At 71.1% G+C, this 54004-nt stretch carries 60 protein-coding genes and 1 tRNA gene (1 of these 61 cut by a window edge); 28 read left to right on the top strand and 33 right to left on the bottom strand.

The annotated features are described in order from the left end of the window. On the bottom strand, positions 1-1734 hold the 5' portion of the coding sequence (locus G3573_RS02365) for a zinc-dependent metalloprotease (protein WP_163259242.1). Its footprint begins 741 nt before the window's first position; 1734 of the gene's 2475 nt are visible here — the first part of the coding sequence; it begins with the start codon at positions 1732-1734; the stop codon falls past the left edge of the window. Positions 1735-1882: 148 nt separating this feature from the next. Here G3573_RS02365 and G3573_RS02360 point away from each other — a divergent pair, with 148 nt between their 5' ends. Next, complete coding sequence (locus G3573_RS02360) at positions 1883-2290, top strand: hypothetical protein (protein ID WP_163259241.1); 408 nt, start codon at positions 1883-1885, stop codon at positions 2288-2290. A gap of 7 nt (positions 2291-2297) precedes the next feature. On the opposite strand, the gene G3573_RS02355 is transcribed toward G3573_RS02360, so the two are convergent. Further along, on the bottom strand, positions 2298-3482 hold the full coding sequence (locus G3573_RS02355; RefSeq protein ID WP_163259240.1) for an NAD(P)/FAD-dependent oxidoreductase: 1185 nt from the start codon (positions 3480-3482) through the stop codon (positions 2298-2300). Positions 3483-3613: 131 nt separating this feature from the next. Here G3573_RS02355 and G3573_RS02350 point away from each other — a divergent pair, with 131 nt between their 5' ends. The 5 genes from G3573_RS02350 to G3573_RS02330 all read left to right on the top strand — a co-directional run bounded on the left by G3573_RS02350 (position 3614) and on the right by G3573_RS02330 (position 7748). Further along, entirely contained in the window at positions 3614-4384 is a 771-nt protein-coding gene (locus G3573_RS02350; RefSeq protein WP_163259239.1) for a hypothetical protein, read from the top strand. Between the two features lie 150 nt (positions 4385-4534). After that, positions 4535-5317 carry a hypothetical protein gene (locus G3573_RS02345; RefSeq protein WP_163259238.1) on the top strand — a complete coding sequence of 261 codons (783 nt, stop codon included), beginning with the start codon at positions 4535-4537 and terminating at the stop codon, positions 5315-5317. Between the two features lie 49 nt (positions 5318-5366). Continuing rightward, complete coding sequence (locus tag G3573_RS02340; RefSeq protein WP_163259237.1) at positions 5367-6116, top strand: hypothetical protein; 750 nt, start codon at positions 5367-5369, stop codon at positions 6114-6116. Between the two features lie 47 nt (positions 6117-6163). Then, complete coding sequence (locus G3573_RS02335) at positions 6164-6985, top strand: hypothetical protein (RefSeq protein WP_163259236.1); 822 nt, start codon at positions 6164-6166, stop codon at positions 6983-6985. A 49-nt stretch (positions 6986-7034) separates the two neighbouring features. Then, a complete protein-coding gene (locus tag G3573_RS02330; protein WP_163259235.1) occupies positions 7035-7748 on the top strand; it encodes a hypothetical protein in 714 nt (237 codons plus the stop codon). Positions 7749-7755: 7 nt separating this feature from the next. Here the strand turns inward: G3573_RS02330 and G3573_RS02325 are convergent, their stop codons facing one another. From G3573_RS02325 to G3573_RS02295, 7 genes are all read right to left on the bottom strand, one after another. Beyond that, positions 7756-8649 (bottom strand): RDD family protein, encoded by an 894-nt coding sequence (locus G3573_RS02325; RefSeq protein ID WP_163259234.1) that lies wholly within the window; start codon positions 8647-8649, stop codon positions 7756-7758. Next, on the bottom strand, positions 8636-9640 hold the full coding sequence (locus G3573_RS02320) for a stage II sporulation protein M (protein ID WP_163259233.1): 1005 nt from the start codon (positions 9638-9640) through the stop codon (positions 8636-8638). The genes G3573_RS02325 and G3573_RS02320 overlap by 14 nt, the downstream gene beginning before the upstream one ends. Positions 9641-9650: 10 nt before the next feature. Next, positions 9651-10964 carry a DUF58 domain-containing protein gene (locus tag G3573_RS02315; protein ID WP_163259232.1) on the bottom strand — a complete coding sequence of 438 codons (1314 nt, stop codon included), beginning with the start codon at positions 10962-10964 and terminating at the stop codon, positions 9651-9653. A gap of 4 nt (positions 10965-10968) precedes the next feature. Next, complete coding sequence (locus tag G3573_RS02310; RefSeq protein ID WP_163259255.1) at positions 10969-11889, bottom strand: MoxR family ATPase; 921 nt, start codon at positions 11887-11889, stop codon at positions 10969-10971. Positions 11890-11911: 22 nt separating this feature from the next. Then, positions 11912-13171 carry a DUF4350 domain-containing protein gene (locus G3573_RS02305; RefSeq protein WP_163259231.1) on the bottom strand — a complete coding sequence of 420 codons (1260 nt, stop codon included), beginning with the start codon at positions 13169-13171 and terminating at the stop codon, positions 11912-11914. Next, on the bottom strand, positions 13168-13746 hold the full coding sequence (locus G3573_RS02300; RefSeq protein WP_163259230.1) for a DUF4129 domain-containing protein: 579 nt from the start codon (positions 13744-13746) through the stop codon (positions 13168-13170). Before G3573_RS02300 ends, G3573_RS02305 begins: the two co-directional genes overlap by 4 nt. A 145-nt stretch (positions 13747-13891) precedes the next feature. Further along, the gene (locus tag G3573_RS02295) at positions 13892-14254 is read right to left on the bottom strand and encodes a response regulator (RefSeq protein ID WP_163259229.1); all 363 of its coding nucleotides are present in this window, start codon (positions 14252-14254) and stop codon (positions 13892-13894) included. Positions 14255-14450: 196 nt separating this feature from the next. Between G3573_RS02295 and G3573_RS02290 the strand changes: the two genes are divergently transcribed. Next, a complete protein-coding gene (locus G3573_RS02290; RefSeq protein WP_163259228.1) occupies positions 14451-14957 on the top strand; it encodes a DUF1993 family protein in 507 nt (168 codons plus the stop codon). 52 nt (positions 14958-15009) lie between these two features. Here the strand turns inward: G3573_RS02290 and G3573_RS02285 are convergent, their stop codons facing one another. Continuing rightward, a complete protein-coding gene (locus G3573_RS02285) occupies positions 15010-15192 on the bottom strand; it encodes a DUF3606 domain-containing protein (RefSeq protein WP_111513858.1) in 183 nt (60 codons plus the stop codon). A gap of 93 nt (positions 15193-15285) precedes the next feature. On the opposite strand from G3573_RS02285, the gene G3573_RS02280 reads away from it, so the two are divergent. Further along, positions 15286-16509, top strand: a complete 1224-nt coding sequence (locus G3573_RS02280; protein ID WP_163259227.1) for a TIGR03862 family flavoprotein — start codon at positions 15286-15288, stop codon at positions 16507-16509. A 118-nt stretch (positions 16510-16627) separates the two neighbouring features. Here G3573_RS02280 and G3573_RS02275 read toward each other — a convergent pair whose 3' ends face one another. Both G3573_RS02275 and G3573_RS02270 read right to left on the bottom strand, forming a co-directional pair. Beyond that, a complete protein-coding gene (locus tag G3573_RS02275) occupies positions 16628-16972 on the bottom strand; it encodes a hypothetical protein (protein ID WP_163259226.1) in 345 nt (114 codons plus the stop codon). An 89-nt stretch (positions 16973-17061) separates the two neighbouring features. After that, complete coding sequence (locus G3573_RS02270; protein WP_163259225.1) at positions 17062-17931, bottom strand: LysR family transcriptional regulator; 870 nt, start codon at positions 17929-17931, stop codon at positions 17062-17064. Positions 17932-18030: 99 nt separating this feature from the next. Here G3573_RS02270 and bla point away from each other — a divergent pair, with 99 nt between their 5' ends. After that, positions 18031-18945: a class A beta-lactamase gene (gene bla, locus G3573_RS02265; RefSeq protein ID WP_163259224.1), complete on the top strand. Its 915-nt coding sequence runs from the start codon at positions 18031-18033 to the stop codon at positions 18943-18945. Between the two features lie 219 nt (positions 18946-19164). Here the strand turns inward: bla and G3573_RS02260 are convergent, their stop codons facing one another. From G3573_RS02260 to G3573_RS02240, 5 genes are all read right to left on the bottom strand, one after another. Then, positions 19165-19848: a hypothetical protein gene (locus tag G3573_RS02260; protein WP_163259223.1), complete on the bottom strand. Its 684-nt coding sequence runs from the start codon at positions 19846-19848 to the stop codon at positions 19165-19167. A 105-nt stretch (positions 19849-19953) separates the two neighbouring features. Next, entirely contained in the window at positions 19954-20451 is a 498-nt protein-coding gene (locus G3573_RS02255; RefSeq protein ID WP_163259222.1) for a hypothetical protein, read from the bottom strand. Between the two features lie 93 nt (positions 20452-20544). Next, on the bottom strand, positions 20545-21027 hold the full coding sequence (gene greA, locus G3573_RS22135; RefSeq protein WP_163259221.1) for a transcription elongation factor GreA: 483 nt from the start codon (positions 21025-21027) through the stop codon (positions 20545-20547). Then, positions 21024-21206, bottom strand: a complete 183-nt coding sequence (locus G3573_RS22130; protein ID WP_163259220.1) for a hypothetical protein — start codon at positions 21204-21206, stop codon at positions 21024-21026. Before G3573_RS22130 ends, greA begins: the two co-directional genes overlap by 4 nt. A 113-nt stretch (positions 21207-21319) precedes the next feature. Beyond that, positions 21320-21682 (bottom strand): hypothetical protein, encoded by a 363-nt coding sequence (locus G3573_RS02240; protein ID WP_163259219.1) that lies wholly within the window; start codon positions 21680-21682, stop codon positions 21320-21322. Positions 21683-21978: 296 nt separating this feature from the next. Between G3573_RS02240 and G3573_RS02235 the strand changes: the two genes are divergently transcribed. Beyond that, positions 21979-22359, top strand: a complete 381-nt coding sequence (locus tag G3573_RS02235; RefSeq protein ID WP_240454465.1) for a diacylglycerol kinase family protein — start codon at positions 21979-21981, stop codon at positions 22357-22359. A 3-nt stretch (positions 22360-22362) separates the two neighbouring features. On the opposite strand, the gene G3573_RS02230 is transcribed toward G3573_RS02235, so the two are convergent. The 5 genes from G3573_RS02230 to G3573_RS02210 form a co-directional block, all read right to left on the bottom strand. Further along, positions 22363-24489, bottom strand: coding sequence for a hypothetical protein (locus G3573_RS02230; protein ID WP_163259218.1), 2127 nt, complete (start codon positions 24487-24489; stop codon positions 22363-22365). A 149-nt stretch (positions 24490-24638) separates the two neighbouring features. Next, a complete protein-coding gene (locus G3573_RS02225; RefSeq protein WP_163259217.1) occupies positions 24639-26765 on the bottom strand; it encodes a TonB-dependent receptor in 2127 nt (708 codons plus the stop codon). Between the two features lie 239 nt (positions 26766-27004). Then, complete coding sequence (locus G3573_RS02220; RefSeq protein ID WP_240454464.1) at positions 27005-27685, bottom strand: polysaccharide biosynthesis/export family protein; 681 nt, start codon at positions 27683-27685, stop codon at positions 27005-27007. Positions 27686-27771: 86 nt separating this feature from the next. Beyond that, on the bottom strand, positions 27772-28161 hold the full coding sequence (gene cueR / locus G3573_RS02215) for a Cu(I)-responsive transcriptional regulator (protein WP_163259215.1): 390 nt from the start codon (positions 28159-28161) through the stop codon (positions 27772-27774). Positions 28162-28229: 68 nt separating this feature from the next. Continuing rightward, the gene (locus G3573_RS02210) at positions 28230-28385 is read right to left on the bottom strand and encodes a hypothetical protein (protein ID WP_163259214.1); all 156 of its coding nucleotides are present in this window, start codon (positions 28383-28385) and stop codon (positions 28230-28232) included. A gap of 180 nt (positions 28386-28565) precedes the next feature. On the opposite strand from G3573_RS02210, the gene G3573_RS02205 reads away from it, so the two are divergent. After that, entirely contained in the window at positions 28566-30890 is a 2325-nt protein-coding gene (locus G3573_RS02205) for a heavy metal translocating P-type ATPase (RefSeq protein WP_346427328.1), read from the top strand. A gap of 3 nt (positions 30891-30893) precedes the next feature. Here G3573_RS02205 and G3573_RS02200 read toward each other — a convergent pair whose 3' ends face one another. Continuing rightward, positions 30894-31289 (bottom strand): response regulator, encoded by a 396-nt coding sequence (locus G3573_RS02200; protein WP_163259212.1) that lies wholly within the window; start codon positions 31287-31289, stop codon positions 30894-30896. Between the two features lie 96 nt (positions 31290-31385). After that, a complete protein-coding gene (locus G3573_RS02195; RefSeq protein WP_163259211.1) occupies positions 31386-31547 on the bottom strand; it encodes a hypothetical protein in 162 nt (53 codons plus the stop codon). 172 nt (positions 31548-31719) lie between these two features. Here G3573_RS02195 and G3573_RS02190 point away from each other — a divergent pair, with 172 nt between their 5' ends. Continuing rightward, positions 31720-32472 carry an AraC family transcriptional regulator gene (locus tag G3573_RS02190; protein ID WP_163259210.1) on the top strand — a complete coding sequence of 251 codons (753 nt, stop codon included), beginning with the start codon at positions 31720-31722 and terminating at the stop codon, positions 32470-32472. Between the two features lie 7 nt (positions 32473-32479). On the opposite strand, the gene G3573_RS02185 is transcribed toward G3573_RS02190, so the two are convergent. Beyond that, positions 32480-33220, bottom strand: coding sequence for a PepSY domain-containing protein (locus G3573_RS02185; RefSeq protein WP_163259209.1), 741 nt, complete (start codon positions 33218-33220; stop codon positions 32480-32482). Positions 33221-33357: 137 nt separating this feature from the next. Here G3573_RS02185 and G3573_RS02180 point away from each other — a divergent pair, with 137 nt between their 5' ends. The 11 genes from G3573_RS02180 (at position 33358) to G3573_RS02130 (ending at position 42756) form a co-directional block, all read left to right on the top strand. Further along, positions 33358-33645, top strand: coding sequence for a hypothetical protein (locus G3573_RS02180; protein ID WP_163259208.1), 288 nt, complete (start codon positions 33358-33360; stop codon positions 33643-33645). Next, complete coding sequence (locus G3573_RS02175; RefSeq protein ID WP_163259207.1) at positions 33642-34082, top strand: periplasmic heavy metal sensor; 441 nt, start codon at positions 33642-33644, stop codon at positions 34080-34082. Before G3573_RS02180 ends, G3573_RS02175 begins: the two co-directional genes overlap by 4 nt. Next, positions 34079-34663, top strand: a complete 585-nt coding sequence (locus tag G3573_RS02170; RefSeq protein WP_346427327.1) for an RNA polymerase sigma factor — start codon at positions 34079-34081, stop codon at positions 34661-34663. Before G3573_RS02175 ends, G3573_RS02170 begins: the two co-directional genes overlap by 4 nt. A 97-nt stretch (positions 34664-34760) precedes the next feature. Beyond that, positions 34761-36596, top strand: a complete 1836-nt coding sequence (locus G3573_RS02165) for a copper resistance system multicopper oxidase (protein WP_163259206.1) — start codon at positions 34761-34763, stop codon at positions 36594-36596. Further along, complete coding sequence (locus G3573_RS02160; protein ID WP_163259205.1) at positions 36593-37327, top strand: copper resistance protein B; 735 nt, start codon at positions 36593-36595, stop codon at positions 37325-37327. Before G3573_RS02165 ends, G3573_RS02160 begins: the two co-directional genes overlap by 4 nt. A gap of 20 nt (positions 37328-37347) precedes the next feature. Then, complete coding sequence (locus G3573_RS02155; RefSeq protein WP_163259204.1) at positions 37348-37737, top strand: copper resistance CopC family protein; 390 nt, start codon at positions 37348-37350, stop codon at positions 37735-37737. A 58-nt stretch (positions 37738-37795) separates the two neighbouring features. Next, positions 37796-38128, top strand: coding sequence for a hypothetical protein (locus G3573_RS02150; protein ID WP_163259203.1), 333 nt, complete (start codon positions 37796-37798; stop codon positions 38126-38128). A gap of 30 nt (positions 38129-38158) precedes the next feature. Further along, positions 38159-38308 (top strand): hypothetical protein, encoded by a 150-nt coding sequence (locus G3573_RS02145; protein WP_163259202.1) that lies wholly within the window; start codon positions 38159-38161, stop codon positions 38306-38308. Positions 38309-38430: 122 nt separating this feature from the next. After that, positions 38431-39927, top strand: coding sequence for a Wzz/FepE/Etk N-terminal domain-containing protein (locus G3573_RS02140; RefSeq protein ID WP_163259201.1), 1497 nt, complete (start codon positions 38431-38433; stop codon positions 39925-39927). 59 nt (positions 39928-39986) lie between these two features. Then, the gene (locus G3573_RS02135) at positions 39987-40694 is read left to right on the top strand and encodes a CpsD/CapB family tyrosine-protein kinase (RefSeq protein WP_163259200.1); all 708 of its coding nucleotides are present in this window, start codon (positions 39987-39989) and stop codon (positions 40692-40694) included. Positions 40695-40767: 73 nt separating this feature from the next. Next, positions 40768-42756, top strand: a complete 1989-nt coding sequence (locus tag G3573_RS02130; protein WP_163259199.1) for an AAA family ATPase — start codon at positions 40768-40770, stop codon at positions 42754-42756. A gap of 3 nt (positions 42757-42759) precedes the next feature. Here the strand turns inward: G3573_RS02130 and G3573_RS02125 are convergent, their stop codons facing one another. The 6 genes from G3573_RS02125 to G3573_RS02100 form a co-directional block, all read right to left on the bottom strand. Next, complete coding sequence (locus G3573_RS02125) at positions 42760-43695, bottom strand: glycosyltransferase family 2 protein (protein ID WP_163259198.1); 936 nt, start codon at positions 43693-43695, stop codon at positions 42760-42762. After that, on the bottom strand, positions 43692-44456 hold the full coding sequence (locus G3573_RS02120) for a polysaccharide deacetylase family protein (protein ID WP_163259197.1): 765 nt from the start codon (positions 44454-44456) through the stop codon (positions 43692-43694). Before G3573_RS02120 ends, G3573_RS02125 begins: the two co-directional genes overlap by 4 nt. Further along, positions 44453-45412 carry a glycosyltransferase family 2 protein gene (locus tag G3573_RS02115; protein ID WP_163259196.1) on the bottom strand — a complete coding sequence of 320 codons (960 nt, stop codon included), beginning with the start codon at positions 45410-45412 and terminating at the stop codon, positions 44453-44455. The genes G3573_RS02120 and G3573_RS02115 overlap by 4 nt, the downstream gene beginning before the upstream one ends. Beyond that, complete coding sequence (locus G3573_RS02110; RefSeq protein WP_346427326.1) at positions 45409-46878, bottom strand: lipopolysaccharide biosynthesis protein; 1470 nt, start codon at positions 46876-46878, stop codon at positions 45409-45411. The genes G3573_RS02115 and G3573_RS02110 overlap by 4 nt, the downstream gene beginning before the upstream one ends. Then, positions 46875-48389: an exopolysaccharide biosynthesis polyprenyl glycosylphosphotransferase gene (locus G3573_RS02105; protein ID WP_163259195.1), complete on the bottom strand. Its 1515-nt coding sequence runs from the start codon at positions 48387-48389 to the stop codon at positions 46875-46877. Before G3573_RS02105 ends, G3573_RS02110 begins: the two co-directional genes overlap by 4 nt. 91 nt (positions 48390-48480) lie before the next feature. Continuing rightward, positions 48481-48957, bottom strand: coding sequence for a YkgJ family cysteine cluster protein (locus tag G3573_RS02100; protein WP_163259194.1), 477 nt, complete (start codon positions 48955-48957; stop codon positions 48481-48483). A gap of 280 nt (positions 48958-49237) precedes the next feature. Here G3573_RS02100 and G3573_RS02095 point away from each other — a divergent pair, with 280 nt between their 5' ends. After that, positions 49238-49732 (top strand): surface-adhesin E family protein, encoded by a 495-nt coding sequence (locus tag G3573_RS02095; RefSeq protein ID WP_163259193.1) that lies wholly within the window; start codon positions 49238-49240, stop codon positions 49730-49732. A gap of 252 nt (positions 49733-49984) precedes the next feature. On the opposite strand, the gene G3573_RS02090 is transcribed toward G3573_RS02095, so the two are convergent. Continuing rightward, positions 49985-50076: transfer RNA gene (locus G3573_RS02090), tRNA-Ser, on the bottom strand. Between the two features lie 280 nt (positions 50077-50356). Between G3573_RS02090 and G3573_RS02085 the strand changes: the two genes are divergently transcribed. From G3573_RS02085 to G3573_RS02070, 4 genes are all read left to right on the top strand, one after another. Continuing rightward, positions 50357-51487, top strand: coding sequence for a hypothetical protein (locus tag G3573_RS02085; RefSeq protein ID WP_163259192.1), 1131 nt, complete (start codon positions 50357-50359; stop codon positions 51485-51487). An 88-nt stretch (positions 51488-51575) separates the two neighbouring features. Beyond that, entirely contained in the window at positions 51576-52013 is a 438-nt protein-coding gene (locus tag G3573_RS02080; protein ID WP_163259191.1) for a hypothetical protein, read from the top strand. Between the two features lie 49 nt (positions 52014-52062). Then, positions 52063-52497 carry a hypothetical protein gene (locus G3573_RS02075; RefSeq protein WP_163259190.1) on the top strand — a complete coding sequence of 145 codons (435 nt, stop codon included), beginning with the start codon at positions 52063-52065 and terminating at the stop codon, positions 52495-52497. Positions 52498-52636: 139 nt separating this feature from the next. Further along, a complete protein-coding gene (locus G3573_RS02070; RefSeq protein ID WP_163259189.1) occupies positions 52637-53041 on the top strand; it encodes a DNA breaking-rejoining protein in 405 nt (134 codons plus the stop codon). On the opposite strand, the gene G3573_RS02065 is transcribed toward G3573_RS02070, so the two are convergent. After that, the coding region (locus tag G3573_RS02065) for a L,D-transpeptidase family protein (protein ID WP_163259188.1) at positions 53022-54004 on the bottom strand (983 nt) is incomplete at its 5' end. The genes G3573_RS02070 and G3573_RS02065 overlap by 20 nt on opposite strands.

Here is a 54004-nt window from a genome sequence, read left to right as displayed (position 1 = left end):
ATAGCGGTGCACCAGCCAGATCGGCACGAACTTGCGGCGCAAGTTGGCGGCCGGCTCGTTGGCGTGAAGGGCGTTGACGCCGAAGCGGGCCAGGGCCGCCTTGCGCACGTCCATCATGCGCGAGAGCTCGGCGGCGGCGTCCGTGCCGTCGTCCCAGATGCTGCCGTACGGCTGGCCGGTGGAGGCGGCGCGCGAGTCGGCGTCGCTGATGTAGCGCAGGCCTTCCTTCACGCCGGCCAGAGCCTTGGCCGGCTGCTGGCTCTCGGCCGTGTCGCCGTACAGCCAGTCGATGGCGAAGTCGTCCCAGCGGCCGACGCCCACGCCGTAGGCGTCCGACAGGTCGATCTCGCCGTCCTTCAGGTTCAGGCGCGGGGCGGGATAGTCCATCACCGAGAACCGGCCCTGGGTGGAGGCCGCGAAGTTGTGGGCCAGGCCGATGGCGTGGCCGGTCTCGTGGGCGGCCAGCTGGCGGATGCGGGCCAGCGACACCTGCACGGGATCATTCGGGCCGCCGGTCCCGACCTTGTCGGCGCCGACCAGGCCTTCGAAGATCAGCATGTCCTGGCGCACGCGCAGCGAGCCCAGCAGCACCGAGCCCTTGACGATCTCGCCGGTGCGCGGATCGACCAGGCTCTGGCCGTAGGACCAGCCGCGGGTGGCGCGGTTGACCCAGTTGATGACGTTGTAGCGGACGTCCAGCGGGTCGACGCCCTCGGGCAGGACCTCGACCCTGAAGGCGTCGATATAGCCCGCGTCGTCGAACGCCTTGGCCCACCAGGCCGCGCCTTCGACCAGGGCCGAGCGGATCGGCTCAGGGGCCGAGCGGTCGACGTAGAAGACGATCGGCTTCTTAACCGTGGAGCGCGCGGCCTTCGGGTCGGTCTTCTCCAGGCGGAAGCGGTTGGCGAAGTCCTGGACGATCGGCTGGCCCAGCGGGGCGGCGTAGTCCAGCACCTGGGTCGAGAAGGTGCCGGTGCGCGGGTCGAAGCGGCGCGGCTGGTAATTGTCGTCGGGCAGCTTCACCAGCGAGTGGCGCACCACCAGGGTGATCTGGCGCGGGTCGGGCGCGATGTTGCGCACCTCCGGGCCCGGCGTGTCGGAGGCGAAGGTCTGGCGCGCCTCGAACTCCAGGTTCTCGGGGAAGACCTTCACGGCGGACGGATCGGCCATGGTCAGGTCGCCGACCATCTTCCAGCCGTTCTCGCCGGCCTGCTTCAGCGTGTCGGCCACGCCCATGGCGTCGCGGTTCAGGAAACTGGAGATGTCGACCAGCAGCCGGCCGTCGGGGTTTTCCGAAACCACTTCGCCGGCCCAGATGGTGGAGTAGGCGAAGGCGTCGCGCGCGGCGGCCTGCTCGTCGGCGGGCGCATTGGCGGCGCGGAAGCGCGGGTTCTCCAGCTCGGCGACGACCTTCTTGCCGACCCGGCGGAACACCAGAACCTGGGCGTCGCTGGTCTTGGCGCGGTCCAGGCCGACCGGCGCGGAGCCCAGGCCGGTGCGCAGCGCGGTGAAGTACAGGTACCTGGCCGAAACGCCCTGGGTGTCGGGCTTGGGCAGGGACAGCAGGATCTTGCCCTGCTTGGCGTCCACGTAGACCGGCAGCAGGCCCACCTCGGCCTTCATATCCTTCACCACTTCGGCGAAGGGCTTGGGCGCGTCCGCGGCGAAGGCCGGCGCGGCCATCGACAAGGCCAGAGCGCTCGCGCACGCCGCGAGCAGGGTCTTCGTGTTCATTGGTAGGCTCCCCGACTGCGGTGACGCTAGCGAGTCGCGGGGGCGGCGTCCAATGGGGACCGTTGAAGAGCTCGCGGCTTTGCTTTTGGACAAGCTTTCGCCGGTTATAGGCGACGCTCTCGCGCAAGGTGCGCCGATTGGAACGACTATGACCGAACTGGCCTTGGTGCTAGCGGCCGCCGCTGCCGGTGCGATCTATCTCTCGATGCGTAAGGATCGCGACCGGGAAGTCCTGTATGAAACGCGCGCAGCGTTCCGAACGCATGCTGACCTCGCGGCGGCGCGCGGGAACGAGAAGGGTGCTGCAGAGCTGAACGGCTTCGCCGAGGCGATTACTGACGGGATATCAATCGCCCTAAACCCCGGACGTCCGGTTGCGGGACGAGAGCTAAAACTTGTTCAATATCGACTGGGCTGTGCGAGCGGCGAATTGGAGCGGATTGGCGTGTTTCCCGGAACCACCCGGCACGGACATGCCTACGGTGCTCTTTTGCGGCTATACGGCAAAGTGACGAAGGCAAGCGTGGCGCCCGTGAGCGGAGCCGACGCGGCTTGACCGGATTTTAAGCCGTCTGCCCGGCCACCCAGCCCGACGACCAGGCCCACTGGAAATTGTAGCCGCCCAGCCAGCCGGTGACGTCGACCACCTCGCCGACGAAATACAGGCCCGGCACGTCGCGGGCCGCCATCGTCTTGGAATCGAGGTCGCGGGTGTCGACCCCGCCCAGGGTCACTTCGGCCGTCCGATAGCCCTCCGAGCCGACCGGCTTTACCCGCCAGGCGTTCACGGCCACGGCCACCCGGCGTAGCACCTTGTCGGACAGGTCGCCGACATTGCCGGCCGCGGCGCCTTCGGTCTCGACGATGTGCTGGGCGAGGCGCCGGGGCAGGCGGTCGGACAGCACGGTGACCAGGGCCTGGCGGGCGCGCTCGCGACGCGCGGCGCGCAGCTCCTCGAACAGGTCCACGCCCGGGGCCATGTCGACGACGATTTCCTGGCCCTCGCGCCAGTAGGAGGAGATCTGCAGCACCGCCGGCCCGCTGAGGCCCCGGTGGGTGAACAGCATGGCCTCTTCGAAGCGGGTCTTGGCGCAGCCGATCACGGTTGGGTCGACCGCCACCCCGGCCAGGGGCTTGAGCCGCTCCAGCAGGCCGACCTCGAAGGTGAGGGGGACCAGCGCCGGGCGGGTCTCGACCAGGCGCAGGCCGAAGTACTGCGCCAGGTCGTAGCCGAAGCCGGTCGCGCCCATCTTCGGGATCGACTTGCCGCCGGTGGCCACCACCAGCGAGCGGCAGCGCGCCGTTCCATTCGACAGGGACACCTCGAAGCCGTCGTCGGCCTTGGCCACGCGGGTGACCGACGTGCCCAGCCGCAGCTCCACCCCGACGGCGCGCATCTCCGAGAGCATCATGTCGATGATCTGCCGGGCCGAGTCGTCGCAGAACAGCTGGCCGAGCGTCTTCTCGTGCCAGGCGATGCCGTACCGCTCGACCAGCTTGAGGAAGTCATGCTGGGTGTAGCGGCTGAGCGCCGAGATGCAGAAACGCGGGTTGGCCGACAGGAACTGGGCCGGGCTGGCGCGCAGATTGGTGAAGTTGCAGCGCCCGCCGCCGGAGATGCGGATCTTCTCACCCGGCTTGTCGGCGTGGTCGACGATCAGCACCCGCCGGCCGCGCTTGCCGGCCTCGGCCGCGCACATCATGCCGGCCGCGCCCGCGCCGATCACCACCACGTCGTAGGAAGTCAAAACGCTCGCGCCCCTGGGCATCCGGCCGGGGGAGGGCCGTATCCGTAGGTCGAGGCCCGGTCAACGGCGCGCATTAACACGCACGCTCAAGTTGCGTGCTAGTTTCGGCCCCAGTGAAGTGGGGGAATCAAATGGTTGCGGCTGAACTCTTCGCGGAAGGCCCGGCCGGGCGTTTCGACATGGCCCGGGTGGTGCGGCGCACCTTCGGGGTGATCCGGCGCAATCTGATCCCGTTCTGCGGACTGGCCGTGGTGTTCGGCGCGCTTCCCTATCTGGTCGTGACGCTGGGCGGCCAGCAAGTGCGCACCGAGGCGGCGAGCTTCACCAACGTCATGGTCAGCATCGTCGGGTGGGTGGTCACCACGGTCTGCAGCTACACCCTGCAGGCGGCGATCATCTACTGCACCGTCAAGGATCTGAACGGAAAGAAGCCCTCGCTCGAGGCGGCCTTGCAGGTCGGCCTGCGCAACTTCCTGGCCCTGTTCGGCCTGGCGATCGTGATGGGCCTGGGGCTCGGGCTGGCCTTCGTGCTGCTGATCGTTCCGGGCTGCATGCTGATGGCCGCCTGGGCGGTGGCCGTCCCCGCCGTGGTGATGGAGAACAAGGGCGTCGGCGAGAGCCTGTCGCGCAGCAGCCGTCTGACCAAGGGCAGCCGCTGGCCGGTGTTCGGCCTGATTGCCGTCTATTCGATCGTGGTCATCGGCCTGTCGATGGGGCTCGCCGCTGGCGGCGTGGTTTCGGGCCAGACCGCTGGCGTGACAGTCGTCCAGGCGCTGGTCATGGCGGCGATCACGGTCGTCACCTCGGTGGTCGGCTCGGCCGGGGGCGCGGCGATCTACTGCGAACTGCGGGCGGTCAAGGAAGGCGTGGGCGTCGAAGCCCTGGCCTCGGTGTTCGATTGACGAGGCCTGCGCCGGCGCGGTCTTCGGCCGTGTTCGGCGCATTTCCGTCGCTGAGCGGGCTGTCCGCCACGGGGGCGATCTAAGACGACTGGGTTTGGTGTTTCCCGCGCCGGCGTCGGGCCGGTGCAGTTGTGATCACGGGGGATTGAGATGGTGGCTGTTACAGCAGACGGCGTCGGGCGCTTCGACATGGGGCGGGTGGTGCAACGGACCTTCGGGGTCCTGGGCCGCAACGCCCAGACCTTCGGCGCCCTGGCGGTCCTGCTTTCGGGCCTGCCGCAGGTGTTGCTCTACTGGGGCGCCGGGTCCATGGGCCTCAGCGCGGCGAGCGGCGCTCCGAACTTCGCGAGTTTCCCGCTGATGGCGCTCGGCGGCCTGGCCATGTTCGTGGGCACCTTCGTCCTGCAGGCGGCGCTCACCCACGGGACGGTGGCCGATCTGAACGGCAAGCGCGTCACCTTCGGCTCGGCCCTGTCGACCGGCGGGCGCTTCATGCTGCCGCTGCTGGGCCTGGGCATCCTCATGGGTCTGGCCTTCATGGTCGGCTACCTGCTGCTGATCGTTCCGGGGATCATGTTGTCGGTGGCCTGGGCCGTCGCCGCCCCGGTGCTGGTCGTCGAACAGCGCGGCGTGACCGAAACCTTCGGGCGCAGCGCCGACCTGACGCGCGGAAACCGCTGGGCCATCTTCGGCCTGGGGGTCGCTTATCTGGTCGTCACCTGGCTCGTCGGCGCGATGCTCGGCGGCGTGGCGGGCGTGATCGGCATGATCGGCGGCCCGACCGGCCAGGTCCTCGGCTCGGCGCTCGGCCAGGGCGTGGCCAGCGTGTTCACCAGCCTGGTCGGCACTGCGGGGATCGCGGCGATCTACTACGAACTGCGCTCCGCCAAGGAAGGCGTGGGCGTCGAGGCCCTGGCCTCGGTGTTCGACTGACGCGAAGCGCCGGCCTTCGGGCCGGCGTTTTTCTTATCGGGTAAGCTTGATGGTTGCAGTGACGGCGGGCCCGGCGGCCTCGTTCGAGGTCGGCCGGGTCGTGACGCGAACGCTGGGCGTCTTGGTCCGCAGGCCGGCGATCTGGCTTGCGGCGCTCGTGTTTCTGGGCGCGCCGCAGGCGGCCGGGGTCTGGCTGCTGTTCTATAGCGACCTGGAGACCGGGAGCGGGGGCTGGTGGGCGGCCTGCCTGGCCCTGGTCGCCGCCTGGTTCGTGGGCCTCGCCCTGATGCAGGGGATCGCCATCCATTCCACCATCGGGACCCTGAACGGCAAGCGGCCGCGCGGGGCGTTCAAGGCTGCGCTAGCGGTCTTCGCGCCGCTGACCGGCTTCCTGGTCCTGGCGGGCCTGGCCCAGGCGGCCGGCGCGGTCCTGCTCCTCGTTCCGGGGCTGATGATGCTGACGGCCTGGGCGGTCGGCGGGCCGGCCCTGATGGTCGAGGGACGCGGCGTGATCGAAGCCTTCCAGCGCAGCGCGGAGCTGACCCGCGGCCATCGCTGGGAGATCCTCGGCCTGGTCGTGGTCCAGATCATTCTGGAGCGCGGGGGCATGTGGGTGTTCGGCCGGCTCGCGGAGCAGGCCCCGGACGCCGCCTATCTGCTCGCGGTCGTCTGCGCCAAGGGCGTGACCCCGGCGCTCGCCGGCGTGGTCGGGGCCGTCGGAGCCGCGACGCTCTACTACGAACTGCGCGCCGCCAAGGAAGGGCTGGGCGAGGGGCCGCTGGCGGCGGTGTTCGACTGAAGGGACGGCCTGCGGGCCGGCGTAATTCATTCTGGGGGGAATGAACGATGGTTGCTGTCGAGATCGAGGACACGGAAGCGCCGACGCGCTTCGACATGATGCGGGTGGTGAGGCGCACCCTGGGGCTGCTGAGGCGCAACCTCGCCGTCTTCCTCTGGTTCGGCTTCGTGTTCGCGGCCCTGCCGCAGGCGGCGATGTACTGGGGGATGAGCACGTTCGGCATCTCGGCGGCGCTCGGCGTTTCAGGCGCGCCCGCGGTGATCGCCTTCGCGCTTGGCGCGGTCGGCAGCGTGCTGGGCTGGGCGGTGCTGCAGGCGGCCCTGATCTACGCCGCGATCGGCGACCTGAACGGCCGGCGCACCAGCCTGGACGTGCTGCTGTACGCGGGCCTGCGCTTCGTCTTCCCGCTGGTCGGCCTGGGCGTCCTGATGACCCTGGCTCTCGCGGCCGGCGCCGTGCTGCTGATCGCGCCGGCCCTGTTCCTGGCCACGATCTGGATCGCCGCGGCGCCGATGCTGGTGATCGAGCGGCTCGATGCGGTCGAGTGCCTGAGGCGCAGCGCCCGGCTCACCAAGGGCCGTCGCTGGCCCGTGTTCGGCCTCGTGATCGCCGGCCTGCTGATCAGCTGGGTCCTGCGCGAGGCGGCGAGCCGGCTGGGCCTGGCCGCCGCCTACGCGGGGCTGGACACGAGCATGAACATGCTGGGGAGCTCCATTCCCCAGAACCCCGGCCTGCTGACCCTGGCCGCCGCAGGCTCGCGGTCGCTCGTGGGCGCGGTGATGTCGCTGATCACCGGGCTCGGCGTCGCGTCGATCTACTGGGAGCTGAAGGCGACCAGGACCACGCCGGTCGACGACACGTTCGACTGAGGGAGCGACCGGGGTGGCTATAGCGACGGCGCCCGTGGGGCGGTTCGAGATGGCGCGCGTCGTGCGCCGGGTGTTCGGGGCGCTCCGGCGGAATTGCGTGACTTTCGCCGTCCTCACGGCGGCTTTGGGCTTTGCGCCGCGCGCCCTGTTCGGCGTCGGTTTCCGATACGCGTACTCGGTGTCGCCCGGGGCGGCTGTCCCGTATGTCTTCGTGGCCGCAGGCGCGATCCTCGTGAGCGCGTGCTTGCTGCAGGCCACGATCGTTTACGGTGCAGTGCGCGACCTCCAGGGGCAGCGCGCGTCGCTCGCCCGATGCCTCACGGAGGGCTTCGCCCGTCTCCTCCCGCTTCTCGGGCTCTCTCTTATCTTAGCCTTGGCGCTGATCCTGGGTGGCCTGCTTATGGTCGTCCCCGGGCTGGTCCTAGCCGTTCTGTGGGTGGCCGCGGCGCCAGCCCTCGTCATCGAACGGCGAGGGGTTTTCGCGAGCTTCCAGCGGAGCGTTCGGCTCACGCGGGGGAACCGCTGGCCGGTTTTCGGCCTGCTTGCGGCCTTTTCCCTGATGGGGCTCGTCTGCTGGTTCGGACTGATCGTGGGCGCAGTGGCGACGGGCGCGACTTGGGGCTACGTGCGGGTCGCTATCGCCGCCTTCTCCATGGCGGGTGTGACTCTGGTCAGCTCCGTCGTCGTCGCGACGATCTATTACGAGCTCAGAACCGCCTGGGAAGGCGAAGGCGCCGAGACGCTCGCCGCCGCGTTCGACTGAGGCCGCCTCAGCTCTTGTCGTGCTTGTCGGCGCGGCGCTTGCCCATCAGCAGGCGCGCCTCCAGCCGGCCGCGCAGGGCGGCGTAGTAGGCGTTCAGGAAGTCCTCGGCGTCCTCGTTGGGCGCGGCCACCCACTCGATCTTGCGGCGGATGCGGTCGGCCACCTCTGACATGGTGGCGCGGTGGCGCACGCGCAGGACGTCCTCCAGCACGTGCAGCTCCTTCACCCCGTAGGCGTCCAGCTGGGCCGGGCTGAAGGCGAAGCGCTTCAGGCGCAGGGCGGCGTCGTCGGCGAGGTCCTGCTCCAGCTTGCGCTTGGGCGTGCGCACCACCCAGGTGCCGCCCACCAGGTCGCCGCAGCGCAGGCGGTCGCGGTTGAACAGCGGCATGAAGACGAAGATGCAGCTCCAGATCAGGGCCAGCAGCCACATCCAGCCCTCGACGTCGCCGTTCTGGGCCTGGGCGGCCAGCACCGACATGGGCAGGAACACCTCCAGTTCGCGCAGCGCGTTGCGGGCGAAGACGGCGTCGGCGGTCAGCCGGCCGCCGTCGCGCGCGGCCACGCGCAGGCCCATGATCCGCTTGCCGGGCGTGGCGGCCCGGGGCGTCAGCTCGAAGGCCAGGAAGTAGGCGTTGCGGAGCAGGAAGAAGCCCAGCAGCCAGACGATCAGGGCGATCTCCGCGCCGGCCTCCTTGAAGCCGGAGGCGATTGCCGCGCCGATCGCGGCGATGGACACGACGATCAGGGCCAGGACGATGAACGCGCCGTCCAGCAGGAAGGCGGCCGCGCGCTGGCCGGCGTCGCCCAGCTGAAGCCGAAGATCGACGCCTTCGGGCGTGATCAGCTCGCGCACCAGCGGCGCGTCGCCGCTCCTTCTGCGGACGGCCTCAGCGCGCGCCATCGAGCGCCTCCCGGCGACGCGGCCAGTAGAAGTAGAGGCCCCACATTACCGCCGTGCCGGCGGCTATGGCGTAGCGGGCCAGGTCCAGGGTGATCAGCTGCCGGCCGAAGCCTTCAAGCATGCCGGCGACGAACAGCATGGCCACCACGCCGCCCATGGCCACGCCCGCGGTCTTGCCGGCCGCGGCCGCCGCTTCCAGCCGCGGTCGCTCGCCCGGGAAGGCGACGGCCCAGCCGATGCGGATGCCGGCGGCGCCCGCCAGCACGATGGCGAACAGCTCGGTCACCCCGTGGATGGCCAGCCAGCCGACCGCCTCGAAGCCCAGGCCGCGATTGACGAACAGCCAGACGAAGGCGCCCAGCGTCGCGCCCTGGTAGGCGACCAGCAGGGCTGAGGGCAGGCAGAAGGCGAAACCCAGCGCGAAGGCCAGCAGGGCCACCTGGGCGTTGTGGGTGAACAGGAAGGTCGCGAACACCGACAGGCCGTTGTGGTCGGCGCCGTACAGGGTGGCGCGCAGCGACTCCGTCGAGGCGGTCGGATCGCGCCCGCCAGACATCTCGGCCGGGATGAACGAGTAGAACCAGTCCGGGTCCTGGCCGGTCAGCACGTAGCCGGCGATCACCCCGATGGCCAACAGGGCGAAGGAGGCCAGGGTCTCGCGCCACAGGCCGGCGATGGTCTGCGGCCAGTCCCGGGCGAAGAAGCCCTGCAGCCGCGAGCCCAGGGTGGAGCGTGCGCCGTAGACGAAGAAGTAGGCCCGGGTGGAGAGGTTCTCGAGGTACTCCACCAGACCGCGGTCCAGCGAGGTGGCGCGGGCCACCGACAGCGAGGACAGGGCCGAGCGGTAGAGCACCGGCATGGCCAGGATCTCTTCGTCGGTCAGGGCGCTGGCCGACTGGCTCTCCGCCTTGCGCAGCAGGGCTTCGAGACGACGCCAGTCGTCCTCGCGCTCGACGCGGAAGCGCCAGCTCTTCAGCTGCAGCTCGGCCACGGCGTCCTCCTCACAGCAGGTCCCTGCGCTTCAGGTCCAGGTAGGCGTTCAGCAGCGCCGGCCCGACCCGCTCGACCGGGGCGTCGACGACGTGCACGCCCATGCGGCGCAGGCGCGCGATCACCTTGTCGCGCTCGTGCAGCAGGGCGGCGGCGGTGACGGCGCGCGAGACGTCCTCCGGCTCGTGCGGCTCGGCGCGGGCCAGGGCTTCCAGCTCCTCGTCGCGCAGCACCACGAACAGCACCAGGTGCCGGCGCAGCAGCCGCGCGATGTTCTCGATCATCAGCTCGGCGCTGGTGGCGTCGGCGAAGTCGGTGAACACCACGACCAGCGAGCGGCGCTCCAGCGAGCCGGAGAGGGCGGTGAGGCCCAGGGTGTAGTTGGTCTCCTCGGCCGAGTAGTCGAGCTTGGCGGCCATCCGCTGCAGCAGCGGGAAGGCGCCCACGCCCGCCACCGCGCCGGTCGTCAGCCGCGGCTTGGCGTCGAAGGCGTGCAGGCCGGCGCGGTCGCCCATGCGCAGGCTGACATAGGCCAGCAGCAGGGCAGCGTTCAGCGCCCGGTCGATGCGCGGCAGGCCGGCCAGCGGCTCGCACATCAGCCGGCCGGTATCCAGCGCGACGACGATGTGGTGGTTGCGCTCGGTGCGGAATTCCTTGGCCAGCAGGGCCGAGTGGCGGGCCGACTGCTTCCAGTCGACGGCGCGGCGGTCCATGCCGGTCTGGAAGTCGCGAAGCGCGTGGAATTCGGCGCCGTCGCCGGTGTCGATCTGCACCTTCACGCCGAACATGGCGTCGCGGGCGAACAGGCGCACGGCCTCGTTCTTCACGCCCTGGACGTCCGGGGTGACCGGCACGACGGCGTCGATGGTCTCGGCGGTCTGCTTCCAGACCAGGCCCAGCGGCCCGCGCCAGCGCACCCACAGCTTCTGCATGACCGCCTCGCCGCGACGGGCGGGGGCCAGTTCGAACGCGCCGCGGGCTGCGCGCTCGTTCACTTCGGCGGTCAGGCGCCCGGGCCGCGCGCCCAGCCGCGGATCGGCTTCCAGCGCCAGCTCCACCGACCGAGGCGCAGGACCCTTGGCGAAGCGGGCGGCCACCGGCAGGGGCTCGGTCGTGCCCACCCCGACGTTGGTGGGCGCAGCCAGCTCCAGGGCCAGCGCCCCGCGCCGGGCCGACAGGGCGGCGTCGGCCAGCAGCAGGCCCGCCATCAGCGCGATCCAGCCCGGCCCGATCAGCCAGAAGCCAGGCGCCATCACGCCCAGCAGCATGGCTGCGGGCGCGCCGACGGCGGCCAGGATGACGGCGCGGCGGGTGGGGTAGATCACGAGATCACCGGGGCGCGGCGACCTGCTCGACCAGGGCGGCGATGGCCTGGTCGACCTTGCGGCCCTCGATCTCGGCGGCGGGCGACAGGATCACCCGGTGGCGCAGCGCCGGCAGGGCCAGGGCCTTCACGTCGTCGGGAAGGACGTAGTCGCGGCCCTGCAGGGCGGCGCGGGCACGGGCGCCCACGGCCAGCATGGCGGCGGCGCGCGGCGAGGCGCCGGATTCCAGGTCGGCGCTCTCGCGGGTGGCGCGCACCAGGTCGACGACATAGCCGACCACCTCGTCGGTCAGCCGCACCTCGGCGACGGCCCGCACGGCCACGGCCAGGTCGGCGGCGCTGACCACGGGCGCGACGCCCAGCGCGACGGGATCGGGCGAGCCCGAGCGGGCGCCGTGGGCGGCGACGATGGCGCGCTCTTCCTCAGCCCCCGGATAGGCCAGGGTCTGCTTGAACAGGAAGCGGTCCAGCTGGGCCTCGGGCAGGGGATAGGTGCCCTGCTGCTCGATCGGGTTCTGGGTGGCGATGACGGTGAAGCGCTCGCTCAGCCGGTGCCCCTGGCCGTCGATGGTGACGGTGCGCTCCTGCATGGCTTCCAGCAGGGCGGCCTGGGTCTTGGGCGGCGTGCGGTTGATCTCGTCGGCCAGCAGCAGGTCGCAGAACACCGGACCCCGGGTCAGGGTGAAGGTGCTGGTCTGGAAGTTGAACAGGTTGGTGCCGATGATGTCGCCCGGCATCAGGTCCGGCGTGAACTGGATGCGGCCGTAGGCCAGGCCCAGCGTGCGCGCGAAGCTCTGCGCGAGCAGCGTCTTGGCGGTCCCGGGCGGGCCTTCCAGCATGACGTGGCCGCCGGCGAACAGGGCCGTCAGCATCAGGTCCACGGTGTCGGTCTGCCCGACCACGGCCTTGGCGATCTCGGCGCGCATGCGGCCGGCCAGGTCCTTCACGTCAGCGACGTTCACGCGTCATCTCCAGTCTCCAGAGGTGCAGTTTGCGGGCGACCCGCATCAGATCGGCCGGCGTGCGCGCCGCGCGCGCCTCGGCCGCCAGTTCGGTGTAGCCGTGGGTCGCCCCGCCCAGCTTGCTCAGCCGGTCGAGGAAGGCGTCCAGTTCGTCGCCGCTCAGGTTTCGCGGCGCGCCGACCGCGCGCACCACGGCGGCGCGGACCAGCAACGCATAGGGTCCGGCCATGCGGTGCTCGCGCTTGGCCATGCGCACCAGGGCGGCGGTGTTGTCGGCGAGCGCCTGCTTGCCCAGCGCCAGGGAGCGGCCGGCGACCCGCAGCGGGCCGAAGCGGGCGAAGGCCTGCAGCGACACCAGCAAGGCGACGGCCAGCGCGCTCAGGGTGACGCCCAGGAACGGCGGCTCCAGCGCCAGGCGCAGGACGCTGCGCGGCCGCTTGAAGCCGTGCAGGGTGGCGTCGAACACGACCGGACCGCCGTCGCCGTCGCGCAAGTAGTCGATCATCGACATCGCCTGGCGGGCGGTGGCCAGATCGCGCAGGCCGTGGGTGTTCAGCAGGTCGGGATCGGCCAGGACGTAGACGCCCTTCTTCGCCTGCCAGGCCAGCACGGTGCGGCCGGTCTCGTCCACCAGCACCGGTTGCCAGCCAGCCCCGGAGAGGGTCTGCAGGTCCTCGATCTCGCCCAGCGGCGCGCCCAGGGCGTGGCCGGGTTCGCCCAGTCGGGGGTGGGCCTTGCCCTTGCGGCGTTCGACCTTGCTGGCGGGCGCCAGGCCGTTCAGCAGGCGCTTGGTCAGGACGCCGGGGTCGATCTTCTCGACGGCGCGCACCCAGCCCCGGTGCAGCGGTTCCGGCGCGGTGCGCCACTTCGGCAGCACGACCAGCACGGTGCCGTCATAGCTGATCTCGTCCAGCGCCTTGGCGTCGTGCGCCTCGGTCGGGGTGAGGATCAGCAGGCCCTCGGCGTCGTCGGGGAGCGGACCGCGGCTGACCACGACCGGCTCGCCGCGCAGGCGCAGCATCTTCACCGCTCCGGCGTAACCGACCGCCGAGGTCGACAGGGCGTGCGCGCCGCCGTCGTCGCCCTTGCGCAGGTCCGGCGCATAGGCCGACAGCACGCCGAGGGCCGACAGGCTGAAGACCCCGACCAGCACCAGCCACAGCACGGTGACCGGCGAGAAGGCGCCGCGGGGGCCCGAAGATTTGGGGGCCGCGACGCCCGGCGTGTTCACGACCGCCTCGCTCATGCGCTCCACCCTCCGGGCAGGGCGAAGGCCTCGTAGGCCTGGCGGCAGTCGGCGAAGGTCTCGGCGTCGACGGGACGGCCGCCGAAGAAGCTGCGCTCGACCGCTTCGCCGATCTTGGCGAAGGCCGGGCGGGCGGAGGCGGGCAGGGCGTCCAGCGCGGCGATGTCCCGGGTGGTCTGGGCCGGCTTCACCGCATGCGGGCGGCGGCCCTGGATGTCTTCGATGCTGCGGAACAGCAGCAGGCGCACGGCTTCCGCGAACCGGCCCTCGCCGGCCAGCCGGTCGGCGTCCTCAAGCAGGGTGCGCGCCACGGCGGCGTCCGGGCGCCATTCGACGGCGGGCTCGCCCTTGTTCAGGACCAGGACCTTGCCCCGGCCGCCCCAGTGCAGGCGGATCAGCTCGCGGCCGACGAAGTACAGGATCAGGCCGAGCCCGACCGCCAGGCCGACGTAGAACACCACCTTCAGCACGGGCGCGAGCGCGCGCAGGGCCTCGGCCACCCACTGCAGCCAGTCGGGGACCTTGGGCGGCTCGAACCCTTTCAGGTCGAACTGCAGCGATTTGTCGGCGAGCATCTGTTCATGGGCCCGCGCGACCGCGTCCCCCTGAACTCCGCCCTGACTGACCTGAGACGCCGACGCCACGATTCACTGTCCCCCGCGGCCCGCTGATAGCACACGCGCACGTTGCGCTACAGTTAAGCTTCGCGGCGGAGGTGGATCAGGCGGCGCCGATGCGGGCGGCGACTGCGGCGGTCAGTTCCTCGACGTCGAAGGGCTTTTCGAACACGGCGTCGAACAGGTCGTGGCGGCCGCGCGCGAGGAAGGCCTGGGCGCCGCTGAGCAGGATGATCGGCAGGGCGATGTGCTGCGGGTCGGAGCGGACCGCGACGGCCAGCTCCTGGCCGTTCATCAACGGCATCATGTAGTCGGTGACGATCAGGTCCGGGCGCTCGGCCGCCAGCACGTCCATGGCCTTGATGCCGTGGGCGGCGCGCAGCACGCGGTAGCCGGCCTCCTCAAGGGCGGCGGCGATCAGATCGAGGATCAGGGCCTCGTCGTCGACGACGAGCACCGTCTTCACTGCGCACTCAGGCACGTCAGCCTCACTGTCCGGCCGTGCGGACGCCCCAGACGTCTCGGCCGGTTTGCTCATAATGACACAGTCGGACGTCCAGCGGAGCCCCCGCGCCGCAGCTTGTGATCAAAGGTAACCGTCGCGGGCGGCGTGAGCGCCCTGTAGAACGGCCGGGCGAGTCGTTCGGACTTTCGGAGCTCCCATGTCCCTTTCCATGCATCAGGCCTCTGCGCCCGTCTTCATCCAGGGGCTGAAGGGCCTCGCCGGCGTGCTCGACAAGGCCGCCGCCCACGCCGCCGCGCGCAACATCGAGCCGTCGGTCCTGCTGCAGTCGCGGCTGTTCCCCGACATGTTCCCGCTGACCCGCCAGGTGCAGATCGCCGCCGACTTCGCCAAGGGCTGCGTCGCGCGCCTGGCCGGCCAGGAGCCGCCGGCCTACGAGGACAATGAAGCCAGCTTCGACGAGCTGAAGGCGCGCATCGCCAAGACGATCGCCTTCCTCGAGAGCATCCCGGCCGCCGACGTCGACGGCTCGGAGGATCGCGACATCACCCTGGTGCGCCGCGGCCAGACCAGCGTGGTGAAGGGCCAGACCTACCTGCTGATGCAGGCGCTGCCGAACTTCTATTTCCACTGCACGACCGCCTACGCGATCCTGCGCCACAACGGCGTGGAAGTCGGCAAGAAGGACTTCCTGGGCGTCGCCTGATCCGCTGGCGCGGGGCGGCGACCGGATCGCCGCTCCAACGCTGCATGGCCGCCTAGCGCTTCTTGCCCAGCTCGGCGGCGATGTCCTTGGTCAGGCGGCCGACCTTGCGGTGCGCGGCGGTGATCTGCTCGCGGGTCACGCCCCAGCGTTTCATCCAGTATTCGACGGCCTGGCGTTCCGACAGGTCGAGCCGTTCCTTGTCGATGAACCCACGCTTGTCCTTCAGCCCCGCCATCTTCGCCTCCAGACCGGTTTCGGTCCGCGCATGCGCACCGTCGCGCCACCTACTGCGATCGGGCGGGCGGGTCCAGACGCGTAGGGCGCTCGCATGAGCGATCGCCCGCTTTCCGTCGCCGTGATCGGAGCCGGGCCGGCCGGCCTGATCGCGGCCGAGATTCTGGCTGCGGCCGGGGCGCGCGTGACCGTGTTCGAGCGCATGCCGACGCCCGGCCGCAAGTTGCTGATGGCCGGCCGCGGCGGGCTGAACCTCACTCACTCCGAGCCGTTCGAGGCCTTCGTCGGCCGCTACGGTCCCGCGGCCGAACGGCTCCGCCCCATGCTGGAGGCGTTCGCCCCGGCCGACCTGGTCGCCTGGGCGGAGGGACTGGGCCAGTCCACCTTCGTGGGCAGCAGCGGGCGGGTGTTTCCCAAGGCGCTGAAGGCCTCGCCGCTGCTGCGGGCCTGGCTGGCGCGGCTGGCGGGGTTGGGCGTGGAGATCCGCACCCGGCGCGAGTGGCTGGGCTGGGACGCCGACGGCGCGCTCAGCTTCCGCACCGAGACCGGCGAGGTCGAGACGGTCCGGCCGGACGCGACCATCCTGGCGCTGGGCGGGGCCAGCTGGCCGGGCCTGGGTTCGAACGGCGCGTGGGCGCCGATGCTTGCCGCGCGCGGGGTGGCGGTTGCGCCGTTCCGACCGGCCAACAGCGGCTTCGACGTGGCCTGGAGCCCGATGTTCAGGGACCGCTTCGCCGGCGAGCCGCTGAAGAACGTCGCCCTGTCCTTCGGCGGACGCACGGTGAAGGGCGAGGCCATGCTGGCCCGCTACGGGATCGAGGGCGGGGCGATCTACGCCCTGTCGTCGACCCTGCGCGACGCGGTCGAGCGCGACGGGCGGGCGGTGCTGGAGATCGATCTGCGCCCCGACCTGCCGCTGGACCGCCTGGCCGCGCAGTTGGCCCGTCCGCGCGCCGGCCAGTCCATGTCGAACTTCCTGCGCAAGGCGGCGCACCTGTCGCCGGCGGCGGCCAACCTGCTGCGCGAGGCGGGCGAGCTGCCGGCCGATCCGAGCGAGCTGGCGCGCCGGATCAAGGCCGCGCCTGTCGTCCTGACCGGCGTACAGGGCCTGGACCGCGCCATCTCCAGCGCCGGCGGCGTCGACCTGTCGGCGGTGGACGAGGACCTCGCCGTGCGCGGTTTGGCGAACGTCTATGCGGCGGGCGAGATGCTGGACTGGGAGGCCCCGACCGGCGGCTACCTTCTGCAGGCGAGCTTTGCGACGGGCGTGTGGGCGGCGCAGGCGGTGCTCAACCAACACCCGTCATCCCGGCCGTAGCGAAGCGGAGAGCCGGGACCCAGCAAGCGCTACGCTTATTGCAGACCTTCGCGGCGTTCAGGTCGAGCTTGCTGGGTCCCGGATAAGCGCTGCGCGCTTTCCGGGATGACGTTGAAAATTAGTGCCGCGGCCGGGTCTCCGCCACGCCGCGGGCGTGGGCGCTGAGCTCGTCGGCCAGCTGGCGCCAGCGGGCGGCGAAGTCGCGGAACAGCTCGCGTTCCTCGCCGGTCTTGGCGGCCTTGGCGCGTTCCTCCATCTCCACCGCGTGGGTCAGGTACTGGGTGCGGCTGGGGCGCGGCGGCGGCTCGGCCAGGCGGCGACGGCCGTATTCGGATTCGTCGGCCAGCTGCCGCCAGGTGGTGGCGAAGCCCATGAACACTTCGCGCTCGGCGTCGGTGCGGGCGCCTCTGGCCAGGCGTTCCATGTGCTCGGCGTGGGCGCGGAACTCGTCGGCGGTGCTCATGCGGGGACCCTGTACGGTAGCCGGGCGGCTCGCAGGGATAACGCCGTGCGCGCATGGCGGGTCCGCGGGTGCGGCGGGACGTCGCAGGATCAGCCGGCGGCCGCCTCCGCCAGCCAGGCCTGGAAGGCGCGCATAGCCGGCGAGGGCGCACGCGACTTCAGCCAGGTCAGCCAGTAGCGGCCGGTCGACACCTCGGTCGCGAACGGGCGCACCAGCCGGCCGCGGGTCAGGTCGCGTTCGAACATGGCGGGCGGCGCCAGGGCCACGCCGGTCCCGAGCTGGGCGGCCTCGACCATCACCCAGGAGGAGTCGAACACCGGCCCGCGCACCGGCGGGCAGGGGACGTTCGCGGCGGCGAACCAGTCGGGCCAGTCGTCGGCCCGGTAGGAGCGGAGCAGGACTTCCCCGGCCAGGTCGGACGGCTGGCGCAGGCGCTCGGCCAGGGCGGGCGTGCACAGCGGCGTCATCGGCGCGTCGAACAGCTCCGCCGCGTCGGTGCCGTGCCAGGCCCCGTCGCCGAAGCGGATGGCGCAGTCCAGCCCCTCGGCCGCCAGGTCGACGCGGTTGTTGTTGGTCATCAGGCGCAGGTCCACGAACGGATGCGCCTCGTGGAAGGCCGGCAGGCGCGGCAGCAGCCAGCCGACCGCGAAGGTGCCGACCGCGCCCACGGTCAGCACCTCGCGCACCTGGCCGGCCTCGAAACGCGCGACCAGGTCGCCCATGCGGTCGAAGGCGTCGCGCAGGGTCGGCAGCAGGGCCAGGCCTTCGTCAGTGAGGGCGAGGCCCCGCGGCAGGCGGCGGAACAGGGCCGCGCCCAGCCGTTCCTCCAGTCCCTTCACCTGATGGCTGACCGCCGCCTGGGTCACGCACAGCTCGATGGCCGCGCGGGTGAAGCTGAGGTGGCGGGCCGAGGCCTCGAAGGCGCGCAGGGCGTTAAGCGGCAGGTGAGGGCGGGTCACGGCCAGGCCTTAGAAAATCTATGGGCTCGTCCCAGTTATCATCGTTTGCCGCCACGCGCCCGTCCGGCCACGCTCTTTCCATCGACGAGGGAGTTTTCGATGATCGGACGGCGCGCGATCCTGACCGGACTGGGCTTTGGTGCGGCGGCCCTGGCCGGCTGCGGCGTGAGGGCGGAAGGCCGCGCGGCGGCCGAGCCGGCGCCCCCGGTCCCGGATCTGATTAGCCCGCGTATCGCCGAGATCGAGGCCCGCGTGGGCGGACGCCTCGGCGTGGCGGCGCTGGACCTGCAGAACGGACGACGGTTCGCGCACCGCGGGGACGAGCTGTTCCCGATGTGCAGCACCTTCAAGTTCCTGCTGGCCTCGCAGGTGCTGGCCCGGGTCGACCGCGGCGAGGAGCGCCTGGACCGGCGCGTGCCGGTGGCGGCGTCCGACATCGTCAGCTGGTCGCCGGCGACCAAGGAGCGGGTCGGCGCGCACATGAGCGTCGAGGAGCTGTGCGCCGCCGCCGTCAGCCAGAGCGACAACGCCGCCGCCAACCTGATGCTGGGCTTCAGCGGCGGCCCGCAGGCCCTGACCGCCTTCGCCCGCTCGCTGGGCGACGAGGTCACCCGGCTGGATCGCACCGAGCCCGGGCTGAACATGGGCCGCCCCGGCGACCCGCGCGACACCACCTCGCCCCGGGCCATGCTGAAGTCGATGGGCGCCATCGTGCTGGGCCCGACCCTGACGGAGACGTCGCGCGGACGGCTGACGGGATGGATGAAGGCGACCACCACGGGCGGGCGCCGCCTGCGCGCCGGCCTGCCGAGCGCCTGGACGATCGGCGACAAGACCGGCACCGGCGAGCGGGGCACCGCCAACGACATCGCCGTCGCCTGGCCGCCCAGCGGCGGGCCGGTGCTGATCACCGCCTACCTGACCGGGGCAGAAGCCGCCGACGCCAAGGCGCGGGATCAGGCGCTGGCCGATGTGGGCCGTGTGGTCGGCGAGACCTGGCCGAAGTGGGGGTGATCGGCTCCTTCTCCCCCTGAGGGAGAAGGAGGGCCCCGCCCACCGGAGCCCGCGAGGGCGGAGGTTAGGGCGGGAGGATGAGGGGTCGCGCCGCGCCTAAGGGAAACGCGGCCGCTGGAGGATCAGGAGAGCGGAGCGCGACCCCTCATCCTCCCGCGCAGGCCTGCGCTTCGCGCCGGCGCGCGGGCTCCGTCCTTCTCCCTCAGGGGGAGAAGGAGGTCAGTGCCACCCGCCCGTCGACGCCTGTTCGGCCTGCGGGTTCACCGGCCGGGCGATCAGGCCGCTCTGGGTGATCCAGACCTCGTACTTGGCGCCGTCGGCCATCGGCATGGAGGCGCCCGAGCCGTAGAGGGCGTCGACCATGGGGGCGTACTTCTTGTACTTGCGCGCCAGGGTCCAGGCGTCCAGGCCGCCCTGCTGGGTCGGGCGCAGGTCGTAGACGCTGCGCTCGGCGTGCAGTTCGGATTCAGTGTCTTCGTAGCGGCCCGACAGGCGGTCCAGCTGGTACTGGCTGTCGAGGCCCAGCACGTTGGCCCAGCCCTTCCACTTCAGCACCCGGGCTTCCACCCGCCATTCGTCGCCGTGGATCTCGTAGGTGCGGGTGACCGCCGAGGCCTGGCCTTCCGGGGCCGGCAGGGACAGGGCGGCGTCGTAGAGGCGCGGGCCCTTCTGCTTCAGCTCCAGCGTGGCGACCGGGCGCTCATAGGTCAGCCGGTTGTAGGTTTGCACGTTCAGGCCCAGCAGGGCCGCGGCGGCCGCGACCGCCAGGAACAGCGCGCCGGCCAGGGTCCCGAACAGGCCCTTGCCCGCCTTGCCGCGGAACATCGCGCCGAACCCGCCCAGCAGGATCGCCACGCCGATCAGGCCGACGAGCGCCGGCAAAATCCACCACCACCAGACCATGGTCCCGCTCCCCAGCTCCCCCGAGCCGGGGCAAGCTTAACCACAAATGCGTCGTGGTGAATACCGGAGGTCCGTGACGGGGCGACGACGCCCGATCGGCCGCGATCAGCCGATCAGGCGGAAGGAGCGGACCATGCGCTCGACGCCGGCGGCGTCGGCGTCCGGGGCGCGCATGCCGATGGCGATGTAGGCGCGGTCGCCGTGAATGGTCGCCACCGCGTCGCCCTTCGCGCCGTTCGGGAAGTCGATCGCCGCCTTGCGGGCGTCCTTGCCCGAGACGCTGGTCGGCTCGCGCGAGGTCTGCTGGCCGCCGGCCCCGGCGACCACGCCGTCCAGGAAGGAGTCGAGTGCGCCGGCCACGCTGGTCTCGTTCGGCGCGAGCTGGACGATCATGATCATGAAGGCTTCGCTGTCACCCGCGACGGTGAACTGTGCGGTGTCCACCGTCCCCTCGATCGGGGGATGGGTCACGGCGGGCTCGCCCGGCAGGTCGACCGAAAAGCCGTAGTCGGCGCTCTTGAAGTTGCTCCAGGCGGCCTGGGCGGCGGCCGGGCCGGCCACCAGCATGACGGTCGCGACGACGAGTGAAGCCAAGAAACGCATGAGACTGATCCCCCGAGCGGCGAGGCGCCGCGGCGCGCAAGCTACACCGTGGCGACGGCTCGGGACAGCGCTCGCGCTTCAGGTGACCGCGTTTCAGGCGACCGCGACGATCTCCACTTCCGCGCCGTTGACCAGGGCCTCGTCGCCGACGGCCTTGCCCATCAGGGCCTGGGCGAGGGGGGAGATGTAAGAGACGCTGCCCTTGGCCGGGTCGGCCTCGTCCTCGCCGACGATGCGGAAGCTCTGGGTGCGGCCGTCGTCGCGTTCGATGGTGACGGTGCGCCCGAACAGGGCCTGGTCGGCGGGGCCTTCCGGTTCGGTCAGTTGGGCCGACGCGCGCCGGGCGTTCCAGTAGCGCAGGTCGCGCGTGGCGCGGGCCATGGCGGTGCGGTCGGCCTGGATGTCGCCGCCGCTGGCCTTGGCGGCGGTGAAGGCTTCCCGCGCTTCGCTCAGGGCGGCGTCCAGCTGGGCCAGGCCGGAGGCCGTGACCAGGTTGGGATGGGTCGAGATCGGGCGGTCGGGCAGGTCCGCGGCGGTCGCCTCGTAATCCTGCTCCTTGGTGAAGGCGACGCTCACTTGCGCAGCTTCGGCTTGGACTTCGAGGCCGCGTGGGCGGCGGCGACGCGCTCGGCCTGACGACGGCCGCCGGGGCCGTTGGCTAGGCCGGCCTGGGCGGCCTTCTTGCGGGCGAGGGCGGCGGCGAGGGCTTCGGCCGCGGCGGCCGGCTTGGGGGCGGTGTCGACGGGATCGGACATCCCCGCAGTCTAACACGCCCGCGCCGGCGACCGGGCGGTTTCGCACCGCGTCGGACATGAAAAAGCGCGGAGGGTGAAAGCCCTCCGCGCTCGTCACAATCCCGCTTGGGAGATCAGAACTGCGCCGCGGTCGCGGACGGGTTGATCACGGCCGCGATCGCGATGCCGATCCCCAGCACGGCGACGATGTAGGACCAGTAGCGGGTCGGGATGAAGAAGAACGAGCCGGCGTTCGGCTTCACTTCGAAGCGCTGGTTGGTCGCCGCGTCGATGTAGACGCGGCCTTCCTTGGATTCGATGGCGCGGGTGGTGAAGAACAGCGCCGCCCCGGCGACCACGCCGGCCAGGCTGACGGCCGCGGCCGACTCGAGCCCGCCCGCCAGGTGCAGCGGGGTGACGATGAACATGCACAGGAAGAACGCGACCACCACGAACAGCGGCACCAGGATGCCCTTGCCGGACCAGATAATCAGCACTGAACTCCCTCCTTCGATGGGCGGCCGCAGCCGCCGAAAACGTGAGGGAGTCCGACGCGCATGCGCCGCCGCGGCGCAGGCGCGCCGCGATTGCGGTCTGGCTTGTGACGATCCCCCCGGATCGCGAGGTCGACCGGCGCGCTTCCCCCCGGAATCGGCGCAGTCGACCTCTACGGTTCTGACGTTCGCCGAACCGTCAGGGTTGTGCAAGCCCGTGTCGCCCGACAGGCGAGCGGCGGGCTGACGCGAGGGCGCGCAATGGCCTAGCTTGGCGTTTTCGCCGGCTTCGCCTCACCATGACCCTCGACGCCATGACGCCCGCCCGCTTCACCATCGCCGCCCGGCTGAAGAGCTTCCGCTACGCCTTCACCGGCATCGGCTTCATGCTACGCACCCAGCACAACGCCTGGATCCATCTGGCCGCGACCGCGGCGGTCGTGGCCGCCGGGATCGGGCTGAAGGTCCGGGCCGAGGACTGGCGCTGGCTGATCGTGGCCATCGTCCTGGTCTGGGTGGCCGAGGCGATGAACACCGCCTTCGAACACCTGTGCGACGTGGTCTCGCCGGACTTCCACGTCCTGGTGCAGCGCTCCAAGGACGTGGCCGCCGGCGCGGTGCTGATCTGTGCGGTCGGGGCGATCGCCCTGGGTGCGCTGACCCTCGCGCCGTATCTCTAAGCGCTACCCGAACGTCCGCTTCAGCTGCAGGGCCCAGGTCACGCCCTGGGTGCGCCAGCGGTATTCGTGCGCGATCGGATCCGGCGTGGTGCGGTTGGGGAAGTAGAAATCCCGATCCCGCTCCAGCGCCCGGTCCAGCACGTTGTTGGCGCTGAGCGTGATGGTGGTCTGCGCGTTGGGGCGCGCCTCGACGAACACCCGGAACCAGGTGTTCTCCGGGTTGTAGACGTCGAACTCGTTCAGCCGGTACTGCGGCAGGGCGCCTTCGGCGTCGTAGACGATCCCCCAGGCCAGATTGCGCGCCCGCAGGTCCTGGCGGAAGTCGGCCGAAAAGCCCCACAGCTCCTCGAAGGTGAAGTCCCGGTCCTTGTGCGTGTAGGGATCGCGCACGCGGCTGTCCTGCAGGGTCCAGCGAGCGTTGAAGCGGCCGCCGGCGACGCCGAACCTGTCCAGCGGCAGGCCGACCGCCGCCTCCAGCCACAGCCGCCGGCCGTCGCCCAGATTGCCCGGCGCGTCGACCACGTCGATCACGTCCGGATCTGAGTCCGGGTCAGGGCCGTCGGGGCCCAGCACCTCGACGGGCACGCGGTCCTGGACCATCTCGACCCAGTCACTGTTCAGCGCCAGGCGCACCGCGCCGTCGCCCAGCACCTTGCGCTCGATCTCGCCGGTGAGCCGCCAGGTGCGCTCCGGCTCCAGGGTGACGTTGCCGCCGTTGGCGCGCTCGGTGGCGAGCTCCACGTTCGAGACGAAGTCGTCGAAGTTCAGCTGCGCCGCCGTCCGGCCGACCGCCAGGCGCATCCGCCATTGCGCGTCGGGGCGCCATTCCAGCGAGGCGCGCGGCTTGATGAAGGTGAGGGTGCGCTCGTAGTCGGCCGCCTCCACCGAAATGGTCGAGGTCTCGATCGCGGCGCCCCAGTCGAAGGTCAGGGTCGGGGTCAGCTTGCGCCCGCCGCTGACGAAGGCCTCGCCGCGGATCTCCTCGACCAGCACCTGCGAGCCGGGGAAGGGGATCGGGGTGTGGTGGCCCGAGGCGTCGACCGAGGCGATGCGGATGTCGGCGTCCAGCGTGTTCAGCGCCACCTCGGCGCCGGTCTCGAACGACCAGCCCCAGAGGTTGTCGCGCGACCAGGTCCCCCGGCCGATGGTCTCGCCGTACAGGTTGTCGACGGACTGGGCGAAGCCGCCGGTCAGCACGCCGGCGGGCGTGTGGTTCAGCTGCGCTTCGTCGGTCTGGTAGCGTTCACGTCGGGCCAAGGTGACCAGCTTGGCCGTGCCGCCGGCCAGGGGGCGGCTGAAGTCGCCGCCCCCCTCGAAACCACGGCGTTCGGGGACCTGGTCGATGCTGTCGAACCGGATCGGGCCGCCGGCGTCGCTGACGCGGGAGGTTTGTCTCAATGGGTTCGCCCAACTCCAGGCGCGGCCGTTCAGGTGGGCGGCGCGGCCGTCCGACGGTTCCCACGCCCAGCTGGCGCTGAGGGTGTCTTGTTGCGGCTTGTAGCGGTTGACCTTGTCGCGCCGTTCGATCAGCGCGCCCGACGGACGCGCGGTGAGCAGATCAAAGCCTTCGTCGGGCTGGTTCTCGCGGTAGTGCTCGACGGCCAGGTTCAGCGAGGTCGCGCCCTTGCGGTACAGGGCCGAAACCCCGCCCGACAGGGCGGTCTGGCGGGTGAAGGGCATGCGCACGGTGGCCTCGGCCGCGCCGGACCAGCCGTCGGCGCTGTCGCTCAGCACCACGTTGATGACCTGGGCGCGCGAGCGGTACTCGCCGCCGATCACCTGGCCAGGCACGAGCTCGACGCGCACGACCTGGGCGGCGGGAATGCGGCTGAGGATCGACTGCAGGCTTTCGGCCTTGGCGCTTGGGCGCTCGCCGTTGATGACCACGTTGCCGGCCGCGCCGGCGAAGCCGCGCACGTCCTCGCCGTCCTGGACGTTCACGCCCGGCACGCGCGAGGCCATGTCCCAGGCGTTGGATGGAGCGAACTGCGCGAACCAGGCGGACGCGTAGACGGTGCGGCCGTCGGCGGCCTGCTCCTGGGCCTGGGCGGCCCCGGCGACCAGGGCGGCGGCGGCGGTGAAGGCGAGCAGGCGGCCGCGACGGCGGCGAGAACGATCGTAAAGGCGCATCGGTATCCCCCGGACTGCGCCGTCCCGCCGATCATCACGCGTCGGGGGTTTTCGCGCACGCGGAAGCTTTGCCGTGGGGGCCGGGAAAGCCGCGGGGGTTTGCGACAAACCCCCGCCTTTCAGCGACGAAGTCGGGTCGGGCGCGGGCCTTAGCCGAAGGTCCGTTTCATCTGGATCTGCCAGACCGTGCCCTGCTTGCGCCAGCGCAGCTCGTGACCGTTGATGTCGAACTCGCGCGTGCCGTCGAAGAAGGTGCGGTCACGGATGACCGGCCGGTTGAACACGTTGTTGGCGCTGAGCGTGATGGTGGTCTGGGCGTTCGGACGCGCCTCGACGAACACGCGGAACCAGTAGTTCTCCGGATTCCAGACGTCGATCTCGTTGATCCGGTACTGCGGGCTGCCGCCTTCGGCGTCGTAGACCACGCCCCAGGCCAGGTTGTGGGCGCGCAGGTCCTGGCGGAAGTCGGCCGAGAAGCCCCACGGCTCTTCGCCGGTGAACTCGCGGTCGGAGTGGGTGTAGGGGTCGGTGACCGAGCTGTCCTGCAGGGTCCAGCGTGCGTTGAACCGCCCGCCGGTGACGCCGAAGCGGTCCAGCGGCAGGCCGGCCACGGCCTCCAGCCAGATGCGGCGCCCGTCGCCCAGGTTGCCCGGACCGTCGACCACGTCGACCAGCACGCCGTGCTCGTCGAAGATCTCGATCGGCACGCGATCCTGGACCATCTCGACCCAGTCGCTGTTCAGGCCCAGGCGCAGCGTGCCGTCCCCCAGCACCTTGCGCTCGATCTCGCCGGTCAGCCGCCAGGTGCGCTCGGGCTCCAGCGCCACGTTGCCGCCGTTCGAACGGCCGTTGGCCAGCTCCACATTGGAGACGAAGTCGTCGAAGTTCAGCTGGGCCGCGGTGCGCCCGACCGCCACGCGCGCGCGCCAGTTGGTGTCCGGACGCCACTCCAGCGAAGCGCGCGGCTTCACGAAGGTCAGAGTCCGCTCGGACGAGACGGTCAGACCCGGCGTGAGGGTCGAAGCGTCCGACGAGATGGTCGAGGTCTCGACCGCCACGCCCCAGTCGAAGCTCAGCGTCGGGGTCAGCTTGCGCCCGCCGCTGACGAAGGCCTCGCCGCGGACTTCCTCGACCGTGGCCTGCGAGCCCGGCAGCTGGATCGGGGTGCGCACGCCAAGGTCGTCGACCAGGGCCAGGCCGATGTCGGCGTCCAGCGTGTTCAGCGCGGCCTCGGCGCCGGTCTCGATCGACCAGCCCCACAGGTTCTCGCGCGACCAGGTCCCGCGCACGATGCTTTCGCCGTAGGTGTTGTCGACGCTCTGCGTGACGCCGCCGGTCAGGACGCCCGCCGGCGTGTGGTTCAGCTGGGTTTCCTCGGTCTGGTAGCCCACGCGGCGCATCAGGCCGACCAGCTTCGCCGTGCCCCCGCCGAACGGCCGGCTGAAGTCGCCGCCCAGCTCATAGCCCTGGCGTTCCGGGTTCTGGGCGATGGTGTCGTAGCGCAGCGGGCCGCTGTCGTTGCTGACCTCGGACTTGTGGCGCAGCGGGTTCTCCCAGCTCCAGGCCCGGCCGTTCAGGTGCGCGGCGCGCCCGTCGGTCGGCTCCCAGGCCCAGCTGGCGCTCAGCGTGTCTTCGCGGGTGGTGTAGCGGTTGATCTTGTCGCGGCGCTCGATCAGGTCGCCGGACGGACGGTCGACCCAAAGGTCGTAGCCCTGGTCGGGCGAGTTGTCGCTGTAGTGGCTGACCGCCAGGTTCAGCGAAGTCGCGCCCTTGCGGTACAGGGCCGACGCGCCGCCCGAGAGCGACGCCTGGTTGGTGTAGGGCATGCGCACCGTCGCATCGACCGCGCCGGACCAGCCGCTGGCCTCCTCGGTCAGGACCACGTTGATGACCTGGGCGCGGGCGCGGTACTCGCCGCCGATCAGCTGGCCGGGCACCACCTCGACGCGGACGACCTGGGCCGACGGGATGCGGCTGAGGATCGACTGCAGGCTCTCGGCCTTGGCGCTGGGACGGGCGCCGTTGATGACCACGTTGCCGGCCGCGCCGGCGAAGCCACGCACGTCCTCGCCGTCCTCGACCGTCACGCCCGGCACTTGGGAGGCCATGTCCCAGGCGTTCGACGGGGCGAACTTCGCGAACCATTCGGCGGGATAGACGGTGCGGCCGTCCGTGCCGGGTTCCTGGGCCAGGGCGGCGCCGGCGAGCAGGCTGCCGGCGGCGGCCACGGCGGCGAGCCAGGCGCCGTTGCGGCGCGTGCGGACGGAGCGCGTCATGGAGATTCCCCCTGGTGCGCCGTCCTCCCGATACCCACGCCGGAGGCTTCGTCGCGCACCGCGAAGCTGTGCCGTCGCCTATGGGGTGAGTCGCGTTACAAAGGCGTAATGCCAAGCTTGTTCGGCGAAGTGTGTCTAATGCGTCCCGCCTGATCCGATCCCTCGGATCGGATCAGGTCGGAATCCTGACTGAGCGCATTTTCTGCGCCGAACCGGCGGCCACTTCGGCGGAAAATGCGCTAGCGACCGTAAGGATTGTTCAGCGAGTAGCTGAAGCCGATGGGCATCATGTCGCGGACCTGGGCCATGTAGACCCCGGCTTCGGCCGCGGCGGTCCGCGGCACGTAGACGATGTCGAAGCGGCGCAGCGCGGCGCGGTCGGCGCGGCTGGGGTCCTTCAGGGCCTTCGACAGGTCGATGGTGCGGGCCATGGCGCGCCCGCCGGGGCCGCGCCGGATCAGCACCACTTCCGAAGTCTTGGCGCCCGGCTTGAAGCCGCCGGCCATGATCACCGCCTGCAGGGCGTCGATGTCGCCGGGCATGTCGATGGCGCCGGGGGACGTGACCTCGCCGCCGACGAACACCTTCAGGCCGGCGGTCTTCAGCGAGACCTCGACGACTGGGCGCAGCAGCTGGCTGGAATAGGCCTTGGAGATGTCGGTCTGCAGGTCCGGCAGCGAGCGGTCGGCCGCCATCACGTCGCCGATCAGGGGCAGGGCGACCCGCCCGTCCGGCCCGACCTTGACCGTGCGGGTCAGCTCCGGCGCGGTCGGGGTCGCGACCTCGATCTCGTCGCCGGGATAGAGCCGATAGCCGGGCTCGTCGTCGGTCCAGGTGGCGAAGTCGATGTCGGGAAAGCGCGCGGCCGAACGCGACGTGGCGCAGCCGGCGAGCGCCAGGCCCGCCAGAGCCGCCAGCATCAGCCGCCGATTTGTCCGCGCGTGATCCATCGCCGCGAAGGTCGGCTGGAATGGGTAACCGGCGGTTAACGACGCGGGCGCCGCGCTTATGCCTCCGCCAGATCCGCCAGGATCGGGCAGTCGGGGCGTTCGTCGCCGGCGCAGCAGCGGGCCAGTTCGCGCAGGGTGTCGGCCATGGCCTGCATTTCGGCGATGCGGGCGTCGAGGTCGGCGACATGGCTCTGGGCGATGGCCTTGACCTCGCGCGAGGGGCGCTCGCGGTCGCGCCACAGCGACAAGAGCTTGCCGATCTCCTCGACGGAGAAGCCCAGGTTGCGGGCGCGGCGGATGAAGCGCAGCTCGTTGACCTCGCGCGGGCCGAAGCTGCGGTAGTTGCTGTCGGTGCGGTCGGCCGGCCGGACCAGGCCGATGCTCTCGTAATACCGTATCATCTTGGTGGAGACGCCGGAGGCCTTGGACGCCTGGCCGATGTTCATCTGGTCCTCCTGACGAAAAGGGGCGCGCCTCCCGGGGGGAGGACCGGGAGGCGCAGGGCGAGGGCGGCTCAGCCGCAGTGGTCGCCGCAGCCTTCACGGCTGTCGGCGCTGGCGCACTTGCAGGGATCGCAGGCGCAGGACGGGCCGCAGCCGCAACCGGCGTCGGCGGGCGCGCACTTGCACGGGGCGCAGGTGCAGGGGGAGCAGTCACACTTGGTCGGCATGTCGAACCTCGTTGGTCAGCGATGTGCCTGGGGGTGATAGACCTTCCAGTCATGGGAAGGTCAAGCGGCCTTTTTCGACGTTATTTCGGGAGGCGAACGACGACCGGGAGACCGCAAACCGGGCCGTTGACCCTCCCATGATGGGAAGCCCTAGCGTGCAGCTCCTTGCAGATTTCCGGAGTGCGCAGTCGTGACCCACACGGCCGATCCCACGCTTCCTGTCATGTCGTCGACCCGGTGTGCGGCATGACGATCGACCCGCATACGTCAAAGCATCGTGCCACCTTCGACGGGCGGACCCGGCACTTCTGTTCCGAGCGTTGCCGGCAGAAGTTCGAGGCCGACCCGCAGGCCTACCTGCATTCTGAGCGGCCTGCGGCGCCGGCCGCGCCCGAGGGCGCGGTCTACACCTGTCCCATGCATCCCGAAGTCCGCCAGATCGGGCCGGGCGCCTGTCCGCTTTGCGGCATGGCGTTGGAGCCGGAGGTGATGACGGCGGACACCGGCCCCAACCCGGAGCTGGCCGACATGACCCGGCGGTTCTGGATCGGCCTGGCCTTCGCGCTGCCGGTGTTCGTGCTGGAGATGGGCGCGCACCTGGCCGGCCTGCACATGCCGGTCGGCCGCCAGACGTCGAACTGGCTGCAGTTCGCGCTGGCCACCCCGGTCGTGCTGTGGGCTGGCTGGCCGTTCTTCGCGCGGGGCTGGGCGTCGCTGAAGGCGCGCAGCCTCAACATGTTCACCCTGATCGCCATGGGCGTGGGCGTCGCCTGGCTCTACAGCGTCGTCGCCGTGCTGGCGCCCGGCGCGTTCCCCGAGGCCTTCCGGGAGCACGGCGTCGTCCCGGTTTATTTCGAAGCCGCGGCGGTGATCACCGTGCTGGTCCTGCTGGGCCAGGTGCTGGAGCTGCGGGCGCGCGAACAGACCTCCGGCGCGATCCGGGCCCTGCTGGACCTCGCGCCCAAGACCGCGCGGCGCGTCCGTGACGACGGGAGCGACGAGGAAGTGACGCTGGACCTGATCGGGGTCGGGGATCGGCTGCGGGTCCGGCCCGGCGAGAAGATCCCGGTGGACGGCGCGGTGATCGACGGCCGCGCCGCGGTCGACGAGTCCATGGTGACCGGCGAGTCGATGCCCGTGACCAAGGCGCCGGGCGCGCAGGTGGTGGCCGGGGCGCTGAACAAGACCGGCTCGTTCGTCATGCGGGCCGAGAAGGTCGGGGCCGACACCCTGCTGTCCCAGATCGTGCAGATGGTGGCGAGCGCCCAGCGCAGCCGCGCGCCGATCCAGCGCCTGGCCGACCAGGTGTCGGGCTGGTTCGTGCCGGCCGTGATCGCGGCGGCGGCCCTGGCCTTCGTCGTCTGGTCGCTGGTCGGGCCGGAGCCGCGCATGGCCTTCGCCCTCGTCGCCGCCGTGTCGGTGCTGATCATCGCCTGTCCCTGTGCCCTGGGCCTGGCGACGCCGATCTCGATCATGGTGGGCGTCGGTCGCGGGGCCCAGGCGGGCGTGCTGATCAAGAACGCCGAGGCGCTGGAGCGCTTCGAGAAGGTCGACACCCTGGTGGTCGACAAGACCGGCACCCTGACCGAAGGCCGCCCCGCCGTCGTCGCCATCGAGCCGGCGGCCGGCTTCGACGAGCAGGAGTTGCTGCGCCTCGCCGCCAGCCTGGAGCGCAACAGCGAACACCCGCTGGCCGACGCCGTTGTCCGCGCCGCCGTCGACCGCTCCATCGCGCTCACGGAGGCGAGCGAGTTCGACTCGCCGGTCGGCAAGGGCGTGGTCGGCCGGGTCGAAGGCCGCGCGCTGGCCCTGGGCAGCGGCGAGTTCATGGCCGAGCAGGGCGTCGCCACCGCCGAACTGGACGCCGCGGCCGAGCGCCTGCGCCAGGACGGGGCGACAGCGATCTTCGCCGGCGTGGACGGACGCCTGGCCGGCGTGTTCGGCATCGCCGATCCGATCAAGGCGAATGCGCAGGGCGCCGTCGAAGCGCTGAAGCGGTCCGGCGTGCGCCTGGTGATGATGACCGGCGACAACCGCACGACCGCCCAGGCGGTGGCGCGCCGGCTCGGGATCGACGAGGTGGCCGCCGAGGTCCTGCCGCAGGACAAGGCCGCCGTGGTCGAACGCTTCCGCCGCGAGGGCAGGGTCGTCGCCCTGGCCGGGGACGGGGTCAACGACGCGCCGGCCCTGGCCGCCGCCGACGTCGGGATCGCCATGGGTACCGGTGCGGACGTGGCCATCGAGAGTGCCGGGGTGACCCTGCTGAAGGGCGATCTCGCGGGCATCGTCCGGGCCCGGCGGCTGTCGCGCGCGGTGATGCGCAACATCCGCCAGAACCTGTTCTTCGCCTTCGTCTACAACGCCGCCGGCGTGCCGATCGCGGCCGGGCTGCTGTACCCGCTGTTCGGGCTTCTGCTGTCCCCGGCGATCGCGGCCGGGGCCATGGCCCTCTCGTCGGTCAGCGTGGTCGGCAACGCGCTTCGGCTGAGGCGCGTGCATCTGTAGGCGTCACGCCGCGAGGCCGTCGGCCGCCGCCGCGAGCAGGGCGCCGATCTCGCGGCAAAGCCGGACCGGGCAATAGGGCTTGGCCAGATGGACCGCGCCGCTCACGCCCTGGACCTCGACGTCCTCGGCCGGGCGGGCGCTGGCGTAGATCACCGGCAGGGCCGGGTTCAGCTCGCGCGCGCGGCGAGCCACGTCGAAGCCGGTCAGGTCCGGGTCGCCGAGGTCGATGTCGGCGACCAGCGCGTTCAGGCGCCCGGCATGGGCGTCGAGCGCGGCCATCGCGGCCTCGGCCGTGGCGGCCGAGATCACCTCGCAGCCGACGCTGGCCAGGGTTTCGGCGACAAGCGGCAGGATGAGCGGATGGTCCTCGACCACGAGGACGCGGGGCGCGGCGGTCATCGTACGGATCCTGGGAAAGGGGCGCGCCTCCCGGCGAGGGGGGAGGACGACCGGGAGGCGCGAGGGGACGCCGGCCGGGGTCAGCCGGCGTCAGGCTTACTCGCCGCAGGCGCAGTCCGGGGCGCACCGGCGCTCGGCCGAGCAGGCGCACTGCTCGCCGCAGCCGCACTGGCTGTTGCAGCCGCAGCTCGAGGCGGCCGGAGCGCATTCGCAGCGCGGGGCGCAGGTGCAGGCTTGGTTTTCGCACTTGGTCGACATGGGGGAGCTCCTGTTTGGTCGTTGGCGAGAGCATCCCTACCGACCCCTGCGAGCCGACGATTGAACGAAGGGGCTAGGCGCTTTCGGGCCGAAAATTTTCGCTCGAAGGCCAGGGGTTGACCTTCCCATGGTGGGAAGCCGCAGGTTCGCGCGTGCAACGGGAGAGCACGTAATGTCCGTCCACAGCCGCGGCCGCATCTGTCTTTGGGAAGGCGGGAGCCTCTGGATCGGCGAGACGACCGGCGAGATCGAGCCGCACGCCCATCACGCCGTGCAGCTGACGCTCAGCTTCGGCGACGACTTCCGGTTCGAGGCCGACGGCCGGGTCGTCACCGGCCGCGCCGCCATGGTGGCCAGCGACGTGCTCCACGCCTTCCGCGCCAAGGGCGAGATCGCCCACCTGTTCGTCGAGCCGGAGAGCCGGATCGGGCGCGCGCTGCTGGCCGCCTTCTGCGCGGAGGCGCCGGTCTCCCTTCTGCCTCAGGCCGTCCTGCAGGACGCCGCCGACGCCCTGGCGCGGGCCTGGCGCGACGGCGCGGCCGACGACCGGCTGGTCGAACTGGCCAAGGCGGCGTTCGGGGCCCTGGCGCCGGCCGTCGAGCAGGCCAGCGCGCCGGACGCCCGCGTGCGCGAAGTGATCGAATGGGTCAGCGAGAACGTGTCCGAACCGCTCTCGCTGGAGGGCGCGGCCGAGATCGCCGGCCTGTCGCCCGGCCGCACCCGCCACCTGTTTGTGCAGGAGACCGGCGTGGCGTTCCGGTCCTACGTCCTGTGGCTGCGGCTGATGCGGGCGGTGCGGCGCTACGCCGAGGGCGCGCCCCTGACCGAGGCCGCCTACGACGCGGGCTTCGCCGACTCCGCCCATCTCAGCCGCACCTTCCGGCGCATGTTCGGCACGCCGGCGAGCGCGCTTCGCATGGCCTGACCGGCGCTCAGCCCGGCTGGCGGGCCTCCCGCGTGCGCCGGCCGGCGGCCCGCCATTGCTGCAGGTCGCGCGCCAGCCGGATCCACAGCAGGATGACGCCGGTGACCACGATGCTCAGCGTCAGCACCGCGGCGGCGATGATCAGCGGGTGGTTGAAGTTCTCGCCGGTCTTCAGGTCCATGATGTGGAGCCGCCAGAACACGTCGTAGAACCGCCAGAGGCCGGAGCGGCGGGTGACCACCTCGGCCGTCGCCGGCGACAGGTAGAAGGTGGTCCGCTCCAGATCGTCGAAATCCACCCGCCACAGCGCGCCGGTCCGCCCGGTTTCCTGCGGCGCCTCGGCCAGCAGGCGCACGGCGACGACGTGGGCGTCGCCCTTGTAGGCGAGACGGGCGAAGGTGCGGACCTCCTCCTCGTCCATCGGCGGCAGGGCGCTTCCGAGGATGGCGTCGCGGATCACCGGTTCGCCCGAGGCGGGCTTGAGCACCCACACCGGGCCGCGCGGCGTCGATTTCAGGTCGGCGTCGATCGGGGCCACGCCGGCGAGGCGCGCGACGTCGGCGGCCGAGAGCAGCCGGGACGGGTCGAGCGGGGCGGGGCGGGCGTCGGCGACGTGATGCTCGCCGCGCACCTTCTCGATCGGCAGGACGGTCATGATCAGACCGCCGGCCACCCACGCCAGCACCTGCACGCCGACCACCAGGCCGATCCACTTGTGCAGCTGCAACGACAAACGCAGTACCTTCATCACGCTCCCCCGAACGCTCACGCCTGGCGATCCGCCATTCGATGGGGGAGTACGCGCCGAGGTTCCGGGCCCCTCATCTTGAGGGTTCGCGCCGAACCGCGCGTAGTGTGGGATCGAGAGCCCCGGAGTCCGCCGCCATGACGAAATCGCTGGACGAGCAGCTGCACGCGCTGGCGCAGAGCGAGCCCGACCGGTCGCTGGCCCAGCTGGAGCCGGCGGTGTGGGCGCGGATCGGCGCGCGCGAGGAGGCACAGCCGAGGCCGTTCGGGCCGCTGCGGGTCGCCACCGTGTCCCTGGCCCTGGTCGCCGGCGTGGCGGTCGGCGGGGCCGCCGCCACCGCGGCCGTGCACACGCCCAAGGAGATGCAGGTTTTTGCGGTGAAGCCCGACCTGGCGCCCTCGACCCTGCTGGAGGGCGGCCGATGAGCGTTGGCCTGCGCAACCTGCTGTTCACGGTGGCCCTGGCCGCCGTCGCCGCCGCGCTCGGGGCCTGGGGCGGGGCGCGCTACGTGGTCGGCGCACGGGCGCCGGCCTCCCTGCACGAGACCGTGCACCACAAGCTGGACCTCAGCGCCGAGCAGGAGCGCCGCATCGACGCGCTGGAAGGCCGCTTCGCCGTCCGCCGCAAGGCGCTGGAGGCCGACATGCGCGCCGCCAACGCCGAGCTCGCCGCCGCCATCGAGGCCAGCGACGGCTATTCCCCGCAGGTCCAGGCCGCGGTCGACCATTTCCACCATGCGATGGGCGCGCTCCAAAAAGAGACCATCGCCCACGTCTTCGACATGCGCGCCGAACTGACCCCGGCCCAGGCCGCGCGGTTCGACGCCGAGGTCGCCCGGACCCTGACCGCCGAAGACAAGTGAGTCCGCCTCCGGTCGACAGCGACGGCGAGCTCGCCCTGCGGGCCGCCAGGGGCGACGAGCGCGCCTTCACCCTCCTGATGCGCAAGCACAAGGAGGGGCTGTACCGCTTCGTCCGCCGCTATGTCGGCGACGCCGACGAAGCCTACGACCTGCTGCAGGAGAGTTTCGCCGGCGCCTGGCGCGGGCTGGACCGCTACGATCCCGCGCGGCCGTTCGAGGTCTGGCTGCGTCGGGTGGCGCTGAACAAGTGCCGCGACTGGAGCCGGCGCCGGTTCGTGCGGCGGCTGGTGCGCGGGGTCGGCGCGGAGCCGGCCGAACTGGAAGCCGCGCCCGATCCTGGATCCTCGCCCGAGGCCGCCCTGGTCGAGGCCGAGGCTCTACGTCGGCTGGACCGGGCGGTGGCCGACCTGCCGCCGGCCCTCAAGGAGCCGCTGATCCTGACCGCGCTGGAGGGCCTGTCGCAGCAGGAGGCGGCGGCCCTGCTGGGCGTCTCGGTCAAGGCGGTTGAGACGCGGGTCTATCGCGCCCGTCGTCGCCTGGCGGAAATTACAGGGGCCGCCCTGCGAGACGGCGAGGGGTGAGCGGCGGGCGTGCGTATGAGTAGGCAGACGGGGGCTTGACCCTCCCATGATGGGAGGGGGCAGGGTGCGCCGTTCCCGTGACGGCTCGAGAGTTGTGATGACGTTGACCCGACTGCTGCTGGCGATCTGCGCGATGCTTGCGTTCGCGCCGGCCGCGCTGGCGGCCGAGTACGACCTGGTGATCGACAAGCGCGTGGTCGACATCGACGGCCGCAAGGCCGAGCAGATCACCATCAATGGCCAGCTGCCGGGACCGACCCTGCGTTTCCGCGAGGGCGAGACCGCCACCATCCGGGTCACCAACCGGCTGAACGAGACCACCTCGATCCACTGGCACGGCTTCCTGCTGCCGGCCGAGAAGGACGGCGTGCCGGGCTTCAATGGCTTCAAGGGCATCGCGCCCGGCGAGACCTACACCTACCAGTTCCAGATCAAGCAGAACGGCACCTACTGGTACCACGCCCACGCGGCGACCCAGGAGCAGGCCGGCCACTACGGCTCGATCGTGATCGACCCGGCCGACGGGCCGCGGATCAAGACCGACCGGGACTATGTGGTGGTGCTGTCGGAGTTCACGCCGGAGGATCCGGAGCGGATCCTGCGCAACCTCAAGGTCGACCCGGGCTACTACAACTATCGCAAGCGCACCCTGGGCGACTTCTTCCGCGACGCCCGGACGTTCGGTCTCGGCGCGGCGGTCAAGGACCGTAAGGCCTGGGGCGGCATGCGCATGGACCCGACCGACATCGCCGACGTGTCCGGCTACACCTTCCTGGTCAACGGCAAGGGGCCGAAGACCAATGAGACCTTCCTGTTCAAGCCGGGCGAGAAGGTTCGCCTGCGGTTCGTGAACGCGTCGGCCATGAGCTATTTCGACGTGCGCATCCCGGGCCTGAAGATGACCGTGGTCTCCGCCGACGGGCGCGACGTCGAGCCGGTGCCGGTCGACGAATTCCGCATCGCGGTGGCCGAGACCTACGACGTCATCGTGGAGCCGCAGACGCCGGAAGCCTTCACAGTCTTCGCCGAGGCGATCGACCGGTCCGGCTACGCCCGCGCCACCCTGGCCCCGACGACGGGCATGAGCGCGGCCATCCCCGCGATGCGCCCGCGCGCCATCCTCATGATGAGCGAGATGGGCCACGCCATGCCCGGCATGGACCACGCCGCCATGGGCCACGGGGCTTCGGCGCGGACGGCCGGCCATGAAGGCATGGACCACTCCGGCATGGCCGGGATGGAGGGCATGGATCACGCCGCCATGGGCCACGACATGTCGGGCGGCGACGAGGTCGTCACCGACTATCCGAAGATCGACTACGGCATGGGCCGGCCGACCATGGCCCACGACATGGGCGAGTTGGCGGCGGAAGGCAGCCTGAACGGCTCGGGCGAGGTGTACGGCTGGTCGTCCGGCGCGCCCTATGGCTCGAAGGTGCTGAGCTATGCCGACCTGCGCTCGGCCACGCCGCAGGCCGACACCCGCGCGCCGGACCGCGAGATCGTGGTGCGGCTGGGCGGGAACATGGAGCGCTACCGCTGGACCATCAACGGCCAGACCTTCGAGGAGGCCGAGCCGATCCGCCTGAAGTACGGCGAGCGGGTGCGCATGACCTTCATCAACGAGTCGATGATGGCCCACCCCATGCACCTGCACGGCATGTTCGTGCAGCTGGAGAACGGCCAGCCGATGGACCGCCTGCCGGACAAGCACGTGGTCAGCGTCGCCCCGGGCAAGAGCTATTCGGTGCTGATCAGCGCCGACGCGCCCGGCGAGTGGGCCTTCCACTGCCATCTGCTCTACCACATGGAATCCGGCATGATGCAGAAGGTGACGGTGGCCCGCCTGGACGGCGACGCGCCGGCGGCTTCGGCCGACAAAGGCGAAGCCGAGCACGGCCACCACCACGCCGGCCACGGAGCGGGCCAATGACCCGCGCCGTCATGCTGGCCGCCCTGGCGTCTGCGGCTCTCGCCGCGCCGGTCGCCGCCGAGGACGTCCGCGAGAAGTCGCTGAACGATCCGGCCTCCCACAAGCACCGCACCTATTCCATGGTCCGGCTCGAGGCCGACGCCGGGACCACCACGGACGGGCAGGGGATCGGCTCCTGGGAGGGCGACGCCTGGATCGGCGGCGACAAGAACAAGCTCTGGTTCAAGACCGAGGGCCAGGTCGAGGACGGCCAGACCGAAGAGGCCGAGCTGCAGGCCCTGTGGAGCCGCAACGTCGCGACCTTCTGGGACCTGCAGGCGGGCGTGCGCCACGACTTCGAGCCCGACCCCACCACCTATCTGGCGCTCGGCGTGCAGGGGCTGGCGCCCTACCAGTTCGAGACCGACGCGGCCGCCTTCCTAAGCGAGGACGGCGACTTGGGCGTGCGCTTCAAGCAGAGCTTCGACGTGCTTTTGACCCAGCGGCTGGTGCTGGAGCCGGAGGTGGAGCTGAACGCCTTCGCCCAGGACGTGCCGGAGAAGGATGTCGGCGCCGGCTTCTCGGACGTCGAGGCCAAGCTGAAGCTCCGCTACGAGATCACCCGCAAGTTCGCCCCCTATGTCGAGGCCGCCTACGAACGGCGCCTCGGCGAGACCGCCTCCATCGCCCGCGCCAGTGGATCCGACGTCGACACGACCTCGATCCGCATCGGCTTGCGGACCTGGTTCTGATCCTTCCCCTGGAGTTCCGAATGAAGCTCGTCCTCGCGGCCGCCCTCGCGCTCGCCGTCGCCACCCCGGCCCTGGCCGACCACGCCGGCATGGACCACGGCGCGCAAGATCACGCCGATCACGGCGCTATGATGGAAGGCGGCCTGAAGTCGTCCTCTCCGGAATCCGGCTCGACTGTCAGCGCCCCCAAGACCCTGGTGCTGACCTTCGAGCACCCGATGAAGCTGGACATGGTCACCCTGACCGGCCCGAACGGCGCGACGCTGAAGCTGAAGGGCGGCGCTGCGGTCGCCGACAGCGCCACGGTGAAGCTGCCGGTGCTGGCCGCCGGCGTCTGGAAGGCCGCCTGGCACGCCACCTCGGCCGACGGGCACATGATGTACGGCGCGCTCGGCTTCACCGTTCGCTGAAACCCGCGGTCTGATCGCCGCTCGCGCCCGTCCGGCTCGGAGGTGTAGAAAGAGCCTCATGCGCCCGTCGAAGATCGCACGTCTGCTGGCCCTGATCGTCCCGCTGCTCATGGGCGGGATGTGGACGGTCGCGGCGATCGCTTGCCCGCTGGAGGAGAGCGGGTCGATGCCGGCGGCTTCGGCGCCCGACGACGATTGCGCGCCGAAAGGCGCCCTGGGCGGCGTCGTTCAATGCGCCGTCGTTTGCCACGCGTCGGTCCTGCCCAGCGGGCCGCAGATCGTTCAGACGGTCACGTTCCAGCCCGTGGCCTACGCCGTGGAGCAGGAAGAGGCGAGCGGCGTCGTCTCCGATCCGGACGTGCCGCCCCCTCGAGGCTTCCAGTTCGCCTGACGTTCAAACCTCAGATAACTGGAGACAATCATGAAACGCGTTCTGGCCATCTCGGCCTTCCTGCTGCTCGCTTCCGGGACCGCCGCCTATGCCGCCGCGCCGGAGGCCGTGGCCCACGCGGTCGCGGCTTGCTGCGACGCCGTCGCGGCCTGCTGCAACGGCATGAGCGGCTGCTGCTAAGTCGTGTACGGGCGCTCGCTCCTTTAGGGGCGGGCGCCTTCGCCGCGTCGTTCACTCACGGTTAACGCTACCGGCCGACCGTGCTTCCATCCCGCGACGTGCGCGGTGTGAGTCGGAACAGTATGCGGGATACGGACTGGACGAGCGGAAGCGAGGCGCCCTGGGGCGGCCGGCTCGTCGTGCGTCCGCGCTATTCCGCGGGCGACCTGACCGTGCTGCTGTGGCGCGAAAAGACCAACATGTTCCTGGTCTTCGCCCTGGTGTTCGGCCTGGGCGTGGCGGCGGCGGTGATGTCGCCGCGCACCTACACCGCCAAGTCCAGCCTGCTGGTCCAGTTGGGCCAGGAATACGTCTACGAACCGCGCGCCGGCGACGCCGCCCGCGGCGCCGTGCCGAAGACCGACGAGGTGGTCCGCTCCGAAGTCGAGATCCTGTCCAGCGACGAGCTGAAGGCGCGCGTGGTCAAGGCCGTCGGCCTGGCCGCCATCGACCCGAAGCTGGCCGAGGCCTGGAACCAGGCCGACGCCGAGGAGCGCCGCAAGATCGAGGGCGCGGCGATCAAGGCGATCGGCGACGGCCTGAGCATCGACACCGCGCCCGACACCGGGGTGGTGCGGCTGAGCTTCAAGCACAAGGACGCGGCGACCGCGGCCCTGATCCTGAACCGGCTGGTCGAGACCTACATGTCCTACCGCAAGGAGGTGTTCAAAGACGTCTCCTCGCCGGTGCTGCTGGCCCAGAAGGCGGCGTTCGAGAAGCGGCTGGTCGAGGCCGACGCGGCCTACGAGACCTTCCTGCGCGATCACGCCCTGGGCGACTTCCCGACGGAAAAGGCCAGTCTTTCCGCGCTTTACCAGAACGTCCTGGACGAACGGTACAAGGTCGACGCCCGCCTGCGCGAAGTGCGCGCCCAGCTGTCGAGCCTGTCGGCCGGCCTGGCCTCGGTGCCGGCGGAAGTGGGCGTCCAGCGCGACCTGGACCTGACCGCGCCGCAGAAGCTGCTGGCCCTGAAGGTCGACCGCCAGGACCTGCTGTCCCGCTACAAGCCGGACTCGCAGCCGGTGAAGGACGTCGACGCCAAGATCGCCGAGCTGGAGCGCCTGATCGGCTCCGGCCAGGGCGTGGGCGAGAAGGATCGCCGCCTGGGCGCCAACCCGGTCTGGCAGGACCTGGAGACCGACCGCGTGCGCCTGTCGGCCGAGGCCGCGTCGCTGGCCGCGCGCCGCGACGCCCTGGTGGGCCAGCTGAAGGAGGTCTCCGACCGCCAGCTGAACCTGACCAAGCTGGAGTCCGAGTACCAGAACCTGTCGGTCGAGCGCGAAGTGCTGCAGACCAACATCCGCGGCTTCACCACCCGGGCCGAGGAGATCGGCGCGGCGCGGGCCATCGCCGAGGGCGCGGACGACAACATCCGGGTGGTCGAGCGGGCCGCCCAGCCAGCCCGCGGCGAGAGCATGCGCAAGGTGATCGTGGCCCTGGCCTTCTGCTTCGCGGCCTTCACCGCGGTGTGCGCCGGCCTGCTGCGGGTGTTCCTGCGCCGGGGCTTCCCGACCGCCGCTTCGGCCGGGCGGACGCTGGAGCTGCCGGTGCTGGCCAGCGCGCCGCTTAAGACCCCCTGAAGGGCGAATCCCATAGCCTGTGCTACGGAAACCAGGAACGCGCGTACGGGCGATTCGAGATGGTGGATCTGACGGCTGAAATGGCGGCGTTGTGGGCCGCCCTGGCGCGCGTCCGGGGCGCCGGCGCCGATGGTCGCGTCATCCAGTTCGTGGCCGCGCGGCAGGGCGAGGGGACCTCGACCGTCGCTCGCGAATTCGCCCGCATGGCCGCCGTGCGCGCCCGCCGGCCGGTCTGGCTGGTCGACGCCGACCTCGAGAACCCCAGCCAGCTGGACGCCGTCTGCGCCGAGCCCGAGCGGTTCGGCCGGGTCGGCCCGCCGGCCTCGGCCACGCCGGACCAGTCGATCTTCTACGCCGTGCGCCCGCCGATCCGCTCGCGCAACGGCGTGCCGGTGGCCGACCGCCGCCTGACCGTGGCGCGTTCGGCGCTGGGCGGACGCCTGTGGGTCAGCCGCTTCAGCATCGAGCTCGTGCCGCCGGGCCGCCGGGCCAAGGTGCTGTCGGACGGGGCCTACTGGAGCGCGTTGCGCCGCCACGCGGACACCGTGGTGATCGATTGCCCGGCCGGCGACCGGGCCGAGACGGCCGAGGTGCTGGCGCCCGTAGTCGACGCCACCGTGCTGGTGGTCGCGGCCGACGACACCGACGCGCGCGAGGCCTCGGCGTTGAAGACGCGCATCGAGGAAGCCGGCGGCCGCTGCATCGGCCTGGTGTTCAACCGCGCCCAGGTGCAGACGCCGAAATTCCTGCGCCGCTTCGCCGGCTAGAGCACTACCTCCGCCAAGCGGGAGCAAGGCCCCCCTTCGGCGCGTTTCCCCTGCGACCGCAGCGGAGAGCGCCATGCCCGACCAGGACCGTCCCACCAGCCGCGCCCCCGAGGACGTTCGTCCGGCCGCGCGCGTGGTGCTGGCCCCCGCCGCCGGCGCGGTCGTCGAGGGCCGCAGCTTCGCCCCCGAAGACGTGCGCGAGGCCCTGCGCGACCATCCGGTGAGCGCCGGGGAGCTGGTCGAGGCCCCGGTCGCCCGCATCGGCGCGGAGTCCGCCCCGACCGACGTCCGCCTGCAGGTCGTGGCGACCACCCCGGGCGGTCGGGTCCAGGTGGACGACGAGACCCGCATCGAGATGCAGGGCGTGCCCCTGACGAGCTTGACGCCGGGGCTGGACGCCATCTACGACGACGTGCGGACCCTGCGCCCGATGCTGGCGCAGATCCGCGAGATGATCGAACTGCCGCTGCGCGAGCCGGACATGTACCGGCGCCTCGGCATCCGTCCGCCGCGCGGCGTGCTGGTGCGTGGCGCGCCCTTGTCGGGCGCGCGTCGCCTGACCCGCGCGGTCGCCGCCGACATCGGCGCCAAGCTGCTGCTGATCAGCGGCGCCGAACTGAACGCACTGGACATCACCGAGGCCGAGCGGCGGCTGGACGAGATGTTCGACGCGGCGTCGGGCCCGGACCCCTGCCTGATCGTTATCTCCGACCTCGACCAGGTGGCGCGCCGGCGCGACTGGACCATGACCGACGCCGAGCGCCGCCTGGGCGCGCGTTTTGTGTCGCGGCTGGACGCGCTGGATCCGGACGCGCGCGTCGTGGTGGTCGGGCTGACTTCCCGGCCGGATGCGCTCGACGAGCAGATCCGCCGCCAGGGCCGGCTGGACCGCGAGATCGTCAATTCCGCGCCCAATCCCGCGGCCCGCCGGGAGTTCCTGACGATCGGCCTGGCCCACAGCCCGCTGGCCGAGGACGTCGATCTGGACGAGCTGACCCACTTCACCTGGGGCTATTCGATCGGCGACCTCAGCGCCTTCGTCCGCGAGGCGGCGCTGCACGCCATCCACCGCGCCTGCCCGGACGACAAGCCCGGCCCGGGCCCGATGGTGATCGCCCGTGAAGACTTCCTCGAGGCCATGAAGCGGGTGAAGCCGTCGGCCCTGCACGAGGTCGTGGTCCAGGCCCCGGCGGTGAAGTGGGACGACATCGGCGCCGACGAGACCGCCAAGGATCGCCTGCGCAAGGGCATCGTCCTGCCCCTGACCCGGCCCGACGCCCTAGCCCGGCTGGGCGTGCGCCCGCCCCGCGGTTTCCTGCTGTTCGGCCCGCCGGGGAACGGCAAGTCGATGATGGCCGCCGCCGCCGCGTGCGAGGCGGGCGCCAACTTCCTGTCGGCGGGCGTCTCCGAGCTGCTGTCGACCGGCCGCCAGGTGCCCGACCTGATCGCCAACCTGTTCGCCCGCGCCCGCGAGGTGGCGCCGGCGCTGATCTACATCGACGAGGTCGACCGGCTGACCAATCCGGTGGCGGCGGGGGTGGAGGATCCCAACGCCGCGCGCCACGGCCTGAACGCGCTCCTGGCCGAGCTCGACGCCCTGGTGCAGACGCCGGGGATCGTGGTGGTGGGCGCGACCGCCCGGGCGGCGATCCTGGAGCGGGACCTGCTCCACTCCGGCCGGCTGGAGGAACTGGTCTACGTGCCCGCGCCCGATGTCGACGCGCGCCGCCATATCCTGGAGATCGCCACGCGGCACGTGCCCCTGGCCGAGGATGTCGACCTGCGAGCCGTGGCCGAGCAGACCGAGCGGTTCACCGGCACCGACCTGCGCGACCTGGTGCGGGCGGCCGGCCTGACCGCGCTGCATCGCTCGATCGACGCCGAGACCATCGACGCGGGCTGTTTCGAGGTGGCGCTGCGCGAGGTTCGGCCCTCGGTGACCGAGGACATGGAGAGCGCCTACGAGGAGACCGCGCTCACCCTCAAGCAGGAGCCGGCGCGCCGCCCGACCATCGGCTTCGCCGTGCCCACCAGCCAGCGCGTCGACCCGACCGCGAAGTAGGGATCAGGCGCTTGCGGCGGTGCGGCGCAGTTCGGCCGCGCCGTAAAGCTGCGGCTCCAGGCCGTTGAACCAGAACAGCTTTCCAAGCCCGCGCGCGGCCCGATCCAGCGCCTGGGCGCGGGTCGGGCGCCGCGCGATCCAGAGGACCAGCGCCAGCGCGCTCCAGGCGCAGGCCTGGGCGGCGCCGACCGCACTCCACTTCAGAACCCCGGCCCAGTCGCGCGCGTGGGCGCAGGTCTGGCTGGGGCCCTGGCCGTAGGCGAAGGCCCGCTTCAGGGCGTAACCCAGCGTCGCCCGGTGCGCCGGTGCGTGCTCGAAGGCGAGCGCGCCCGGGGCCCAGGCGAAGCGGCCGCCGCGAGCGGCGAGGCCTGCGAACAGCTTGTCGTCCTCGCCGCCGCTCTGGTCGGCGGAGGTGTCGAACGGGGCGGGGCCGGGCAGGGCGACCGCGCGGGTCATCAGCGAGCAGCCGCAGCCGTAGGGCTCGGCGACCAGGCCGGCCGCCTCGGGACCGCGGCGGGAGAAGAAGTCTTCCAGATAGGGCCGCAGCCACGGCTTCGCGTCGGGCGCGCGGCCGTGGATCGCGCCGAAGGTGACGTCGGCGCCGAACCGTTCGTGCGTGTCGAGCAGGGCGGCCAGCCAGCCGGGCGCCGCCTCCTCGTCATCGTCGAGGAAGGCGATCAGCGGGGCCTCGGTGGCGGTCAGGGCGGCGTTGCGCGCGGTCGCCACGCCGGGCCTGGGCGCGTGCACGTAGATCACCGGCACGCTGGCTTCAGTGGCCAGGGCCTCGACGGTCGCGCGGGCCGATCCGGCCGGATCGTTGTCGGCCACCACGATCTCGCGCAGGCGATTGGGCGCCTGGCCGATCAGCGAACGCACGGCGCGCGCCAGGCTGTCGGGCCGGCGCAGGGTCGGGATCAGGACGGCGACGTCGCGGCTCATCCGGCCGCCCCCAGGCGGCGGACGCCTTCGGCCACGGTGACCGGCTCGAACCCGGCCTCCAGCGCGCGATCGACCAGCCGGCCCAGCGCGCACGGCGTGCAGCCGAAGGCTGACGCGCCCTCGCGCACGTCGTGGGTGTAGAGGATCAACCAGCCGCCGCGCTCGGCGGCGCGGTCCATCCAGCGGCGGGCGACCGCCTCGCCGTCGGGCCCTTCGACGCCCACGGCCGGCAGTTGGTTCAGGTCGGCGCCGGCCTTCACCAGGCCGGGATGAAGCGCGCGCAAGCCGATGTAATCGCGCGCCAATTCCGCCTTCGCCGCCGGCGCGACGTCGCCATACGGATAGGCGAAGGTGGTCGGATCCGGCGCGCCCCAGGCGATCAGGGCCTCGCGGTTCTTGCGCGCCTCGCGGGCGACCTCGGCGGCGTCGGCCTGGCCGCAGTCCAGGTGGCCGAAGGTGTGGCAGCCGATCTCGTGGCCGGCCGCGACCAGGGCCTCGACGTCGCGGCGCTGGGTGTAGGGCCCCATCGGCCCGTCAATGCCGGCCAGGCCAGCGCAGACGTAGAAGGTGCCGCGCACGCCCATGGATTCCAGGATCGGCGCGCCGTCGCGGGCGGCCGACACGGGCGCGTCGTCGAAGCTGAAGCTGATCATCGGCCGCCCCGGCGACGAGGCCGCGGGCCGGCGATGCGCCAGCCGGCTCCAGCGGCGGCGCAGCTTGCCCTTCAACGAGGCGTCGGCGGTGTAGACTTCAGCGTTCATACCGCCTCGGCGTAGAGGGCGGCGCGATAGAGACGCAAGCTGAAGGCGCGCGCGGCCGTCGGCAGCAGGCGGGCCAGGGCGGCCTGCTTCAGCAGCGGGCGCCAGGCCGGCAGGGCCGGGGCCTTCTTCAGCCACTGGGCGGCGCGATAGCTGGGATAGCCGCGGACCACCTCGGGATGGCGGCTCACCACGCGGGCGAAGTTGCCGACCGAGCTCTCGTACTTGGCCGCCAGGCTCTCGACCGTGTCGAGGCCGACGTGGGTGGCGGGGATGTCGACATGGCGGACGCTGAAGCGGCGGGCGACGCGCATGCCCCACTCGACGTCCTCCCAGCCCCAGCCGGCGAAGTCGCGATCGAAGGCCTCGGCCTCGAACGCGTCGCGGCGGACCAGCAGGTTGGAGGTGTAGACGTACTTTTCGGGCGTGCGGGCGCGCTCGAACCACGGCACGCACTCGGCCTTTTCGGCCATGGCCCGATGCACGGCGAAGGCGGACTCGCGCGACGCGTGCTTCAGCGAGAAGCCGCCGAAGGCGACGGCCGGGTCGTCGAGCGCGATCACGTCCAGCCAGGCCTGCAGGAAGCGGCGATTGTCCGGGTGCATGTCCGCGTCGAGGAACAGGAAGACGTCGGCGCGGGCGTGGGCGGCCAGGCGGTTGCGGCCGCGCGCGCGGCCCTCGTTCTCGGGCAGGCGCACCATGCGGACCGGCAGCTTGGCGCGCGCCACGCCGGCGTCGACACGCGCGGCCAGCACGCCGTCGGCCGATCCGTCGTCCAGCAAAACGACCTCGACCGCGCCCCCGATGATGTCCGCTTCCTGGTCCAGCGCCTCGAGCAGGGCCAGCGGATCGTCACGCAGGAACGGCACCAGCACCGACAGGACCGGGCGGGCGCCGGCGTAGGCGGCGTTGTCGCGGACGGTCTCGGCCGAGGTGGTCTTCTTGGTCTTACGCGTCATGCCGGACGTCCTGACAGGAAGGCGTTGAAACGGGGGAAGAGGGTGCGGGCGGCGGCTTCGCGGACGCCGCCGGCGTCGAGCGCCCAGGCGCAGGCGCCGTAGACGACCACGCCCGCGCCGGCCTTCAGGGCCAGCTCGGCGAGACCGCCGAGGTCGGGGAGCAGGGCGACGACGACGGCCATGGCGGCTGTGGCGAACGCACAGCGTAGCAGTGTGTTCCAGGGCAGGGGCAGGCGGGTGGCCTTGCGCCCGATAGCGAAGGAGGCGAGCGCGCCGATCGCGTAGCTGGCCGCCGCCGCCCAGGCCGCGCCGGGCAAGCCGAAGCGGGGCAGCAGGATCAGGTTCAGCGCCAGGTTGGCGACCGCCGGCACGGCCATGGCCGCCAGCAGCAGCGTCGTGCGCCGGCCCAGCGTGAAGGCCTGGTGGAAGTAGTAGGTGGTCAGGCCGGCGAACAGCGCCGACACCGCGGCCCAGGGCGTGACCTGGGCGGCGGCGACGCGCAGGCCTTCGCCGACCAGCAGTTCCGACAGCGGCCGCGCGACCAGGGCCAGCCCGGCGGCGGCCGGCAGGCCCAGCAGCAGCATGGTCGAGGCCTGCTCGCGGGCGGCCTTGTTCAGTTCCGCCGGCCCGCCGCGCTCCAGCGCCGCGACCAGGGCCGGGCCGCCGGCCGCGCCCAGCCAGACGAACAGGACGTCCAGGGTGCGGTTCGCCAGCGTGTAGGCGGCGTGGTAGGCGCCGACCGCCTCAGCATCGAGGAAACCCGCGATGAGGAAGCGGTCCAGGCTGGCCAGGCCCAGCGCCAGGATCAGCGAGGCCGAGACTGGCAGGCCGTAAGCGGCGTAGGCCCGTGCGCGGGCCGGTTCGAAGCCGCCGCCCTTGGCGAAGGACAGCTCGCGCGGCAGGACGAACGGGACCAGCAGCAGGGCGCCGAGCAAGAGGCCCAGCAGCGGGCCGCGTGCGCCCAGGCCCGCGGCGGCCAGGCCCGCGCCCAGCAGGAAGCCGCCGGCGGTCTGGGCCATGTCGAGCAGGGAGGCGGACGCCACCTCGCCCGCGGCGCGGCGGCGCTCTCGGGCCAGCTGGACCAGGCTCTTGGCGACCACGGTCCCCAGCGCCGCAGCGACCGCGCCCTTCAGGGCCGGAGCGGCGGGCCAGATCCACAGGGCCAGGCCGGCGACCAGCGCGAACGGCACGGCCAGGGCGAAGAAGGTCCGGTACAGGGTGGCGAAATGGGCGCTCAGGCCCTCGTCGCGCTCGGCCGCCCAGAACCGGGCCATGGCCGCCTCCAGCCAGGTGAAGACGGACGTGTGCGCCAGCACCAGCACCGAGAAGGCCAGCGCGTAGCGGCCGTACTCCTCCGGGCTCAGCAGGCGGGTGAAGACGACGATGGAGCCCAGGCCCACCAGGCCCTGCACGGCGTTGGCCGGGAGGTAGCCCCACACGCCCCGCCAGAACATGCGCCCGCTCACCGGATCGCCTCGCGGTCGCCCAGCAGGCACGGCACGGTTACCAGCATGATCCAGAGATCCAGCCAGAACGACTGGCGCTCGATGTAGTCGACGTCCAGGGCCACGCGCCGGCGCACGTCGGCGGCGTCGTGCAGCGGCCCGCGCGAGCCGTTGACCGCGGCCCAGCCGGTCATGCCGGGCTTCATGCGATGGCGCCAGGCGTACTCGGCCACCAGCTGCGCGCTCTCGGTCTCGCCGGTCTTCATGCCGACCGCGTGGGGGCGCGGACCGACCAGGCTCATCTCGCCCTTCAGCACGTTCAGCAGTTGCGGCAGCTCGTCCAGGCTGGTCTTGCGCAGGAAGCGGCCCAGGCGCGTGACCCGGTCGTCGTCGGCTGTGACCTGGCGTTCGGCGCGGGCGTCAGCGGCCTCGTTGCGCATGGAGCGGAACTTCCAGACCACGATCTCTTCGTTGTTGAAGCCGTGGCGGCGCTGGCGGAAGAACGCCGGGCCCGGGCTGTCAAGGCGCACCAGCACGGCGATCACGGCCAGCACCGGGGCCAGCAGCGCCAGCGCGACCGAACCGATCACCAGGTCCTGAATCCGCTTGGCGAAGGCGCGGCGCTCGTCCTCGGGCGCGCCGGACAGCTTGGCCAGCGGCGCGTTGGCCAGCTTGGACAGGGCGGCGTCGCGGCCCTCGGCGTCCTCCAGGTCGACCAGCAGGGAGACTTCGTTGGGCAGGACGCGCAGGCGCTCGACCACCTGGCGCACGCGGGCGCGGGCGGACGGGTCCAGCGCCACCACCACGCGGTCGACATAGGGCAGCAGCTTGTGGTCCAGCAGGGCCTGGGTGTCGCCCAGCACCGGCACGCCGGCGACCGCGCCGGGCGCGCGCGCCAGCCGGTCGTCGAACACGCCGATGATGTTGACCTCGCGCCGCTCCAGCGCGTCGCGGATCAGCCGCTCGGCGTGGCGGGTGGCGCCGACCACCACGACGTTGGGGGTCAGCCGGCCGTCGGCGCGCCAGCGCTGAACCAGCCCCCACCAGCCCAGGTGCAGGGCGTGCACGGTCAGGAAGCTGAGCGCCAGGCCGGCCAGCACGCTCTTCAGCACGACGGCCTCGGCGCCCAACAGGGCCGACCCGAAGCCGGTCAGGGCGCCGGCCAGGGCGAAGGCGCCGACCAGGCGGGCCAGATGCGCGATCCGGCGTTTGCGGTCGCCGAAAGCGTAGAGGTCCAGGCTCTTCAGCGCCCACAAGATGGTGGCCAGGCCCAGCACGAAGGGCGCGGCCTGGGCCACCGGGGCCTGGGTCAGCGGGCCGGGCAGGGCGCTCGCCGCGCCGGCCAGGGCGAGAGCCGCCAGCACCGTCGTATCGACCGCACGGAACATGGCGACCGCCTGCGCCCCGCTCTGGCGCGCGCGCGACGAAACCAGCCGGCCGGGCCGGAACGGGCCGCGGCGGTCCTTCGGATCGGCGGCGTCCAGCGGCGCGGAATCGTTGGCGGGTACGAGCTTGCGGGCGACGACGGGCATCAACTGTCCGAAAACGAGCTTTCGCGCGTCAGGCTTGCAAGGCTCGTGCAACAGGCGAGCTGAGGCCCCGATCAGGCGGCCCCTCGGGCGATCAGGCCGACGCCTGCGCGCCCTGCGGCTCGAACAGCTCCGGCCGGCGGCGCTTTTCGATGACCTCGCCGGTGAAGGCCATGATCTGCGCCGAGTCCGGCCCGGCCCCGATCAGCACCGTGGTCCCGCGCCGGGACAGGGCCTTCAGGTCATTCAGATAGCGCGGCTCGCGCCAGCGGCCGGTGTGCGAGGGATCGACGTGGACCAGCACCAGGTCGGGCCGGTCGGTCGACGACAGGATCATCTTGCTGCGGTCGGGCCGCCAGTGGTCGTCCATCGCCCCGACCAGCCAGCCGCAGATGAAGGCGCGACACTGGATCGGCCGGGTCTCGTAGATCCCGCAGCCGGCGCCCTTCTTCACGTTCGGACACCAGGTGTCGGCCGGCTTGTTCAGCTGCGGATCAGAAATCCCCAGCAGCTTGCAGCACAGGTTGCAGGCGCCGCATTCCCGGGCGGCCTGACCGGCCGACCCGCTCATCGGATACTCCAGAGTCTGAACATCGATCACCGCCCCCACGGTTGATCGGATTACAGACTCGTAAGGTTCAGGGAGTCAACGCGAGTCGTTTAGACGAGAACGAACGAATACACACTGCTGAATTGTAGAATGTTGGGAGCGCCGCATATTGGCCGCAAAGTAGCCACAATGTTTGCTGGCGCGTAAGCGGATTGCCGTCGTGGCGGCTGGCGCCAGCGCCGCCTTGCGCCCGCGTGGCCGGCGGCTATCGTGGGTGGCGCGATCGGGGCGGGAGGGGCGCGTGCGCAAGCTTGGAAGAGTTCTACTGGGCGCGGCGGCGGCGGCGACGGTGACGGCGTTGGCCGGCGCTACGCAGGCCGTGGACTACATGGTCGAGGTCATGGGCCGCGATATGCTGATCCTGATCGACAAGGACAGCATCAAGCGCGACGGCGACACCGTGCGCTACCGGGAGGTGAGCTTTTCCGGCGTCCCGATAGACGTGGACGGCCGGCTGGTCGAAAGCTCCACCGGGGACATCGAGTTGGACTGCGGGCAGGCGCGCTTCCGCTACAGCAACCACATGCTGATCGGGACCGACGGCCGCGCCAAGCCGGACGGCTGGGGCGAGGACTGGACGCCGATTGCGCGTGGAACCTATGTCTACGGCATCGCCTGCCTGGGCGACAGGCGGCCCGGCAAGGGCGCCGATCTGCTGAAGGTGCGCGACGAGTTCCGGCAAATGGTCAAGGACGACAGCCTGTGGACCGACACGGGCGACTACATGGGGCAGTAGAGACCTGGCCCCGACTCGCCGTCATCGGGCGGCAGCGAAGCGAAGGCCCGGAGCCCCCGCCGTGTCGCCACGGATTCTAAGCGCGTGGCGAAGGAGACGATGGAAGCTCTCTACAAGGCGGGAGGGGTCGATCCCTCGCGCTCAAACCTCGGCAAATTCCGGATGCCGCGCGACCACGCGGGGGCTACGAGGCCCGCAAGGCGCGGCCTGGGCTCGCCAGGGCGAATATTCTTCGCAAAATTAAAGGGAAGGTGGCGGAGACGGAGGGATTCGAACCCTCGATACCCTTTAGGGGGTATGACGATTTAGCAAACCGTTGCCTTCAGCCACTCGGCCACGTCTCCGGCGCGATCCGGATAGCCTGTTCGGTTTGGGATGGCAACGGAAGCCTCGGGGGCTGTGGAGGTTTTTCCCCAGGCGCGGTGCGCTGAGCCGACCCAACGCAAGCCTCGCGCAGGACTAACCGCGCACAATGTCTTCTCCAGCAGGCGTCGTCGCGGGCGTGAGCGCAGGTGGCGATGAGAGCGGCTGTTCCGTTTTTGTTCTTGCCGTAACACTGTTCTCGTGAGAGTCTTCAGCTGCGCAATTTGAGCGCGGGCACGAGACGAGGCGGAACGAACAGGAATGGCGGCACCGGCGAAGGGACAGAAGCGGGAAGCGGATTGGCTCGGCTTTGTTTTGGAGGAGGCCCGCCGAAGAGCGCCCCAGGCGCTGGCTCTGATGACGCCCGCCGGTCAGGCGGCGGCCCTAGCGACGCTCATCTCCCAGCGGCGCGAACCGGCGCCCAGGAGGGCGGCGACAGCGACGTCTGCGAAAATGGGCACTGACCCGCGGGGAGCCGCGCCGGCCCGGCGGGTGTCGGCTGCCGATCGCTTTGTTTACGAACAACTTACGAGCCGAGACCCGATCAAAAAGGCCGTGGCGGGCTACGTCACTCGGGAAATGGCCCGCTCTCTGGGTATGGCTCGAGGCGGCCTTCACGCCATAGAAGACACCGCGAAGGCGGCCGAGCTCGGGAACCGGCTCAGAAACCCGGTTGAGGTCGTCAGGATGGCGGCCAGCGTTTGGGATGCGAGGGACCAGCTGCGCGACAAGGCGGCGGCGGTGGCCGACAGCTTGACGCATCCTCAAGAGACTGGGGAGCGCGCCGCGGCTGCGCTTCAGCAGTTCTGGATCGATCACGATCACTGGGCGGCGCCGCAAGCGGATAATGTCGCCGGCGAGATCATCCGTAATGGTCCAATCGGAGTGAACGACGGCGAGCTGGCGGTCGACCTGTATTCGATGCTTCGGGGCGGACCGGGGATAAGAGCTCTCACTCGCGGCGCGCTGATGACGGAGGCGGACTGGGTCGCCAAACGCGCCTCGCGAGCTCAGGCAAAAGTTTTCGTAAAACCGTATGGATACAACGGAAGGCAACGCCGGGGTCACCACTCGCCCGTGGCTGTAAATAGTGATCTTGGAAAGAAACTTTCCAAGAAGGTGCTGGATAGTCCTTTCAACGTTGTCACCTACAAAGGACTCAGCGTCGGGGAAGCGCTTAAGCACCACTACGGAAGCGATAAGCATGTCCGGGGTGGAAAGATTGGCGGCGTTCGCTGGAACGGCGATGATCTTGGCTTCCGGAAGTACGGAATTGAAGAGCGGCTTTGGCACGGGACGCCCGAAGCCACGAGGGACCTCATCATTGCCGGCTTGCTCGGGCCGGTTCTCCTGAACGACGCCTCGGACATCAAAGAAGAGGGCCGAGAGTGAGGGGGCAGGGGGATCAGGCGCGTTGGCGACCGCGCCGTTAGCGCCTCTTAGACCTTGCGGATAATTTCTGGAGAAGAGGGCGAGCCCGATGATGATCAGGCCCTGGACTGAATTCAGCTCCACGCTTCCAGAAGAAGACGAGAGAGAGGTGGACGGCGTTTACGAGCCCCCGGGTAAGAACGTCGCCGAGGTTGTGTATGGGATTCTGGGCGGGCTGGGGTGTGACCTCGGTCCACTCGAAGGCCAGGGCGAGGAGCACGGCTGGCAGTTTCATTTTCGCTACAAGAAATGCGATCTTTGGTGCCAGGTGACCCTCATCTACGAGTATCTCGCCGTCATCGAAGAGATCTCCTTTTTCCGCAAGCTGTTCAGGCGTCCGCACCATCCTGCTTATCTCGAGCTTCTTGAGCGGCTTTCCGCTGAGATGGCGCGCGATCCCCGCCTCTATGAAGTTCGTTGGTACGCCGATGAGGAAGTTCATACGGATGCGCCGGGCGCAGCTTCGCCCGTGCCGAGCGCGGCGTAGTCCGAGCCGCAAGTAGGGACGCCAGACTTTTTATAGGGGAGGACGCGCCATGGGGGGCGTGACGGTGAGGCGGTGGGCCGAGTTCGCTTCGGATCTGCCTGAGGACCAGATCGAGGACGAGCACGACATCGTGCAGTACGGCGGCAAGAGCGTCGCCGAGGCGATCCACGCGGTGCTGGAGGGGCTCGGCTGCGCGATGGAGCCGGTGACCTACGCGCACGAGCACGGGTGGGAGTTCTGCTTCAGCTACGAGAAGCGGTACCTTTGGTGCCAGGTGACGCTGATCGAGGAATACCTGGTCGTCGTCGACGACCGGACGTTCTTCGGCAAGGCGTTGGGCTATCACCCGGCCTATCAGGAGATCATGACCAAGCTCGCGCGGGCGCTGGCCGAGCATCCGCGGTTCAGCAACGTGCGCTGGTACTTCGACCACCAGGTCCACTCTGGCGAACCCGGGGCCAAGGAGCCGGTGACGGCGGCCTGACCTGAGGCCCAGTCCCGGTCGCGTCCGTCGGATAGGGCCGGGACGAGCCTCGCCCGGGGGCGGATCGGCGTGGCGCGCCGCCGGAACGGGGCGGGGCTGACACCGTTGGACGGCCATACGTGTGCAACGGGAGCCCGGCATGACCCTTCGACCAGCCCTGGCCGCGCTCGCGATCCTGGCGGCGGCCCCGTGCATCGCCGCCGACGCCGGCGTGCGCACCGAGCGGGTGACCTTCAAGCCCGGGACCTCGTCGACCCTGCTGCAGGGACAGGTCTCGGGCTACGACAGCGTCCGCTACCTGGTGAACGTGCGGGCCGGCCAGACCCTGGCCGTGCGGCTGGTCTCGGACAACACGTCGGCCTACTTCAACCTGCTGGCGCCCGGCGCGAGCGAAGCCATGTTCGTCGGCCCGGTCTCGGGCGGCACGTTCCAGGGCAAGGTGCTGGCCGCCGGGGACTACACGGTCCAGGTCTATCTGATGCGCAACGCCGCGCGCCGGGGCGAGAAGGCGGACTACCGGCTGGCTATCGCCGCGTCTGGATGATCCGCGGATCCGGCGCCGCCGCCGCGGCCGTCCGGACCGGGGCCGCGGACGGGCGGGCCAGGGCGGCGACCAGGGCCGGATCGCGGCCGTAGACGTCGGGCCGGAATTCCACGCCCCAGGTCCCCGGCGCGGCGGTCAGGTAGAGGATGTAGACCGGGACCGGCTCGGCCAGGTCGACGCTCTGTTCCGGGGCGCCGCCCGGCGCCGGCGTACGGGCGGGGCCGAGCAGCCGCCGCGCCAGCCGGGGCGCGTCCTCCAGGCGCACGCAGCCCGAGCTGAAGTTGCGCCGCTCTTCCCGGAACAGCTCCTTGGCCGGCGTGTCGTGCAGATAGACGCCGAAGTCGTTGGGGAACATCAGCTTGACCTGGCCCATCATGTTGCCGGGACCGGGCAGCTGGCGCACGCGCAGCGACTGCCGGCCTGCGGCGACCGCCGGCCAGTCGACCTGCGAGGCCGCGATCACGTGGGCGTCGTCCTCCCAGTCGGACAGCAGCTCCATGCGCTGCCGCTCCAGAAAGCCCGGCCCCTCGCTCAGCACATGAGCGGCGACGCGGTCGCGGGCCAGGTCCTCCGGGACGTTCCAGTAGGGATTGAACACCGCATAGCGGACCACGCCGGCCAGGGCGGGGGTGGGCTGGGCGGGCTTGCCGACCACCACGCGCATGCTGTCGACGACGTGGCCGTTCTCGTAGAGGGCCAGACGCGCGGCCCCGGCGTCGACCACCAGAAAGCGCTTGCCGGGATCGGCGGGTAGGGCCCGGGCGCGCTCCAGATTGGCCAGGATCAGTTGCTCGTCGTGGGCGAAGCCCTGGTTCAGCGCCGCGATCGTGGCCGCGTCGGCTGCGCCGGTCGGGGGCAGGCCGTGGCTGGCCTGGACCTCGCGCACCGCCTCGGCCAGCACCGCATCGTAGGCGCCGTCGCCCGGCAGGCCCAGCCGCCGGCGCAGGGCCGCCACCCGCTGGC

Origin of the sequence: Caulobacter sp. 17J65-9, assembly GCF_010975005.1 — a bacterium.
GTDB lineage: Bacteria > Pseudomonadota > Alphaproteobacteria > Caulobacterales > Caulobacteraceae > 17J80-11.
This window is presented reverse-complemented; position numbering and strand designations above follow the sequence as displayed.

Bases quoted from the DNA above. Each gene is read 5' to 3' on its own strand.
- G3573_RS02360 (WP_163259241.1), top strand. From the start codon at position 1,883: ATGACCGAACTGGCCTTGGTGCTAGCGGCCGCCGCTGCCGGTGCGATC.
- G3573_RS02350 (WP_163259239.1), top strand. From the start codon at position 3,614: ATGGTTGCGGCTGAACTCTTCGCGGAAGGCCCGGCCGGGCGTTTCGAC.
- G3573_RS02345 (WP_163259238.1), top strand. From the start codon at position 4,535: ATGGTGGCTGTTACAGCAGACGGCGTCGGGCGCTTCGACATGGGGCGG.
- G3573_RS02340 (WP_163259237.1), top strand. From the start codon at position 5,367: ATGGTTGCAGTGACGGCGGGCCCGGCGGCCTCGTTCGAGGTCGGCCGG.
- G3573_RS02335 (WP_163259236.1), top strand. From the start codon at position 6,164: ATGGTTGCTGTCGAGATCGAGGACACGGAAGCGCCGACGCGCTTCGAC.
- G3573_RS02330 (WP_163259235.1), top strand. From the start codon at position 7,035: ATGGCGCGCGTCGTGCGCCGGGTGTTCGGGGCGCTCCGGCGGAATTGC.
- G3573_RS02325 (WP_163259234.1), bottom strand. From the start codon at position 8,649: ATGGCGCGCGCTGAGGCCGTCCGCAGAAGGAGCGGCGACGCGCCGCTG.
- G3573_RS02310 (WP_163259255.1), bottom strand. From the start codon at position 11,889: ATGCGCGCCGAGATCGCCAAGGCCGTGGTCGGGCAGACCGACACCGTG.
- G3573_RS02305 (WP_163259231.1), bottom strand. From the start codon at position 13,171: ATGAGCGAGGCGGTCGTGAACACGCCGGGCGTCGCGGCCCCCAAATCT.
- G3573_RS02300 (WP_163259230.1), bottom strand. From the start codon at position 13,746: ATGCTCGCCGACAAATCGCTGCAGTTCGACCTGAAAGGGTTCGAGCCG.
- G3573_RS02290 (WP_163259228.1), top strand. From the start codon at position 14,451: ATGTCCCTTTCCATGCATCAGGCCTCTGCGCCCGTCTTCATCCAGGGG.
- G3573_RS02285 (WP_111513858.1), bottom strand. From the start codon at position 15,192: ATGGCGGGGCTGAAGGACAAGCGTGGGTTCATCGACAAGGAACGGCTC.
- G3573_RS02280 (WP_163259227.1), top strand. From the start codon at position 15,286: ATGAGCGATCGCCCGCTTTCCGTCGCCGTGATCGGAGCCGGGCCGGCC.
- G3573_RS02275 (WP_163259226.1), bottom strand. From the start codon at position 16,972: ATGAGCACCGCCGACGAGTTCCGCGCCCACGCCGAGCACATGGAACGC.
- bla (WP_163259224.1), top strand. From the start codon at position 18,031: ATGATCGGACGGCGCGCGATCCTGACCGGACTGGGCTTTGGTGCGGCG.
- G3573_RS02260 (WP_163259223.1), bottom strand. From the start codon at position 19,848: ATGGTCTGGTGGTGGTGGATTTTGCCGGCGCTCGTCGGCCTGATCGGC.
- G3573_RS02255 (WP_163259222.1), bottom strand. From the start codon at position 20,451: ATGCGTTTCTTGGCTTCACTCGTCGTCGCGACCGTCATGCTGGTGGCC.
- G3573_RS22130 (WP_163259220.1), bottom strand. From the start codon at position 21,206: ATGTCCGATCCCGTCGACACCGCCCCCAAGCCGGCCGCCGCGGCCGAA.
- G3573_RS02235 (WP_240454465.1), top strand. From the start codon at position 21,979: ATGACCCTCGACGCCATGACGCCCGCCCGCTTCACCATCGCCGCCCGG.
- G3573_RS02230 (WP_163259218.1), bottom strand. From the start codon at position 24,489: ATGCGCCTTTACGATCGTTCTCGCCGCCGTCGCGGCCGCCTGCTCGCC.
- G3573_RS02225 (WP_163259217.1), bottom strand. From the start codon at position 26,765: ATGACGCGCTCCGTCCGCACGCGCCGCAACGGCGCCTGGCTCGCCGCC.
- G3573_RS02220 (WP_240454464.1), bottom strand. From the start codon at position 27,685: ATGCTGGCGGCTCTGGCGGGCCTGGCGCTCGCCGGCTGCGCCACGTCG.
- cueR (WP_163259215.1), bottom strand. From the start codon at position 28,161: ATGAACATCGGCCAGGCGTCCAAGGCCTCCGGCGTCTCCACCAAGATG.
- G3573_RS02210 (WP_163259214.1), bottom strand. From the start codon at position 28,385: ATGCCGACCAAGTGTGACTGCTCCCCCTGCACCTGCGCCCCGTGCAAG.
- G3573_RS02200 (WP_163259212.1), bottom strand. From the start codon at position 31,289: ATGACCGCCGCGCCCCGCGTCCTCGTGGTCGAGGACCATCCGCTCATC.
- G3573_RS02195 (WP_163259211.1), bottom strand. From the start codon at position 31,547: ATGTCGACCAAGTGCGAAAACCAAGCCTGCACCTGCGCCCCGCGCTGC.
- G3573_RS02190 (WP_163259210.1), top strand. From the start codon at position 31,720: ATGTCCGTCCACAGCCGCGGCCGCATCTGTCTTTGGGAAGGCGGGAGC.
- G3573_RS02185 (WP_163259209.1), bottom strand. From the start codon at position 33,220: ATGAAGGTACTGCGTTTGTCGTTGCAGCTGCACAAGTGGATCGGCCTG.
- G3573_RS02180 (WP_163259208.1), top strand. From the start codon at position 33,358: ATGACGAAATCGCTGGACGAGCAGCTGCACGCGCTGGCGCAGAGCGAG.
- G3573_RS02175 (WP_163259207.1), top strand. From the start codon at position 33,642: ATGAGCGTTGGCCTGCGCAACCTGCTGTTCACGGTGGCCCTGGCCGCC.
- G3573_RS02165 (WP_163259206.1), top strand. From the start codon at position 34,761: ATGACGTTGACCCGACTGCTGCTGGCGATCTGCGCGATGCTTGCGTTC.
- G3573_RS02160 (WP_163259205.1), top strand. From the start codon at position 36,593: ATGACCCGCGCCGTCATGCTGGCCGCCCTGGCGTCTGCGGCTCTCGCC.
- G3573_RS02155 (WP_163259204.1), top strand. From the start codon at position 37,348: ATGAAGCTCGTCCTCGCGGCCGCCCTCGCGCTCGCCGTCGCCACCCCG.
- G3573_RS02150 (WP_163259203.1), top strand. From the start codon at position 37,796: ATGCGCCCGTCGAAGATCGCACGTCTGCTGGCCCTGATCGTCCCGCTG.
- G3573_RS02145 (WP_163259202.1), top strand. From the start codon at position 38,159: ATGAAACGCGTTCTGGCCATCTCGGCCTTCCTGCTGCTCGCTTCCGGG.
- G3573_RS02140 (WP_163259201.1), top strand. From the start codon at position 38,431: ATGCGGGATACGGACTGGACGAGCGGAAGCGAGGCGCCCTGGGGCGGC.
- G3573_RS02135 (WP_163259200.1), top strand. From the start codon at position 39,987: ATGGTGGATCTGACGGCTGAAATGGCGGCGTTGTGGGCCGCCCTGGCG.
- G3573_RS02130 (WP_163259199.1), top strand. From the start codon at position 40,768: ATGCCCGACCAGGACCGTCCCACCAGCCGCGCCCCCGAGGACGTTCGT.
- G3573_RS02125 (WP_163259198.1), bottom strand. From the start codon at position 43,695: ATGAGCCGCGACGTCGCCGTCCTGATCCCGACCCTGCGCCGGCCCGAC.
- G3573_RS02120 (WP_163259197.1), bottom strand. From the start codon at position 44,456: ATGAACGCTGAAGTCTACACCGCCGACGCCTCGTTGAAGGGCAAGCTG.
- G3573_RS02115 (WP_163259196.1), bottom strand. From the start codon at position 45,412: ATGACGCGTAAGACCAAGAAGACCACCTCGGCCGAGACCGTCCGCGAC.
- G3573_RS02105 (WP_163259195.1), bottom strand. From the start codon at position 48,389: ATGCCCGTCGTCGCCCGCAAGCTCGTACCCGCCAACGATTCCGCGCCG.
- G3573_RS02100 (WP_163259194.1), bottom strand. From the start codon at position 48,957: ATGAGCGGGTCGGCCGGTCAGGCCGCCCGGGAATGCGGCGCCTGCAAC.
- G3573_RS02085 (WP_163259192.1), top strand. From the start codon at position 50,357: ATGGCGGCACCGGCGAAGGGACAGAAGCGGGAAGCGGATTGGCTCGGC.
- G3573_RS02080 (WP_163259191.1), top strand. From the start codon at position 51,576: ATGATGATCAGGCCCTGGACTGAATTCAGCTCCACGCTTCCAGAAGAA.
- G3573_RS02075 (WP_163259190.1), top strand. From the start codon at position 52,063: ATGGGGGGCGTGACGGTGAGGCGGTGGGCCGAGTTCGCTTCGGATCTG.
- G3573_RS02070 (WP_163259189.1), top strand. From the start codon at position 52,637: ATGACCCTTCGACCAGCCCTGGCCGCGCTCGCGATCCTGGCGGCGGCC.